At 55.7% G+C, this 57,671-nt stretch carries 56 protein-coding genes and 1 pseudogene (1 of these 57 running past the window's edge); 28 read left to right on the top strand and 29 right to left on the bottom strand.

Annotation, left to right across the window (positions count from 1 at the left end):
• From PHA01_RS26445 to PHA01_RS26400, 10 genes are all read left to right on the top strand, one after another.
• Positions 1–2,216 carry the 3' portion of a formate dehydrogenase subunit alpha gene (locus PHA01_RS26445; RefSeq protein ID WP_271899264.1) on the top strand. The gene continues 736 nt to the left of window position 1, outside the view, so the window shows 2,216 of its 2,952 coding nt (coding positions 737–2,952); its start codon lies off the left edge, out of view; its stop codon occupies positions 2,214–2,216.
• Between the two features lie 10 nt (positions 2,217–2,226).
• Entirely contained in the window at positions 2,227–2,829 is a 603-nt protein-coding gene (fdh3B, locus tag PHA01_RS26440; RefSeq protein ID WP_271899263.1) for a formate dehydrogenase FDH3 subunit beta, read from the top strand.
• A gap of 52 nt (positions 2,830–2,881) precedes the next feature.
• On the top strand, positions 2,882–3,889 hold the full coding sequence (locus PHA01_RS26435; protein WP_271899262.1) for a formate dehydrogenase subunit gamma: 1,008 nt from the start codon (positions 2,882–2,884) through the stop codon (positions 3,887–3,889).
• 75 nt (positions 3,890–3,964) lie between these two features.
• Complete coding sequence (locus PHA01_RS26430; protein ID WP_271899276.1) at positions 3,965–5,965, top strand: 4Fe-4S binding protein; 2,001 nt, start codon at positions 3,965–3,967, stop codon at positions 5,963–5,965.
• Positions 5,966–5,995: 30 nt separating this feature from the next.
• On the top strand, positions 5,996–6,529 hold the full coding sequence (locus tag PHA01_RS26425; RefSeq protein ID WP_271899261.1) for a DUF6505 family protein: 534 nt from the start codon (positions 5,996–5,998) through the stop codon (positions 6,527–6,529).
• Complete coding sequence (locus PHA01_RS26420) at positions 6,526–7,539, top strand: DUF6352 family protein (RefSeq protein ID WP_271899260.1); 1,014 nt, start codon at positions 6,526–6,528, stop codon at positions 7,537–7,539. The genes PHA01_RS26425 and PHA01_RS26420 overlap by 4 nt, the downstream gene beginning before the upstream one ends.
• Entirely contained in the window at positions 7,536–8,045 is a 510-nt protein-coding gene (locus PHA01_RS26415; RefSeq protein ID WP_271899259.1) for a DUF3305 domain-containing protein, read from the top strand. Before PHA01_RS26420 ends, PHA01_RS26415 begins: the two co-directional genes overlap by 4 nt.
• On the top strand, positions 8,038–8,688 hold the full coding sequence (locus PHA01_RS26410; protein WP_271899258.1) for a DUF3306 domain-containing protein: 651 nt from the start codon (positions 8,038–8,040) through the stop codon (positions 8,686–8,688). The genes PHA01_RS26415 and PHA01_RS26410 overlap by 8 nt, the downstream gene beginning before the upstream one ends.
• A gap of 11 nt (positions 8,689–8,699) precedes the next feature.
• Positions 8,700–9,332 (top strand): TorD/DmsD family molecular chaperone, encoded by a 633-nt coding sequence (locus PHA01_RS26405; RefSeq protein WP_271899257.1) that lies wholly within the window; start codon positions 8,700–8,702, stop codon positions 9,330–9,332.
• A gap of 9 nt (positions 9,333–9,341) precedes the next feature.
• A complete protein-coding gene (locus tag PHA01_RS26400; RefSeq protein ID WP_271899256.1) occupies positions 9,342–9,491 on the top strand; it encodes a hypothetical protein in 150 nt (49 codons plus the stop codon).
• A gap of 114 nt (positions 9,492–9,605) precedes the next feature.
• Here the strand turns inward: PHA01_RS26400 and fdhF are convergent, their stop codons facing one another.
• The 4 genes from fdhF to PHA01_RS26380 all read right to left on the bottom strand — a co-directional run bounded on the left by fdhF (position 9,606) and on the right by PHA01_RS26380 (position 15,788).
• Positions 9,606–12,404 (bottom strand): formate dehydrogenase subunit alpha, encoded by a 2,799-nt coding sequence (gene fdhF, locus PHA01_RS26395; protein ID WP_271899255.1) that lies wholly within the window; start codon positions 12,402–12,404, stop codon positions 9,606–9,608.
• 1 nt (position 12,405) lies between these two features.
• Positions 12,406–14,073, bottom strand: a complete 1,668-nt coding sequence (locus PHA01_RS26390) for an NAD(P)H-dependent oxidoreductase subunit E (protein WP_271899254.1) — start codon at positions 14,071–14,073, stop codon at positions 12,406–12,408.
• A 146-nt stretch (positions 14,074–14,219) separates the two neighbouring features.
• On the bottom strand, positions 14,220–14,453 hold the full coding sequence (locus PHA01_RS26385; protein WP_112531856.1) for a sulfurtransferase TusA family protein: 234 nt from the start codon (positions 14,451–14,453) through the stop codon (positions 14,220–14,222).
• 78 nt (positions 14,454–14,531) lie between these two features.
• Positions 14,532–15,788: a molybdopterin molybdotransferase MoeA gene (locus PHA01_RS26380; RefSeq protein WP_271899253.1), complete on the bottom strand. Its 1,257-nt coding sequence runs from the start codon at positions 15,786–15,788 to the stop codon at positions 14,532–14,534.
• Between the two features lie 160 nt (positions 15,789–15,948).
• On the opposite strand from PHA01_RS26380, the gene PHA01_RS26375 reads away from it, so the two are divergent.
• The 5 genes and pseudogenes from PHA01_RS26375 to PHA01_RS26355 all read left to right on the top strand — a co-directional run bounded on the left by PHA01_RS26375 (position 15,949) and on the right by PHA01_RS26355 (position 21,444).
• Positions 15,949–16,839, top strand: a complete 891-nt coding sequence (locus PHA01_RS26375) for a formate dehydrogenase accessory sulfurtransferase FdhD (RefSeq protein WP_271899275.1) — start codon at positions 15,949–15,951, stop codon at positions 16,837–16,839.
• A complete protein-coding gene (gene mobA / locus PHA01_RS26370; protein ID WP_271899251.1) occupies positions 16,829–17,458 on the top strand; it encodes a molybdenum cofactor guanylyltransferase MobA in 630 nt (209 codons plus the stop codon). Before PHA01_RS26375 ends, mobA begins: the two co-directional genes overlap by 11 nt.
• A gap of 202 nt (positions 17,459–17,660) precedes the next feature.
• On the top strand, positions 17,661–18,092 hold the full coding sequence (locus PHA01_RS26365; protein ID WP_271899250.1) for a hypothetical protein: 432 nt from the start codon (positions 17,661–17,663) through the stop codon (positions 18,090–18,092).
• A 312-nt stretch (positions 18,093–18,404) separates the two neighbouring features.
• Positions 18,405–18,911 (top strand): annotated as a pseudogene (locus tag PHA01_RS26360) (threonine synthase); the annotation flags it as partial.
• A gap of 1,528 nt (positions 18,912–20,439) precedes the next feature.
• Positions 20,440–21,444: a ketopantoate reductase family protein gene (locus PHA01_RS26355; RefSeq protein ID WP_271899249.1), complete on the top strand. Its 1,005-nt coding sequence runs from the start codon at positions 20,440–20,442 to the stop codon at positions 21,442–21,444.
• A 426-nt stretch (positions 21,445–21,870) separates the two neighbouring features.
• Here PHA01_RS26355 and PHA01_RS26350 read toward each other — a convergent pair whose 3' ends face one another.
• From PHA01_RS26350 to PHA01_RS26330, 5 genes are all read right to left on the bottom strand, one after another.
• A complete protein-coding gene (locus PHA01_RS26350) occupies positions 21,871–22,380 on the bottom strand; it encodes an RNA polymerase sigma factor (RefSeq protein ID WP_271899248.1) in 510 nt (169 codons plus the stop codon).
• Between the two features lie 28 nt (positions 22,381–22,408).
• Positions 22,409–23,077: a hypothetical protein gene (locus PHA01_RS26345; protein ID WP_271899247.1), complete on the bottom strand. Its 669-nt coding sequence runs from the start codon at positions 23,075–23,077 to the stop codon at positions 22,409–22,411.
• A 43-nt stretch (positions 23,078–23,120) separates the two neighbouring features.
• Positions 23,121–23,594 carry an ADP-ribosyltransferase-containing protein gene (locus PHA01_RS26340; RefSeq protein WP_271899246.1) on the bottom strand — a complete coding sequence of 158 codons (474 nt, stop codon included), beginning with the start codon at positions 23,592–23,594 and terminating at the stop codon, positions 23,121–23,123.
• A 53-nt stretch (positions 23,595–23,647) separates the two neighbouring features.
• Positions 23,648–23,875 (bottom strand): hypothetical protein, encoded by a 228-nt coding sequence (locus PHA01_RS26335; protein WP_271899245.1) that lies wholly within the window; start codon positions 23,873–23,875, stop codon positions 23,648–23,650.
• 670 nt (positions 23,876–24,545) lie between these two features.
• The gene (locus PHA01_RS26330; protein ID WP_271899244.1) at positions 24,546–25,115 is read right to left on the bottom strand and encodes a Dps family protein; all 570 of its coding nucleotides are present in this window, start codon (positions 25,113–25,115) and stop codon (positions 24,546–24,548) included.
• Between the two features lie 339 nt (positions 25,116–25,454).
• Here PHA01_RS26330 and PHA01_RS26325 point away from each other — a divergent pair, with 339 nt between their 5' ends.
• The 4 genes from PHA01_RS26325 (at position 25,455) to PHA01_RS26310 (ending at position 29,218) form a co-directional block, all read left to right on the top strand.
• Positions 25,455–26,903: a sensor histidine kinase gene (locus PHA01_RS26325; RefSeq protein WP_271899243.1), complete on the top strand. Its 1,449-nt coding sequence runs from the start codon at positions 25,455–25,457 to the stop codon at positions 26,901–26,903.
• A complete protein-coding gene (locus PHA01_RS26320; protein ID WP_271899242.1) occupies positions 26,903–27,532 on the top strand; it encodes a response regulator transcription factor in 630 nt (209 codons plus the stop codon). The genes PHA01_RS26325 and PHA01_RS26320 overlap by 1 nt, the downstream gene beginning before the upstream one ends.
• 101 nt (positions 27,533–27,633) lie before the next feature.
• A complete protein-coding gene (locus PHA01_RS26315; protein ID WP_271899241.1) occupies positions 27,634–28,002 on the top strand; it encodes a response regulator transcription factor in 369 nt (122 codons plus the stop codon).
• A 376-nt stretch (positions 28,003–28,378) separates the two neighbouring features.
• Positions 28,379–29,218, top strand: a complete 840-nt coding sequence (locus PHA01_RS26310) for a MipA/OmpV family protein (protein WP_271899240.1) — start codon at positions 28,379–28,381, stop codon at positions 29,216–29,218.
• 385 nt (positions 29,219–29,603) lie between these two features.
• On the opposite strand, the gene PHA01_RS26305 is transcribed toward PHA01_RS26310, so the two are convergent.
• Together PHA01_RS26305 and PHA01_RS26300 are read right to left on the bottom strand one after the other, a co-directional pair.
• Positions 29,604–30,260, bottom strand: coding sequence for a response regulator transcription factor (locus tag PHA01_RS26305; RefSeq protein ID WP_271898185.1), 657 nt, complete (start codon positions 30,258–30,260; stop codon positions 29,604–29,606).
• Between the two features lie 185 nt (positions 30,261–30,445).
• The gene (locus tag PHA01_RS26300; protein WP_271899239.1) at positions 30,446–30,913 is read right to left on the bottom strand and encodes a sigma factor-like helix-turn-helix DNA-binding protein; all 468 of its coding nucleotides are present in this window, start codon (positions 30,911–30,913) and stop codon (positions 30,446–30,448) included.
• A gap of 969 nt (positions 30,914–31,882) precedes the next feature.
• On the opposite strand from PHA01_RS26300, the gene PHA01_RS26295 reads away from it, so the two are divergent.
• The gene (locus PHA01_RS26295) at positions 31,883–32,239 is read left to right on the top strand and encodes a hypothetical protein (protein ID WP_271899238.1); all 357 of its coding nucleotides are present in this window, start codon (positions 31,883–31,885) and stop codon (positions 32,237–32,239) included.
• Between the two features lie 209 nt (positions 32,240–32,448).
• Here the strand turns inward: PHA01_RS26295 and PHA01_RS26290 are convergent, their stop codons facing one another.
• The 3 genes from PHA01_RS26290 to PHA01_RS26280 form a co-directional block, all read right to left on the bottom strand.
• Entirely contained in the window at positions 32,449–32,790 is a 342-nt protein-coding gene (locus PHA01_RS26290; RefSeq protein WP_271899237.1) for a hypothetical protein, read from the bottom strand.
• 325 nt (positions 32,791–33,115) lie between these two features.
• Positions 33,116–36,232, bottom strand: coding sequence for a multidrug efflux RND transporter permease subunit (locus PHA01_RS26285; RefSeq protein WP_271899236.1), 3,117 nt, complete (start codon positions 36,230–36,232; stop codon positions 33,116–33,118).
• A complete protein-coding gene (locus tag PHA01_RS26280; RefSeq protein WP_271899235.1) occupies positions 36,232–37,404 on the bottom strand; it encodes an efflux RND transporter periplasmic adaptor subunit in 1,173 nt (390 codons plus the stop codon). The genes PHA01_RS26285 and PHA01_RS26280 overlap by 1 nt, the downstream gene beginning before the upstream one ends.
• A gap of 559 nt (positions 37,405–37,963) precedes the next feature.
• Here PHA01_RS26280 and PHA01_RS26275 point away from each other — a divergent pair.
• The 3 genes from PHA01_RS26275 to PHA01_RS26265 all read left to right on the top strand — a co-directional run bounded on the left by PHA01_RS26275 (position 37,964) and on the right by PHA01_RS26265 (position 42,998).
• Complete coding sequence (locus PHA01_RS26275; protein WP_271899234.1) at positions 37,964–41,137, top strand: efflux RND transporter permease subunit; 3,174 nt, start codon at positions 37,964–37,966, stop codon at positions 41,135–41,137.
• 164 nt (positions 41,138–41,301) lie between these two features.
• Positions 41,302–42,381, top strand: coding sequence for an efflux RND transporter periplasmic adaptor subunit (locus PHA01_RS26270; RefSeq protein ID WP_271899233.1), 1,080 nt, complete (start codon positions 41,302–41,304; stop codon positions 42,379–42,381).
• 65 nt (positions 42,382–42,446) lie between these two features.
• The gene (locus tag PHA01_RS26265) at positions 42,447–42,998 is read left to right on the top strand and encodes a DUF3455 domain-containing protein (protein WP_271899232.1); all 552 of its coding nucleotides are present in this window, start codon (positions 42,447–42,449) and stop codon (positions 42,996–42,998) included.
• A 1,019-nt stretch (positions 42,999–44,017) separates the two neighbouring features.
• On the opposite strand, the gene PHA01_RS26260 is transcribed toward PHA01_RS26265, so the two are convergent.
• From PHA01_RS26260 to PHA01_RS26235, 6 genes are all read right to left on the bottom strand, one after another.
• A complete protein-coding gene (locus PHA01_RS26260) occupies positions 44,018–44,371 on the bottom strand; it encodes a hypothetical protein (protein WP_271899231.1) in 354 nt (117 codons plus the stop codon).
• Positions 44,372–44,835: 464 nt separating this feature from the next.
• A complete protein-coding gene (locus PHA01_RS26255; protein ID WP_271899230.1) occupies positions 44,836–45,582 on the bottom strand; it encodes an aquaporin in 747 nt (248 codons plus the stop codon).
• 5 nt (positions 45,583–45,587) lie between these two features.
• Complete coding sequence (locus PHA01_RS26250; RefSeq protein ID WP_271899229.1) at positions 45,588–45,947, bottom strand: SH3-like domain-containing protein; 360 nt, start codon at positions 45,945–45,947, stop codon at positions 45,588–45,590.
• Positions 45,944–46,600, bottom strand: coding sequence for a nitrile hydratase subunit alpha (locus tag PHA01_RS26245; RefSeq protein ID WP_271899228.1), 657 nt, complete (start codon positions 46,598–46,600; stop codon positions 45,944–45,946). The genes PHA01_RS26250 and PHA01_RS26245 overlap by 4 nt, the downstream gene beginning before the upstream one ends.
• Position 46,601: 1 nt before the next feature.
• A complete protein-coding gene (locus tag PHA01_RS26240; protein ID WP_271899227.1) occupies positions 46,602–46,949 on the bottom strand; it encodes an SH3-like domain-containing protein in 348 nt (115 codons plus the stop codon).
• A gap of 42 nt (positions 46,950–46,991) precedes the next feature.
• The gene (locus PHA01_RS26235) at positions 46,992–47,510 is read right to left on the bottom strand and encodes a Dps family protein (protein ID WP_271899226.1); all 519 of its coding nucleotides are present in this window, start codon (positions 47,508–47,510) and stop codon (positions 46,992–46,994) included.
• Positions 47,511–47,777: 267 nt separating this feature from the next.
• Here PHA01_RS26235 and PHA01_RS26230 point away from each other — a divergent pair, with 267 nt between their 5' ends.
• From PHA01_RS26230 to PHA01_RS26210, 5 genes are all read left to right on the top strand, one after another.
• A complete protein-coding gene (locus tag PHA01_RS26230) occupies positions 47,778–48,623 on the top strand; it encodes an alpha/beta fold hydrolase (RefSeq protein ID WP_271899225.1) in 846 nt (281 codons plus the stop codon).
• 127 nt (positions 48,624–48,750) lie between these two features.
• Positions 48,751–49,185 carry an alpha/beta fold hydrolase gene (locus PHA01_RS26225; RefSeq protein WP_271899224.1) on the top strand — a complete coding sequence of 145 codons (435 nt, stop codon included), beginning with the start codon at positions 48,751–48,753 and terminating at the stop codon, positions 49,183–49,185.
• A complete protein-coding gene (locus tag PHA01_RS26220) occupies positions 49,182–49,427 on the top strand; it encodes a hypothetical protein (protein ID WP_271899223.1) in 246 nt (81 codons plus the stop codon). The genes PHA01_RS26225 and PHA01_RS26220 overlap by 4 nt, the downstream gene beginning before the upstream one ends.
• A 46-nt stretch (positions 49,428–49,473) precedes the next feature.
• Entirely contained in the window at positions 49,474–49,713 is a 240-nt protein-coding gene (locus tag PHA01_RS26215) for a hypothetical protein (protein ID WP_271899222.1), read from the top strand.
• 11 nt (positions 49,714–49,724) lie between these two features.
• Complete coding sequence (locus tag PHA01_RS26210; protein WP_271899221.1) at positions 49,725–50,621, top strand: LysR family transcriptional regulator; 897 nt, start codon at positions 49,725–49,727, stop codon at positions 50,619–50,621.
• Between the two features lie 21 nt (positions 50,622–50,642).
• Here PHA01_RS26210 and PHA01_RS26205 read toward each other — a convergent pair whose 3' ends face one another.
• The 9 genes from PHA01_RS26205 to PHA01_RS26165 all read right to left on the bottom strand — a co-directional run bounded on the left by PHA01_RS26205 (position 50,643) and on the right by PHA01_RS26165 (position 57,384).
• Positions 50,643–50,939: a hypothetical protein gene (locus PHA01_RS26205; protein WP_271899220.1), complete on the bottom strand. Its 297-nt coding sequence runs from the start codon at positions 50,937–50,939 to the stop codon at positions 50,643–50,645.
• Positions 50,940–50,951: 12 nt separating this feature from the next.
• Positions 50,952–51,194 (bottom strand): hypothetical protein, encoded by a 243-nt coding sequence (locus PHA01_RS26200; RefSeq protein ID WP_271899219.1) that lies wholly within the window; start codon positions 51,192–51,194, stop codon positions 50,952–50,954.
• A 13-nt stretch (positions 51,195–51,207) separates the two neighbouring features.
• The gene (locus PHA01_RS26195; protein ID WP_271899274.1) at positions 51,208–52,518 is read right to left on the bottom strand and encodes a PQQ-dependent sugar dehydrogenase; all 1,311 of its coding nucleotides are present in this window, start codon (positions 52,516–52,518) and stop codon (positions 51,208–51,210) included.
• A gap of 44 nt (positions 52,519–52,562) precedes the next feature.
• Entirely contained in the window at positions 52,563–53,012 is a 450-nt protein-coding gene (locus PHA01_RS26190) for a DUF2231 domain-containing protein (RefSeq protein ID WP_271899218.1), read from the bottom strand.
• Between the two features lie 318 nt (positions 53,013–53,330).
• Entirely contained in the window at positions 53,331–54,341 is a 1,011-nt protein-coding gene (locus tag PHA01_RS26185) for a pyridoxamine 5'-phosphate oxidase family protein (RefSeq protein WP_271899217.1), read from the bottom strand.
• A 23-nt stretch (positions 54,342–54,364) separates the two neighbouring features.
• Positions 54,365–54,982 carry a glutathione S-transferase family protein gene (locus tag PHA01_RS26180; protein WP_271899216.1) on the bottom strand — a complete coding sequence of 206 codons (618 nt, stop codon included), beginning with the start codon at positions 54,980–54,982 and terminating at the stop codon, positions 54,365–54,367.
• Between the two features lie 159 nt (positions 54,983–55,141).
• Positions 55,142–55,582 carry a universal stress protein gene (locus tag PHA01_RS26175; protein WP_271899215.1) on the bottom strand — a complete coding sequence of 147 codons (441 nt, stop codon included), beginning with the start codon at positions 55,580–55,582 and terminating at the stop codon, positions 55,142–55,144.
• 429 nt (positions 55,583–56,011) lie between these two features.
• The gene (copM, locus tag PHA01_RS26170) at positions 56,012–56,362 is read right to left on the bottom strand and encodes a CopM family metallochaperone (RefSeq protein ID WP_271899214.1); all 351 of its coding nucleotides are present in this window, start codon (positions 56,360–56,362) and stop codon (positions 56,012–56,014) included.
• A 116-nt stretch (positions 56,363–56,478) separates the two neighbouring features.
• Positions 56,479–57,384: an alpha/beta fold hydrolase gene (locus PHA01_RS26165; protein WP_271899213.1), complete on the bottom strand. Its 906-nt coding sequence runs from the start codon at positions 57,382–57,384 to the stop codon at positions 56,479–56,481.
• Positions 57,385–57,671: the final 287 nt, after the last annotated feature.

Raw genomic sequence — 57,671 nt, 5'->3', positions numbered from 1 at the left:
AACACATCCTTGAAGGCAAGGAACTCAACAGAGCAAATATGATCGTTGTCGATCCAAGAATGACGAGGACGGCTGCGCACGCGACTGAATATGTCCGTGTGCGTCCGGGAACGCACATCGCCACGATTTACGGCATGTTGTGGCACATTTTTCAAAACGGCTGGGAAGACAAGGAATTTCTCAGTCAACGTGTTTACGGCGTTGATGATGTCAGGAAAGAAGTCGCCAAGTGGACACCATCCGAAGTCGAGCGGGTCACCGGATTGCCGGAAGCACAGGTGCGGCATGTTGCGGAGACTTTCGCCATGCAGAAGCCCTCGACGTTGATCTGGGCAATGGGCCAGACCCAATTTTCTACGGGCACAGCCAACGTGCGTGCCAGTTGCCTGCTGCTGCTTGCAACCGGCAACGTCGGATATGCGGGTGCAGGCGCGAACATTTTCCGTGGTCATACCAACGTGCAGGGAGCGACCGATCTTGGACTCGATGTCACGACGTTGCCGCTCTATTACGGTCTTGCCGAAGAGGCCTGGCGTCACTGGTGCAGGGTCTGGGAGGTGGATTACGAGTGGATGAAATCGCGCTTCCCGAGCAAAACATTGATGGAAGCGCCAGGCATTCCGAGCACCAGGTGGTTCGACGCAACTCTGTTGCCGAAAGATCAAGTCAGTCAGCCTGACACATTGCAAGCGATGTTCGTTATGGGACATGGCGTTAACACGATTACGCGCATGCCCGAGGCAGTTCGCGGTATTGAAAAGCTTGAACTGTTGGTGGTCTGCGATCCGTATCCGACCGCATGGTCCGTGCTCTCGGAGAGAAAAGACGGAACGTATCTATTGCCGGCGTGCACCAGCTTTGAGATGGACGGCTCGCGGACTGCCTCCAATCGATCCCTTCAATGGGGTGAGAAGATTGTCAATCCGGTGTTCGAGTCGCAAAACGATTACGACACGATGTATCGCTTTGCCGTGAAGTTTGGTTTTGCCGACCTGATGTTCAAGAATATCAAGGTCGAGAACGGCAAAGTCTCGGCGGAAGATATTTTGCGAGAAATCAACCGCGGCGGCTGGTCTACAGGTTATTGCGGACAGTCGCCCGAACGCCTGAAGGCGCACATGCGCAATCAGGCGAAGTTTGATCTCGTGACCATGCGCGCGCCGATCGATGATCCTGAAGTGGGCGGCGACTACTACGGCTTGCCCTGGCCGTGCTGGGGAACACCCGAACTCAAGCATCCCGGAACGCCAATCCTCTATAATACCAACTTGGCTGTGAAAGACGGCGGGGGAACTTTCCGGGCGCGATTTGGTGTCGAGCGCGTTGTCAAACGCAAGGCGACGGTGAACGGGCAAGAGGTCGAGACAGAGGACCATGACAATCTCCTGGCGGAAGGATCGTATTCGGCCGGCTCCGAAATTCAGGACGGATACCCGGAATTCACGCTGGGAGTTTTAAAGAAACTCGGTTGGGACAAGGACCTGACGCCTGACGAACTGGCGGTCATCCAGCGGGTTAACCCCGCCAAGCCGGATACCGTGTCATGGTCCACCGATCTGTCCGGCGGAATTCAACGTGTCGCGATCGCGCATGGTTGCTCGCCCTACGGAAACGGCAAGGCTCGCATGATCGCATGGAATCTTCCCGACCCCATCCCCGTTCACCGCGAGCCGATCTATACGCCCCGTCCGGATCTCGTTTCGTCTTATCCGACACTGCCGGATGCGCGGCAATTCCGGGTGCCGAATGTCGGCTTCAGCGTTCAGAAGGCAGCGGTCGACAACGGCATCTCCAAACAGTTTCCGTTGATCCTGAGTTCGGGCCGGCTGGTTGAATATGAAGGCGGCGGCGAGGAGACGCGATCGAACAAATGGCTCGCCGAATTGAAACAGGAGATGTACGTCGAGATCAACGTCGCCGACGCAGGCGAACGCGGGATCAAGGACGGATCCTGGGTCTGGGTGTTCGGACCCGAAAGTCAATCAAAGGCGCGAATGAAGGCTCTTGTGACAGAGCGTGTCGGCAAAGGGCTCGCCTGGATGCCGTATCATTTCGCTGGCTGGTACGAGGGTGACGATCGACGCAGTCATTACCCCAAAGGCGCGGATCCGTTCGTGCTCGGTGAAAGCGTGAACACGCTCACCACATACGGCTACGACCCGGCGACCGGCATGCAAGAGCCGAAAGCCACGCTCTGTCAGATCCAGGTAGCGTAAGGAGCGAACAATGGCGCGAATGAAATTTCTCTGCGACGCCGATCGCTGCATCGATTGCAATGCCTGCGTCACGGCTTGCAAAAACGAAAATGAAGTGCCGTGGGGTATCAACCGACGCCGTGTCGTGACCATCAACGACGGCAAACCCGGCGAACGATCAGTGTCGATGGCGTGCATGCATTGCACGGATGCGCCTTGCGCGGCCGTCTGCCCGGTGGAATGCATCTATCCGACCGAAGACGGCGTCGTGCTTCATTCCAAGGATCTCTGCATCGGCTGCGGCTATTGTTTTTATGCCTGTCCATTTGGTGCTCCCCAGTACCCGAAAGTCGGGAATTTCGGATCGCGCGGCAAGATGGACAAGTGCACCTATTGTGCGGGCGGCGGCGGTCAGGAGGAGGCCGGTAGCGCTGCTGAATTCGAGAAATACGGTTCGAACCGCTTCGGGGAAGGAAAACTTCCGTTGTGCGCCGAGATGTGCTCGACCAAGTCGCTGTTGGCCGGGGATGGCGAGATCATCGCACAAATTTACAAGGAACGTGTTCTCAAGCGCGGATACGGTTCGGGAGCATGGGGTTGGTTGACTGCATACCATGAGACGATTTCGGTCTAGGCGGTTATCAACTTCTGAGTGATCGCACCTACGTTTTGGAAAGGCGAGCGCCATGACGGTTTCCAGATACTTTCACGCCGTTCTTTTCGCGGCATCGTTGGCGTTGGCCATCTGTAGTGCACCTGCCTTGGCGCAAAAGCTTGGACCTGACGGAGCTCCAAACCCGACAGCAAGCAGTGTTCAAGAGCAGCAACTCTTGAATGAGCTTTCCCGTATCGAAGGTCGGATCGACATTCCTGACCGCAAAGCCGCAGTGCTGATCCAGCCCGCGGGACGGATGTGGGATTACTTTCACGAAGTTTTGCTGCATTGGGGCGCAGCCATCGTGATCCTGGGCACGCTCCTGCTCTTGGGGGTCGCCTATATCGCACTTGGGAGGCTTCCCATCAAGGAAGGTCGTTCCGGACTGAAGCTTGCTCGTTTCAAAGCCATCGAGCGTTTTTCGCATTGGTTGACGGCTACGTCATTCGTGCTTCTTGGGCTGACGGGCCTCAATATCACGTTTGGCAAAATCCTGCTTTTGCCCGTGGTCGGCCCCGAAGCTTTCACGGCAGTCTCTGAAGTTTCGAAGTACATCCACAACTTCGTGAGTTTCGCATTCGTCGTTGGACTCGTCCTCATCGCAGTGATCTTCGTCAAGGATAACTTCTTTCAGCGGGTTGATATCGAATGGGTCAAACAGGGCGGCGGGTTTATTGCGTCGAAGCACGCACCAGCAGGACGATTCAATCTTGGAGAAAAGCTGGTGTTCTGGTTGTCGCTTGGCGCAGGATTGGCAATATCGGTGTCCGGATTTCTTCTTCTGTTTCCGTTTTCGGTCACCGACATTTTCGGAATGCAGATCGCGCAGGTGGTCCACTCTGCGGTGGCAGTGTTGTTCATTGCCTTGATACTCGGCCATATCTACATCGGCACCCTGGGCATGGAAGGCGCTTTTGAAGCGATGGGCACGGGAGAAGTCGATCTTAACTGGGCCAAGGAGCACCATGATCGCTGGGCCGAGGAACAGATCGCAAAGGGCAATGGGCCAAAGTCTCCGCTGGCGACGCCGGCCGAGTAGTTCATCCACGGAAAGACGGTCATGGCCACGCAGGGTTCCTCCCATCATTTTCTGATTTGCTCGTGCGATGACACCATGCCGTTGGACGCAGATGCGGTCCGCCGCGGCTGCCAAAGCGAAAATGTGACGACAGCCAGCCAGCTTTGCGGTTCGGAGTTGAATCGCTTCCAACAGATTGCCGGACAAGACCGGCCGCTCGTAGTCGGCTGCACCTTCAAAAGCGGAGTGTTGTCGGGCGCGGCGCTGGATGCCGGGCGCACTGCGCCGATCGCCTTCGCCGACGTGCGTGAGATGGCGGGATGGTCGAAAGATGCTCTTCAAACTGGGCCAAAGATGGCGGCTCTGCTCGCCGCTGCCACGGTGCCAATGCCTGCTCCGGTAGCTGTTTCAATCGAAAGCGGCGGCGTTGTTCTCATATATGGCCGTGATGAAACGGCTATAGATGCGGGACGTTTGCTTCAGAGCCATCTTGACGTCACGGTGCTGATCGAGCCTCAGGCGGAGATCGTTCCCGAAAGGACCGAATTCCCCGTCGTCAAAGGCAAGATCAGAAACGCGACCGGGCATCTTGGCGCGTTCGATATCGTCGTCGATGATTTCGCCGAACCGTTGGCCTCATCACGACGTGCTTTGGCCTTCGGACGGGCAAGAAATGATGCTCGATCGCGATGCGATATTATTCTCGATCTGACGCGTGGAACTCCATTGTTTCCGGCAGGCGAACTTCGCGACGGCTATTTGAGAGCGGATCCCGGCAATCGCGCGGAAACGTTGGCTGCGGTCTTGAAGGCCCGGGACCTTGTCGGTGTTTTCGAAAAGCCGCGCTTCGTATCATTTGACCCTTCTCTTTGCGCTCATTCGCGCTCACAGATCGTTGGCTGCACCCGTTGTCTGGATCTCTGTCCCGCCGGCGCGATCTCACCTCAAGGCGATTACGTCGCAATTGATCCGAACATATGCGCCGGCTGCGGACAGTGCGCTGCCGCGTGTCCCACAGGAGCGGCAGCCTATGCAATGCCGCCGGAAGATGCGCTCGTGCGCAAATTGCGCGCGGCGATTCTCGCTTATCGGCAAGCCGGCGGAAAATATCCGGTCATTCTGTTTCATGATGCGGATCATGGTACGCCGCTGATTGAGGCGCTCGCTCGTCACGGTGACGGTCTGCCGGCCAACACCTTACCCATCGAAATCAATGAGGTCACTCAGGTGGGGCTCGAGAGTATCGCGGCGATCTTTGCATACGGCGGAGCGTCCGTGAGATTCATGCTCCGCGAAAAACCCCGGCACGATGTGTCCGGCCTTCGTCGGACGATTGCATTGGCCGAACCTGTTCTCGCCGGTCTCGGTTTTGAGTCTGTTCGGATTGCGACGATCGAAACCGACGATCCTGATGTGCTGGGCCTGACCTTGCATGACCTGCCGTTCCTGCCAACAGCGCCGCGCCCTTCAAGCTTTCTCACTACCGGCAGTAAGAGGAGTATCCTGCGCTTTGCATTGAGCGAGCTTCATCGCGCCGCACCAAATCCCGTGGAGGTCATCCTCCTTCCGGCCCTCGCTCCCTTTGGCGCCGTCGATTTGCAAGTGGACGCGTGCACCCTCTGCCTGTCTTGCGTGTCGGCCTGCCCGACAGGCGCGCTAAGCGACAATCCCGACCAGCCGATGCTGCGTTTTACCGAAGACGCATGCGTCCAATGCGGCCTATGCCAAGCGACTTGTCCCGAGAGCGCCATTGCTCTACGGCCGCAGATTGATTTCAGGGCGATCAGCGGTCCGCCAAAAATCCTGAAACAGGAGGATCCTTTTTGCTGCATCAGTTGCAGCAAGCCGTTCGGCGTCAAGAGCACCGTCGATCGTGTAGTTGCAAAGCTCGAAGACGGCCACTGGATGTTCAAGGGATCCTCGCGTCGCCTTGATCTGATCAAAATGTGCGAGGATTGCCGGGTAGCGGTTGTTTCGCAAGAAAACTTCGATCCATATGGTGGACCGGATCGCGTCATCAAAACAACGGACGATTATCTGAAACACCGCGAGAACGCCAAACCGGGGTCAGACTTCACAAAGGTGGCTGATGATTGAGCACTGCAATTCACGCCCGGAGAATGCCCAATGAAATTGCTGCGCACGGTTCAGTTCGATGCTTCGGACAATTTCGTTTTTGAGCGACCTGCTGAGCCCGGCGAATGGGCCGTCTCTGGCGCATTTGCCTTCTGGGGCATGGATGTGCGAGCGCTTGTCGGCAAACAACGTGCGGCGTTCCGTGCCGGATTTTTGGGCGTGAATTCACTTGGCCGATCCACGTTGGCTCAAATCGTCAATGCTTCCGACGACGATTTGTTCTTGGCGATCGACGCGCTGGCCGAAAGACTTCTATCGGACTTCCATGCGCCGGATATTCAGACGGCAAGGCGCGCCGCGGAAGACGAGATCAATTTCGCCGCTTCACTTTGCGATCATCCTGCTGGGCTGATCGTCGCGGTCACGCGCAGCTTCGAGAACGAAACGATCCGTGAAGCATTCCGTACCCTGCGTCCTGGCACCCGCACTCATTCCTTCGCGTTCAATTTCGTCGAAGTGGTCGGCGAAGATGCCGCTGAGGAACAGGTGGACCTCACTACCTTGGGTGGGGTGGCCGCCCGATGAATGTGCTTCACGATTTCTGGCTCTCGAGCGGCCATCACTTGCTGGATCGTAATCCCGATGGTCGACTTTGCGTAACGGGCGATTTTCTCAAAGCGTACCTTGCCAGACCCGAGCTGGTTCCTCCGGAAGAGGCGTGTTCCGAGGAACGTGCATTGCACGGTTCGTTATTGGAAGATCCGTGGCGTGCGGTTACGGCGGCCGAAGTCGCGCGCATCCAGGATACCGACGCGCGCGAAAACTGGAGCGTTATGATCGAATGGCGCGATCACCTTGCCGGCTTCTCCACGATCGAGGCTGCTTATCTCGACATCGCCCGCCGGTCTCACAAGTTTCCGCAGATGTTCATCGGTCATCTCATTCAGACTATACTGCGAAACGTCCTTAACGAGTGCGAGGACGTTTTTGTATTGCGTGCAGCAGAAATGTTTTTCCGGCCGCAGAAATTGACCACGGAGGATGGAAGCGTTTTCGCCACTGATCTCGAAATCGCTGAACATCACGGCGATCGGCATGATTCACCGCTACTGGCGTGGCTCGGACTGCCGCCGACATCCAGAGTCGATGTACTCAGCGAGAGTTCGTCCATACGTTACTGGTCCCGCAGCGATCAATTCGATATGGCACTCAATCTCACCGCAGGCCAGCAAGGTCTGAGGGCTCTCGGCGAGGTGATTGCGCGATGGGTCTCACATTTGTTAGGCGTCGAGGTCACGGTCGAACCACTGGCCGAACTGCAAGATGCAACGTTGGCCTGGTATGTAGGGTTGGATTCCGGAGCGACGAGCCTGGGTGACGCCTTATGGAACAATGAGGAAATCGACGAGACGTCGCAAGGAAGGCTGATCAGCCTCTATCGCCTCACGTTTCTTGACCCGGCCGACGTGATTGAAAAGGTGCGTGGAGAGCCGGTTTATCTTATGCTCGCTATGGATGGCGATGAGGTCATCCGGTTAAAGCCGCAAAATCTCGTCACCGGCCTGCCTTTGTCCCTATTGGAGAAAGTCAATTGAGGTCCACTGCTCTCGCAACCATTCCAGTCGGTGTCGTGGTCGAACGGCGCAGGGCAAAAAGCCCGTGGGCCGACTATCTGTGGCGTCCGGTTTCCGTTCTTGCGGGTGTGCCGGTTACCGAGCCGTGGACACCCGTGGGTGCGGATACAGACGTCCAGTTGTTCTACGCAGGGCACGCCGTTATCGAACTTCACAGAACCGAGACCGTCTACTATCGGGAAAACCTGACATCGGGCTCACCGCTGTTATGGGTAGTGATACGCCCGGCAGAAGCCAACGCGGAACTGATTGCAGTTACCGCAGATCCGGCGGAGGGTGAAGCATTGACGGATGCGGGTCACGATATCGTCGAGACGGTTGCCATGCCGGAGGCCGTTGCATTGAAGATTCAGGACTTCATTGCCGTGCATCACGTCGAGCAGCCATTCATCAAACGACGCCGTACCCCATCGGAGCATCAAGTATCCTCAAACCGCGACGGAAGGCAGAGAAGGCGTGATGGCTGATCAAGAAAGCTTCGTCGCACGATGGTCGCGGCTCAAGATATCCCAAGAGAAGGACGCATCCCAGCGCGATCTTGACCTTTCGGTAGAAGTACCGGATATGGCATCGCCCTCGCAGCCGCCGACCCTCGATACGATCCCGGACGTCCACCCCATTGAACCAGTCTTCGATCCGGAGACACTGCCTTCCGTCGAATCGATAATTCCGGGCACGGATATCCGCGCGTTTCTGCAATTGGGTGTGCCCGAGGAGTTGAAAATAAAGGCGTTGCGGCGGGCCTGGTCAACCGACCCGGCGATTCGAGATTTTATAGGAATTGCCGAAAACCAGTGGGACTTTACTGCCCCGAACGGCATACCGGGTTTCGGACCGCTGCGCGAAACGGACAATGTCGCGGTCCTTGTGGCCCAGGCGGTGGGTCAATTCAAAAATGCGAACGATACGCTTGATAAGCTTGCACGAGCCGGCGACCTCACAGGTGAGCCCCGGAACCAAACGCAGCTAGAACAGCGAAAACAAAATCCGATCGATCAAGCCTCGCAGCTCGTTGCGGAAACCTCCGCAGCAAATCCCGAGCCCGTCGAGATTGTCGAAGAAACTCTGGGCAAACAGCGCAAATCGCACGGCAGCGCGCTGCCTCGTTAGAAAGATGAACGATGATTTTCGGGAATGTCGATGTCGCATTCGATACTGGCAAAAGGTCGGTCCAGATCGACGAGGTGGACCTTGCTCGCCTGCAGGAATACGCGCTTCTTGCCAATTTACTGAAGCGGGAGCCGACGGCCGATTTACTAAACCGCATAGCAGCGTTGACGGGTGACGGAAGTGAGCTCGGCCTGGCGCATACCAAACTCGCGCAATGTGCGGAGCAGATGAAGCCTGATGCCGTGTCCGAGGAATATTTTGATCTGTTCGGGGGCCTTGGGACCAAGGGATTGTTGCCCTACGCCTCTTACTACATAACGGGCTCCCTCTACGGAAGGCCATTATTGCGGTTGCGCGAGACTTTCCAGGAACTTGGCCTTAGCCAAGTCGAACATGACGGTGAACCGGAAGATCATGCCGCAACGATTTGTGAGTTCATGGCGGTCGCGGCCGGTGGTGAAATGGCAATACCGTTTTCGTCGCAACGCGATTTTTTTCGAGAGCAAATGGCTCCCTGGATGTCACGATTTTTTGCAGATCTCGAGAAGTCGACGGGCGTCCCTTTCTATAACAATGTAGGGACGGTCGGACGAGTCTTCATGGATATTGAGCGCAAGGCATTCGAACTTGCGGACCCAGGATAGGAGATGGCGATGCGTGTTTTCATATCGGCGTGTGTGGCGATCCTCTTGATTGCGGTGGGTGCGGGAGTGGTCCTTGATTTCGGTTTCCAGGAGTCGGCTTCAACCGCCTTCAGCTCGTATGGGGTGCGCGAACCTGAGGCTGGTGACGCAAGCGAATAAAACTGACGCTTTGCGGTTCATCAGATGAAATCGGCTCGACAATTCGCTCACCCGGGCAGGCCGCGTAGATGATGGTCATCCGAGGCGTCGCAGCAAGCAAACCGTGGGCGGATGTCATTCGGCAGAAAATGTCGAACGAATCTCGTCCTTTTTTGCGATGCGTGCCGCGCAATATTTGAACTCCGGAATTTTACCGAAGGGATCCAGCATGGGATTTGTTAATCGGTTTGCCGGACTTTCATTAAAGCAAAACGGCATGAATATCATTCCGTCCGCCACTTCCCTGTCCGCCCTCAAAACAGCGTCAACCAGGCCACGCCGGGTTTCCACCTGGACAATGTCCCCGAGCGACAAGCCGCTGCGTTCGATCTGACGGGGATTCATGGCAGCGATTCCCTGCGGCTCGATCGCGTTCAAAACCCCTGCCCGCCTTGTCATTGCCCCGGTATGCCAGTGTTCGAGCAACCGTCCTGTCGTCAGGACAAGGGGGTACTCGTGGTCCGGCACTTCATCCGGCGGCAGAAGGTCGGCCGGTACGATGCGGGCGCGGCCGTCGCTCGTCGGGAAGCCGGACGAAAAGACGATTTCATTGCCGGGAACATCATCGCCCTCTGCCGGGTAGATGACAGATCCCTCGCGTTCAATACGTTCCCACGAAATATGGTTGAGCGACGGCATGACGCTCGACATCTCGGCGTAGACATCTGCGACACTGCCGTAATTCCAGTTCAGGCCAAGCCGTTTTGCAAGGTCGACGATCACGTCGAGGTCCTGGCGTGCCTCGCCCGGTAGTTCGAGGGCGGGACGCCCCATCTGCACCTGACGATTGGTGTTCGTGTACGTTCCGAATTTTTCCGCGTGGGCGGAGGCCGGAAGCACCACGTCGGCATGCCAGGCGGTCTCCGTCATGAAGATGTCCTGGACAACCAGATGTTCCAGCTTCGCCAAGGCCGCGCGTGCATGGGTCTGATCGGGATCGGACATCGCCGGGTTCTCACCCATGATGTACATTCCTTTTATTACGTCGGTATGAATGGCATCGATGATCTCCACCACCGTAAGCCCTCTATTGGGATCGAGGGTCTGACCCCAAAAATTCTCATACCGGGTGCGAATATCGATATTCTCCACGGACTTGTAATCGGGATAATACATCGGCACGAGGCCGGCATCCGAAGCGCCCTGCACGTTGTTTTGACCGCGAAGCGGATGGAGGCCGGTGCCTGGCCGACCGATATGTCCGGTGATCAGCGCCAAGGCGATCAGGCAACGAGAATTGTCGGTGCCGTGTGTATGTTGGGAGATGCCCATTCCCCAGAAGATCATCGATCGCTCAGCCTTCGCATAGGTGCGCGCAACCTCTCTCAACTCCGTCGCTTCTATGCCGCAGACTTCAGCCATCGCTTCGGGTGAAAAATCTTTGACCTTGCTTTTCAGAGCCTCGAAACCCGAGACGTTGGCTTGGATATATTGTTCGTCGTAGAGGCCTTCCTCAATGATTACGTGCAAGAGGGCATTGAGCATGGCCACGTCGCTGCCGGGCCTGAAACGCAGTGAATATGTGGCGTGGCGCATCAGGTCCTGACCGCGGGGATCGATAACAACGAGTTTCATGCCCCGTTTGACCGCCTGTTTGAAAAACGTGGCGGCGACCGGATGGTTGATTGTTGGCCGAGCACCGATAACGATGATGCAATCTGCCTTAAGAGCATCGTTGAACGGCGCAGAAACCGCGCCGGAACCGACACCTTCCATGAGTGCTGCCACGGACGAAGCATGGCAAAGCCGCGTACAGTGATCGACGTTGTTCGTCCCAAATCCTTGGCGCACAAGCTTTTGGAACAGGTAAGCTTCCTCGTTGGAACCCTTGGCCGACCCGAAGCCCGCCAAGGCTTGGCCACCATGCTGCTCGAGGATCGACTTGAGACCCTCACCGGCGCGTTCAAGCGCCTCTTCCCATGTCGCCTCCCGAAAAACGGTCAGGGGTTCGACACCTAGCAAATCAGCTTCGCCTGCCTTGGGAGCGTCCTCGCGGCGAATGAGCGGTTTGGTGAGGCGGTCCGGTGACATCGCATAGTCGAACCCGAACCTGCCTTTGACGCAGAGCCGATTTTCGTTGGCAAAGCCGTTGCGGCCGTCGACCTGGACAATCCGGTTGTCTTTCACCGCAACACTCGTTTGGCAACCGACGCCGCAGAATGGACAAAGCGTATCCACCACCTTGTCGAAATGTTGAACGAGGCGGGTTTTCCCGGCCTTGTCCATCAAAGTTTTCTCGTACAGCGCCCCGGTCGGGCAGGACTGCACGCATTCACCGCAGCTCACGCAGGTCGACGTTCCCATCGGGTCATGCATATCGAAGACAGGAACGGTGTGGCCGCCGCGTGCGGCCATGCCGATGACGTCGTTCACCTGAACTTCGCGGCAGGCCCTTACACAAGCGCCGCATGCGATACAAGCATCGAGATTGACGGCGATGGCGGGATTGGACACATCGAATTCTGCCGTTTCTTCATCGGAAAATTTCGATCCGAACCGATCGCTTCCGGAAATCCCCATGGAACCGGCCCAGTTCCAAAACAGCGACTGATTGTCCGGGCCGTCAGCCGCCGGTCGCATATTGCTGGCGAGAAGTTCGAACACCATTTCCCGCGATTTGACCGCTCGCTCCGTCGCCGTCGTGACGATCATTCCCGCCACAGGCTTGCGAATGCAGGAAGCCGCAAGCACCCTTTCGCCGTCGATTTCGACCATGCATGCGCGGCAATTGCCGTCCGTCCGGTAACCGGGAAGGTCTACGTGGCAAAGATGGGGTATCTTGACGCCTTCACGTTTTGCCACCTGCCAGATGGTTTCGCCGATGGATGCGGCCACGGGCTTACCGTCCAAAGTGAATTCGATAGCGTCTGCCATTTCATAAATCCTCGCGGAAATGTGTCAACAGATGATTGAGCGGATTGGGAGCGGCCTGCCCTAGACCGCAGATCGAGGCATCGCGCATCACCGTCTCTAGATCACGCAGCGCCCGTTCATCTGGGCTTCCCTGCGTCTGTAACAACGAGACCATCTTCCCGGTTCCCTCACGACACGGCGTGCATTGACCGCAGCTTTCATGCTTGAAGAACTTGAGCAAATTCAGCGTTGCGGCTTTGGCGCTGTCGTGTTCGGAAAACACCACGACCGCATGCGAACCGACAAACGCACCGTGCTTCGCAAGTTCCCCGCCGAAATCGAGCGGGATGTCGCCCATCGAAGCAGGCAGGATACCGCCCGATGCACCTCCAGGCAGATATGCCTTGAAGACGTGGCCCTCCCGCATACCTCCGCAAAGCTCGATCAGCTCACGCACCGTCACCCCTGCGGCCGCGAGCTTGACGCCAGGATTCCGCACCCGCCCCGAGACGGACCATGACCGCACCCCGGGATGATCCGGCTTGCCGAGGCCAGCGAACCATGCTGCACCTTTTTCGACGATATCGCGGACCCACCACAAGGTCTCCACATTGTGGTTGAGCGTCGGCCGACCGAACAAGCCCACTTCGGCGATGTAGGGCGGGCGGTTGCGGGGAAGCCCCCGTTTTCCCTCGATGCTTTCCAGCATCGCGCTTTCTTCGCCGCAGATATAGGCACCTGCTCCCCGGCGCAATTCGATGAAGCCCGGCCTGGTGATTTTCGCGGTCTGGAGCGCCGCAATCTCGTTTCGCAGAATGTTGAGCACGGCCGGATATTCATCGCGCACATAGAAATAAATCCGCTCTGCCCCAACCACGTCTGCCGCAATCAGCGCGCCTTCGAGGGTGCGATGTGGATCCGTTTCCAGATAGTAGCGATCTTTGAAAGTACCGGGCTCTCCCTCGTCGCCATTAATCGACATCAGTCGAGGGGACGGAAAGGAGCGAACGATTTCCCATTTCTTGCCTGTCGGAAATCCGGCTCCGCCGAGGCCGCGCAATCCCGCATCTTGCATGGTGGCAATGAGCGTCTCCGCCGGATACACGCCGGAGCGAACTTTCTGCAGGAGATCGTAGCCGCCGGAGGCGCGATAGACGTCCAGATTCGCATATGCCGGTATCAAGACTTGGGTTTCCCCCGTAAGCGCCATCGTCAACAGGTGCTCGGTTTTGGCATGATCGACCTCCCGGTCGCCGATTCGAACCGCCGGAGCGCCAGCGCAACGGCCCATACAGGGCGCTCGGACGACGCGAATGGCGGCTGGATCAGCCGCAACTACAAGCTCGCTGAACAGACGTTCGGATCCTGCCAACATGCAACTGATCGAATCGCAGACCCGTATGGTCAAGGGGGCCGGCTCCGCCTCTCCTTCTTTGACGACGTCAAAGTGGTCGTAGAATGAGGCGACTTCGTAGACTTCCGCCTGCGACAGACGCATCGCCTCGGCGAGCGCTCTTACATGCCGAGCCGAGAGACAGCCGTACCTGTCCTGAATAAGATGCAGGAATTCAATCAAGAGGTCGCGGCGGCGCGGCAGTGTCCCCAAAAGCGCCTGAACGTCGGCAAACGCTGCATCATCGAGACTGCGCCCTTTGGGCCCACGATCGCGGCGACGTTCCTGTACAATCATGACCGTCCTCCCCTTTTGAGGCATTGTACCACAACCGTACCGCGCGGTCGCCGTTTGGGGCACATTCCAACCTGCGATTTTTAACGTTGCACCGAGGAACACAGTGTCGTGCTTTCGATGTCCTTGTAGCGCATGCAGGCACACGCTTATGACATCCTCCGACGTTCAATCAGAAATACGATCCGGTTCGCATCGTGAGTTACCGCTTCAAGGCGATCCCCGGTTTCATTGATGAGGTTTGGTATATCGATCTTCGACAACGGGTCGGTACAGTGAACCTCAATACGATCCCCGGGCAGAATCGAGCCGAGTGCCTTGCGCGTCTTCAACGCCGGCAAAGGGCACTTCAATCCCGAAAGATCGAGCTTGGTCGTTTTCATTGCTACATGTTGCCCACTGGTTGCCGCTGCGTCAATCTGGCGAGCGTCCCGCCCACATCGCAGTGATCTCGATGCGATTTAGAAAAGGCTGGAATACGGCATGAACTTCACCGTCTGGCCCGGCTCGACCGAGAGGATGTCTTCCCCGAGTACGACAAAGCCGTCTGTCTCTATTAAGGAGGAGAGCAACCCAGCACCCTCGCGGCGGAATTTTGCCACCGCAAGTGTCCCATCCTTGTGCCGGGTCAAGTTTGCCCGGACATATTCACGTCTGCCGGCCTTCTTGCTATAGGAAAACGTAGCTTGCGCCGGGATCGGGATCGGCATTTGCGCAGGCGTTCCGCCAAGCAACTGCAATGCTGGACGAACGATCGTGACGAACGTCACAAAGCTTGCCGCCGGATTACCCGGCAGCCCAATAAACGGAATACCCTCGATGACGCCCATGGCGACAGGACGACCCGGCTTGATCGCCACCCGCCAAAAAACCAGTGTCCCCACAGTCTCCACTGCGTCCCGGACGTAATCGGCCTCTCCGGTCGAGACGCCGCCCGAAGTCAAAATAAGGTCGAGAGAAGCCGCCGCGGCCTTCAAGGCAGCGGCGATTGCTGCCGGATCATCGCGCAACAGGCCGAGATCCGTCACTTCGCAGCCAAGCCGCCCCAGCATGGCTTTCAACATCAAACGATTGGAATCAAAGAGTTGGGTTGCCGCTCGAACTTCTCCCGGCTCGACAATTTCATTCCCCGTCGAAAGCACCCCGACGCGCACGCGTCGCCTCACGACGGCCTGGGTGAAGCCAAGCGCCCCGAGGACCGCGACATCCTGGGGACGCATGCGATGCCCCGCTCCGAGCACGGATTTTCCGTTTGTGATGTCTTCGCCGACTGGACGCACATTTGCACCCTGCTTCAGCCCCATCGGCAGGACTACCCTGCCCATTCCGTCGATGCGCGTGTCCTCCTGCATATAGACGGTGTCAGCCCCGGCGGGCATTGCAGCGCCGGTAAAGATGCGGATCGCTTCGGCGGGCGAAAGCCCGACATCGAGCGTTTGGCCGGCCTGGACTCGTCCTGCCACGGAAAAAACATTCTCTTGATCGGGAGACAGATCGCCGTGACGTACCGCGTAGCCGTCGACTGCGGAATTGGTGAAGGGCGGCAAGGACATCGGTGCGTTTACATCGGCAGCGAGAACGCGACCGTCAGCCCCGGAAAGAGAGACCGTTTCCGTTCCTTCCACAGCCACCAGACGATCGCCCAGCAACGTCACAATGTCGTCGAGAGGGATTGGCGGTCCACTGAACGCGAAACAATCGTTAGTAAGTTGTGCCATTATTTTAACTAGCGCTTCCGGCGCTTCCTCGATTGTATGCGCTACTTGGCAGGCGACGCTTTGCAGCCTAACATCAGATCGGGCGGGCGTGCGAGCCGTATTTGCATACTGGTCTGTAACAATCTGAAGCATACCTGCCCCGGTGAATAGGCGAAGCATGATGCCTGAAATTGAAGGCACGACCATAACAGTCATAATGCCCGATCCGGACAATCCCCGGTTGGTCGAGCGCGTGTCCGGCATGGATCACACGGGTGCAGCGATCGAAGTCAGCGTGCCTGTCGAGCGGCCTTTGACGCTTTATCTGAATGCACAGGAAATCGTCACCATAATGACGATCAACGATTACCCGGAATATTTGGCAATCGGATATTTGCTGAACCAGAACATGCTCAAACCCGACGATGTCGTAAGCGGCGTCGATTATGACGACGATCTTCAGGTTGTCGTCGTGCGCACCGAACGCGGAACCAACTTCGAACAGAAGTTAAAGAAGCGCACGCTGACCTCCGGTTGCGCGCAAGGAACGGCGTTTGGTGATCTGTTGGAGGCGCTGGAAGACATCGAACTGTCTGCCGCAGAATTGCGGACTTCATGGCTTTACGAGATGACGAAGACGATCAATTCGGTTCCGTCACTCTATCTGGAAGCGGGTGCAATGCATGGATGTGTCCTATGCATCCAGGGAACGCCGATCTGTTATATGGAGGATGTCGGACGGCACAACGCCGTCGACAAACTTGCCGGCTGGATGTATCGCCATGCTGTCCACCCCGGCGACAAAATCCTCTATACGACAGGACGGCTCACGTCGGAGATGACAATTAAGACGGTGCGGATGGGCATACCCATCCTGGTTTCCCGATCGGGATTCACTGCATGGGGGGTGGATCTAGCCAAACAGGCCGGACTGACATTGATCGGGAGAGCTCGCGGCAAAAGGTTTTCCGCGTTGTCCGGGCTGGACAGAATAATATTCGACGAGGATATTGCTTCTGTCGAGGACGAACCCGCCCGCAACCAGCGCAAGGGCAGTGCGAATGATCGATAACCGTCGGTTCACTATCGGCGTCATCCTTGCAGGAGGTCTGGCCAGGCGTATGGGCGGCGGAGACAAACCGCTGCGCACCATCGGCGGGCGCACAATCCTCGATCATGTGATTAGCCGTTTTAAGCCTCAGTGCGGCGCGTTGTTGCTCAACGCCAATGGAGATCCCGGCCGCTTTTCTTCCGTTGGCCTGCCGGTCGTCGCGGACTCCGTTCCGGATTATCCAGGGCCGCTGGCCGGCATCCTCTCATCTCTCGACTGGGCAGCCGACAATCGACCGAACGTCGAATGGGTGGTCAGCACAGCGGGGGATTGCCCGTTTCTTCCAAGTGCTCTGGTTCGACGATTTCATGCGGCAAGAATATCCGAGGATGCCCAGCTGGCGGTTGCGATGTCCAACGGTCGCACCCACCCGGTGGTAGGCCTTTGGCGCGTGGATTTGCGGGAAGAACTGCGCCATGCGATGGTGACGGAAGAGCTGCGAAAAATTGACCGTTGGACAACACGTTATCGAACTGCGACGGTCGTATGGCCTACTGAGCCCATCGATCCGTTTTTCAACGCGAACACGATCGAAGATCTTGCGCAAGGAGAAGAACTGGCAGGTCTCGTCGGGTACTAGCTTTCTAGCCAGGATGGAGGACAATGCTGCTTATGGTCGAGTTCTCCATCGCAGGTTTAGGTCTTGTTCTGAAGAACCGGCACGTACATCACTTCTTGGCCCCCGGTCCGGACAACGCTATCTCGGTTATATTGCGTTAGAGATTATCAAGTGATTTCTTGCAATAAAGGGGCGGTGACCATGCCAAATGGCGGCGTAGGTCATGCCGATGGTCGAAGCGTGGTGGCGTCTTTGTAACAACGATGTCCGGAACTTTTGCATCTTTATGAAGTTCTATATTCGCCGTGTTAGCATTCGTTCCGGCACGCGCGAGGCCGGGGCCGTCAAAGTTCAAGGAGACACCTCTATGTTTCGATCGATGGCCCTCGCTCTCTCGCTAATCTTGGGTTGCCTTGTCACGGCATCGGCCGAGGAATGCGGGGACAAGCTCCAGCAGGACAAATCCCAGCAGAACTCTGCCGACGAGGCTCAAGTCAGGGGAGATCTGAAGGCTGGTTCGGAATGCGCCACTCAACGCGATAAGGACGAATCTGCAAAGAAGAATGAGGACAGGGCCGCAAAGCTCAAGAGCCAAGGGAAAGTCAAAGACCAGACCACACCAGACCATACCAGCGACCAAGCACATCCCAAATAAAGAGCCTGCCGCTTAGATGTCCCCAAAGTCCATCCGCTCGCATGCGCCACGACCTCACTGGGCACACCGGCACAGGTCGACCTAATAGTCTGACATTTTGCTTGACCTGCGTTGGCTCAGCACGACACATCTGTAACGTCGTGGTTCAACTTCATACGAGATGACAACAGCCTTCGCGATCCAGTCGAAGGCGTCCACATGAAAAACACATTTGTCAGCCGACTATCGAAGCCGTCAACTCGTGTGTGCCCTTGGTTTTCGCCGAAGCCTGTCGTGCCTGAAAGTTGGAACTAAGACGGTCATCTCCAACTCGAGGACCTCGGCTTCAAAGCGCCCGACAACGTCGTCGTCCCCGTAGGTGGGAGCAGCCCCCTTGGATGCTATATCGGATTCAAGGAGTTGCTTGCGGCAGGGCAGATAGTGAAGATGCCCAAGCTTTTTGCGGCTCAGCCCCTGAACTGCTCGCCCGTGGACGCAAGCTTCATTGCGGGGGTCGATCATGAAGTTAAGCGGCCAGTGTTAGCAACTGTTGCGGAGGGAACTGCTATCAGGAAGCCGTTGAGGCTGCACGATATGATCGAAGCATTGCGGTCTACGCATGGCGCGACCGTGGCGGTGCCGGAAGACGGCATCATGAATGCCTTCGATAAGCTGGCGTCGCAAGGAATTCTGGCAGAACCAACATCGGCGGCCGCAGCGGCGGCACTGGACGACCTTTTGGACCGGCGGCTGATATTGGCCGGCGATACAACTGTGGTCGTCGTGACCGGCACGGGTATCAAAAGCGCCACGGCGATTGCAGACTATATGGCGAAATGAAGCGATATGGCACATTTAAAACCGGAGGATTGACGTAGTCGCCATCCATCTTGAACAGCCCTGACATGCCCGCCCCCGGTGGTCATTATTCCCATGTTTGCGTGTTCGGTCAGACGGCCTATATCTCCCGTCAGCTTCCGATCGGTAGAGACGGACGACCGCTTTCCGGGAGCCTTTTGAAGTTCAGGTCGAGCACGTGCTGGAAAACCTGGAGCATTGTCTCAGGGTCGCAAGGCGACGGAGTTTTCACCCTGTCTGGCAAGGTGATCGATCTCCGCAAGCTGTTCACCAAGGGAGTCTGAGCCAAATCCATTCTGCATGGCGATGACTACAAGCGGCCATCTTCAAAGTTCGTTGCTCCGATTTTCTTTGGACGATGCAGCACGTTTGTCCAATTTACGAGTTATCTGCGCAATCCAATTGCCGTTGCAACAGTGCAGGATACGCATTGTTCCCCCCGGCCGTGGCGTCTCCTCCCTGTCACGGCAATCTGTAGCTGCTGTTCCAAAAGTGACGGTGGCTACTTTTTTAAAAAAAAGTGAGTTGAATGCCATTTGGGCCGACGTCTACGCAGACCATACCAATGTATACTTACGCGTCAGCCGGTTCGACCTTAGTTTCATTACTTCCTGTCGAATCCCGGCAGGGCGGGTAGTCAGCTTAGCTACCATCTTCAGCGCTGCCCGGCTGAAGCGCGGACATTCTCTCTCCTGTCCGCAGAAAAGACTGCGCAATCCCCCAAGGCGGTCTTTTCATCGCGGATCCGGGACACTCCAAGGAAGGACAGAAATGCGACAGATCATGGCAATCACAGTCTCCTTTATCCTGTTGTCCTGTGCCTTGACCACCGGGTCATGGGCACAGCCCCCACACAACGCTCATCAACATCAGGTGTACAGGAATTGTGCAGTGTCCCAAGAACGGGTTGACCGCAAAGACTTGCCCACCTGGGAGAATGATATCTGGGAGGGTCAGGTATGGAGCAATTTCCTGTAGCGGACAAAGTTCCCTCAAACGATAAGAGTCGTTCTGTGAACGACGGATCCGCGCGATCCCACGGCAAACAGCGGCCGTGCTCCGTAAGGAAAGGAAGAATTCAAATGCGTTATTTACTCAGGGCGGCCCTAGCCGCCGCGTTCATCGCCGCTCCGTTTGCCTCCGCATATGCACGCGGCGGTCTGGCAGGCATGCATTCGGGGCAGTCCCTTGATAGTTCCATGGGCAGCGCGAACGCGGGCCAGTCCATTGGCGGCTCCCGATTGAACTCTACCGGGAACACCCCTCAGAACTCGGCTGGCGACTTCAGGCAAGACTTCGACCTCATGCATTTACCGCGGCCGGATGCCGGCACCCGCCATCGCTCGTTTACGTCGGGATCGAGGATAGACATGAATTCAGTAGGCCAATCAACGGCTACTCCTGGCAATACCGGCATCAGGATACGTTGAGCGGCACCTCGATCAATTCTTCGCATATCGCCCAGGTCACGGCATTGGGCAAGTCACCATGAAAGGTATCGGTGCTCACCATGACCACATCCCAACCTATGAAAGTATGCATATACGGCGCTGGCGCTGTCGGTGGGACGATAGGCGTACTGCTTTCCCTGGCGGGGGCGGAAGTCAGCGTCGTCGCCCATGGCGAGACACTCGAGGCGATAAGGGATGACGGCCTCCAGTTGACGAAAGACGGCAAATCCCATCGAGTGTACGTGCGGGTGACAGATAATCCCGTGCAATTGGGACGCCAGGATTATGTCATTGTGTCCGTGAAAGCTCCGGCGCTTGAGGAAGTAGCGTCAAATATCGCGCCTTTGTTAGGCTACGGCACCAAGGTCATCACCGCAATGAATGGCGTGCCCTGGTGGTTCTTCGCCGGCGGGAACGGGGTTCTGAGCAACACGCGGCTGGCCGCCGTCGATCCCAAGGGGATTATCGAAAAAGCCATTCCCCTGTCCCGGACGGTCGGCTGCGTCGTTTACATGGCTTGCTCCGTCGATGCACCCGGAAAAATCCGGCACAACAGCGGTAACAAGCTCATTATTGGCTACGCGGACAATAGCCCGGTCGACGGGCTTGCGGATATTAGGGACTTGCTCAACTCCGCAGGGTTCTCGTGTCACGTCACTGCTGCCATCCGGGATGACATCTGGTACAAATTGTGGGGCAACCTCAGCATCAACCCGATCAGCCTTTTGACTGGAGAAACCAGCGACGTGATCATCAATGATCCTCTTGTCTACGAACTCTGCGTCCACATGATGCAGGAAGCTGCGGCGATAGGAGAGGCCATCGGCATTCCGATGACCGTTTCGACGACGGAGATGATCGGACGGGCAAAGTCCTTGGGTGCGTTCAAAACGTCAATGCTGCAGGATACGGAGGCTGGAAAGCCAGTTGAGTTGGATGCGTTGTTGACGGTAGCACATGATATCGGAAAGATCGTCGACGTGCCGACACCCTTTATCGACAGCGTTCTCGGCTTGGCGCGTTTGCGTGCGCGCAAGCTGGGGCTTTTCGACATGGCTGCATAAACTTCAACTTTCGGTGCTTCATCGGCATCAACTCTTGCAATCCTTATCGGCATCGACCGAAGCGGCAGCAGTCTTCGCCTTTCTGCTGGCCTGGACATCCTGCTGCGATGTTTATTGATTTTTCTCGGCCGCCATGGGCTTCGCCACACTCGTCCGAATGCGGACGACGCGCGCTACAACTGACGACGGAGTATCCTCCCCTATGAACGATCCACATCAACAACACTTCTTCAGGTCTATCTTTCATTGAGAAGTCATCACCTGTGAGTGCCGCCGCGGCACCCGTACCGCTTGTGCGACGTCGGGCCAGCTACCCCGGCAATAAAGCTAGAGGGCGACCAGCTCGGCGAACTTGTGAGATCGCGTTTAAGATGCGCTGAGATTCCCAGTTCACCCTAGTCGAGGGAAACTGACAGTGTTTTTGGATTATATGACTTCGGTCGGGTTTCTTCTGAAACGACCCGTGGTTTCCGCCAACAGTATTCGAGCGGCGGCGAGAGAGTTTGTGACCGTATCGACCGACAATGCCAGAACCTGTGAAACCTCGCGGTAGGACATCTCCTCGACGTAGGCGAGAAACACCGTTGCGCGATAGGCGTCCGGCAATTCCATCACCTGCGCGACCAGCGCTGCGCCTTCACTTTCGTGCGGACCGCCGTAGCGCGTGGCGACCCTCACACGAAGATTGTCGTTGTGTTGGCCGGTTCGGAAGGTGTGGAAGCGATGGCTGTTGTACCAGACCGAGTGCAGTATCGAAAACAACCAGCAGTCCATTCGATTGGTGCAGAACAATACGGGTTCGCGTTCCAGCGCTCGCATACACGTCTGTTCAACCAGCTTTTCCGCGACGAGGTTGTCGCAAGAAAGAACAATGCCAAATCGCCATAGCTGACCGAGATAGTACGAAAGGTCGGCCCGCATTTGACGCTCGTTCATCACCGTAAACTCCCGCTGTTACCCGCATTCACATCGGCGGAACCACGCCGTCGGTTCCGACGACGACACGATGCGCGGTGAATTTGCCATCGCTTTCATTGACCGCGGCAATAAACACCGCCGCTCCCGCCCTTAAATCGGCAACCTTCCCGGCCGCCAGGGCAACGATGGGCGTATTATCCGGGATTGCGATCTTCTTTTGTCCGCCTTGATAGGTGACAGTGACGGTCCGGCCGTTCACACCCTTGACGGCATTGGCAACGGTCGCATTGGTCATGCTGCTGTTCGGCTTCAGATCCCAGGCGTAGTCGCCCTCGCCCGTGCCCTTGAGTGCGGCCGGGAAGATGACGACTTCGAGTGCACTGCTGGTGCCTCCGCCGTCGGGCACATTGGCAATGCCGACGAAATCACCTTCCTTGATGTTGTCTATCGACGCCTCGGTGACGGTGTTGACAGTCAAATCGTCGGCCAAGGTGATCGTTGCCTTGCTGCCTTCGCGCGTTTTGATAACCAGCGTCTTTCCGGCAACGCTTTCGATTGTCCCACGTAAATTCCCGTGACCGGCTGTCTGATTGCCGGTAAGCTTGTTGGATTTCGTCATCATGCTTTGCGCATTGCCCGCCAGCGACAATGACATCAAACAGACTATTCCCACCACGAGACCCAGCAGGATTTTTTTCGTGACACCAAGAGGCATACTCGTTCTCCGTTCTTTGAATTGGCGAATTCATGAACACCAACTAATGTTCAGCTGAGGAATAAGTTCGAAATCGCCCCAACAAGGATCTGAGCTTCAACAAAGGCGGGGTGTTCCGGTTTCGCGTATCGGGAATTGCGAGATCGGGGCTGCGATCGAAGCTTTGAATCTGTCTAGGGTAGAAAGCGACGACTTCGACGTAGCTGTCTTGCAGGAGCAGGACCCCGTCATATCCTAATCCTATCAATCTCTCGCGTGCATGCTCGATCGTCCGAAAAATTCTCGTGGCTGCGATCCACTCATCGTACGAAACACGTTTATCAAGAACATAGGGGTTCTGCAGTGTCACCTTGGCGACGACCGGATCGAGACCGTTCGAATACTGCCGCTCAAGCTCCATGTCGTTGGAGAAATAGAAGCCGCGGCCGAATGCACCACTGTCGTTGCACTCGCTAAAGTCGAAGCCTTTGAAATCGGCGTCGGTGCCGTGGCACAGGATCAGAGTGAATGTGTTCATCGCAGCGACCTCCTTGGGCCCGAGCTAGATCAGACACACGGCGAAGCAACGCTTCAGTGGAGATACCTTGACTCTTCCAGCAAGGCGCTGTCGTCAAACTGCATGAGCAGCCGCTGGTAATGCGTCGGGTAATTGACATGAACCCATTCCGTCGCACCATAAAGGAACGCGATCTCTACTGCTTTGTAGAGGTCGGCCCTGAGGCTTTCGACCGTTACTTGGAGAAGGCGTGTTTGGTTGGCCGCCGACGAAGCTTCTCTGCTTATCGATCTGTTCTGCATTTGCGTTCCAATCAATTTCTCGGCGTTGCGGCGTTGCCACAAGACCAGACCATGGATTGCCGCTGCAATCTTGTAGAAACGGTGCGAATTTAGACGATTTGTATTATAAGTTGGTATCGGCCGACGACCACACTCTCACTCTTTCGAATTCTCGTCCTGCTGACCTGTACGTCAAGTTCTGCAGGGAATCCAAGAAAGCTCGGCTTGTTTGGACTGGCCGGAGCGCCCCCAACAGCCGCATTACCAAGATCATCGACAAAGTTCTTGCCTTCGGGATCAACAGCGGTAACCCTGGCATTCCATAAAGTACGTAGGCCCATTCGCCTTCTTTGTGCCAGTGCAACTCACGAACTCCGCCGCATATCAACGCCGGCGATGCTCTGGAGATTTCGAGTTCCCTTACAAACATTGCCGTTCCAGCCGGCCGCATGTTGCTTCGTAGCGCATCGGCAAACGAAACCCGTAGATTTAGCAAAGTTCAGCATCGGTAGCCGGTGATTGAGGATATCTGGATTCTGGATGTCCCGATCAAGATTGCGCGGCCCAGGATCGTCGCTGCGCGTGCGGGAACTTTGCGGTTTGGGCAGGCCTGCGGCATAACTGGTTGAACCGGCGGCGGCCAAGCCTCCTGCAGGCAACGCCAGAAGCGCCTCACGACGGCTAAAAGCAGTCATTTCATCAGCCTTTCGGATACTGTCAGTTGCATCTGCAAAGCCGCAGCTGGTGTCGGGATCGACCTGAGATGTGCACGCCATGCTTCAACGAGGAACCAGGTTCGGCCATCGGCCTCGTCGATCCAGGTCTCGAAGTAATCCGCCGTTTTAAGATCCCGGTGCACGTCACAGACATCGCGGGTGGAACGCAGGAATGAAGAGATCTGTCTGTTGTCGCTGGCGAGTTCGGTCAACATCTCTGCGGGAGTAAGATAATCGGCGTCGTTGTCGGCAAGCCTCTGAAGTCGCCCGATATGACCAATCGAATGTAGCGCCGTGCCTCCGAGTTCGCTTATGCGTTGCGCGATAACATCTGTGATCGAAAGTATCTGCTCGGCTTGCTCGTCTAGCAGTGGCTGGAAAATACCAAAACCCGTTGGAGCCATGTGCCAATGGAAACTTTTCGTCTTTAGGTACAGTGCGAACGTGTCCGCAAGGAGGACCGTCAGGGCCGCCGAAATCTCGGCGGCAGCATCGCCCGAATAGAGCGGCCTTACACGGTTATCTGTATAAATTGACAGGCTCATTCAACGATCCTTTCGTGTTCCACGTAGTATCATGGCTGGTTGTTATATCGAGCCTAGGCCAGGCCCTCCTGCCGCGACAGTGGATACTCGTTTCGATTGAGTTATACTTGAGTATAGGGGGGGATTTTACCGTCGGCTCGGGTGTTAGCGTGCGCGAGACGCGCAACAACACTGCTGTGATTGCCGAAATTTAGCGACATCGCGCTACTTAAGATTGTGCAGCCTTGCAGCCAATCTGGTATAGCCCGATCCACACGACCATATGGAGATGATGCGTTGTCAAGATTTTTACCGGTCGCTGCAGCGCTTATTGCTGTGGCGGTCTTCCTGCTGGACACATTGACTACCTTCGACATTGCAATTGCAGTGCTCTACGTAGTGGTAGTGCTGATGTCGCTCAATTTCGCCAATCAGACCCAGCTTGTTGCGATTGGCGCTGGCTGCATGGGATTGACGCTGCTAAGCTTTTTGCTTTCGCACGGACTGGAACTTCCTGCAGAGTCAATAGGACGTTGCTTCGTCAGCCTTGCTGCCACCGGGATAACGACATTTCTTGCTTTTAGGGTAAAGGCGGCAATCGGCATTCTGGAAGATAGTGAACAGCGTTACCGGTCCATTTTCCTGGCCACGGGTGTTGGAATCCTCCAGATGGATTTTTCGGGTCTTAAAACTGCCATCGACAAATACAAAACTGAAGGTGTCCAAAGCATCGAGGATATTGAGAACCTCGATTCCGGGTTCGTCCGGAAAGCGCTAAGATCGATCAAGTTGATAAACGCCAACAACACCGCTCTGAACATGTTCAATATGCCGGATATAGATAGGCTGGGCACGCTGCTGCCCGCTCTGGTCAGTTCAGAGGTGGAACGTAAGGTCTGGAATTTCCTCGCATCCATATGGGCTGGAAACCACAGCTATGAAGCCGAAACGGTGATAAGAACGTCACAGGGCCGCCAACTCATCTTTCTTTATAATGTTGCCGTACCGCCGGATCGCCCAACTCTCGACATGGTTCTGATCAGCATAATGGACGTTACCGCGAGACGGGAAGCAGAGAACGAACTCGATGTTGCGCGAAGCCAGCTGGCCCATGTCACCCGGATCGCGACCCTTGGCGAATTAACGGTCTCGATCGCTCATGAACTCAATCAGCCTTTAGCCGCCGTGGTCACCAACGGAGGAGCCGGCTTGCGGTGGCTCAGAAGGGACGTGCCCGATCTGAAAAAAGTCGAATCTTCGATCGAGGGAATGGTCGCCGACGCTACCCGCGCCAGCGAGGTCATCAAGCATTTACGCGGTTTATCGGTGAAGTCGTCGCCGAACTCGGTCAACGTTAATCTCAATGAGGTCGCCGGGGAAACAGTCGCACTGCTGCAACGCGAAATTGATGTCAATCAAGTGACATCAAGATTTGACCTCGCAGACCATCTCCCGGAGATTCATGGGGACAGGGTACAGCTACAGCAAGTCGTCCTGAATCTGATTTTGAATGCCATTCAAGCGATGGCGCACGCTCCCGGCGGAAGGAGGGAGCTTCTGGTGAAGTCGTTCTCAGAGGAAGCCGCCGTCGTGTTGCGAATCCAGGACACTGGCCCTGGCATCCCGCCTGAAGTCCGCGATAGACTGTTTGACCCGTTTTACACGACGAAGCCCGATGGAATGGGTATGGGCTTGTCAATTTGCCGTTCAATCTTGACCGCCCATGGCGGGAGCATAAATGCAACTTCCGAACCGGGAGCTGGCACCACGTTCGAAGTCACAATTCCATTTATTAAGGAGGTCGGGTGATGGCCGTGCTCACGACGCCGATCGTCTATGTGGTTGACGATGATGTGCATTTGCGGGAAGCGCTACGCAATCTTTTCGAATCGGTCGGTATCCGCGTGGAACTGTTCGGCTCCACCGCAGAACTCCTGGCCCGTCCTGCCAAAGTATCCGCCGAAAGTTGCCTCGTCCTCGATATTCGCCTGCCAGGCGTCAGCGGACTCGATTTTCAGAACCAGCTGGCGAAGCTTGGGAACAATATCCCCATTATCTTCATGACCGGTCACGGTGATGTCCCCATGTCAGTGCGAGCGATGAAGGCCGGGGCCATCGACTTTCTTACGAAGCCATTTCGGGATCAGGACATGCTGGATGCGGTCTCGAATGCATTGGCACTGGATCGAAGCCGCCGGACGAGCGAAGGCGAACTGTCCGCGCTGATGGCGCGGTATGAAAGCCTGACGAGCCGGGAGCGTGAGGTAATCGCCCTGGTAACGAGCGGCCTTATGAACAAGCAGATCGCAGGCAAACTTGGTGTGAGCGAGATAACTGTAAAGATCCATCGCGGCCATCTGATGGAAAAGATGGGTGTGCGAACTCTCGCGGAACTGGTCAAGGCCTACGAGGCGCTTCGACCCGGCTTAAACACGTGATGCCAGAACCTAAACTTCTGTATGATATCATCTAGTCTCTCAATGGTGCATGTAACCAGCTGATAGTTACAGGCTTTTAGTACCGTCATAAAGGTTTTCTGGTGCACCGTTTGAAATCCATAGTCGTCGTCGAGGACGACGCGTCACTGCGCGATGCCATGGAGAATTTGATCAGCTCACATGGGCTCAATGTCCATACATTTGCTTCCGCAGAATCATTCCTAGCGCAACGGGGGCTTATTGAAATCGACTGCCTGATAACCGACGTGCAAATGGACGGAATTGGTGGAGTGGAGTTGTTCCAGATCCTGCGAAATATTGGTGTAGGCACGCCCGTCATCTTCATCACCGCATTCGAGGATGAACGCATACACAAACGGTTGGTGGCGGCAGGTGCCAAAGGGTTTTTCCGCAAACCTTTCGAAAGTCAGGCCATGATCGATTGCATTGAGCACGCTCTGGCTGTGTAATGCATACCAACCGAAGAAACCGTGCCATAGCCGCCACATAGGTGCCGTGACAACGTACGCACCGACAGATACCAGCGCACAAACAGCAAGATCACGAACTGGTCGAAATGGCGGCCGTTGAACACCATGCCGGGCGAACTGTAAGCAATCGGTTGGCGACGGAACCATTTGGAAATCCTGTCATGAATCCAGCTGCAACGCGTGAACAGACGCCAGTTATCAACTTGACATAATCGCCAATATTAAAACTTTGATTTCCTATGCTATGGACCGTATCTTTTGAGGTACTAGAACGCTGGCTTGGCTTTCATGATTCCTGGTAGACTATATCTTGGCGATCCAAATTGGCAGAATGCAGTGTGAGGGGTGGGACTAGATGGCACTGTTCGTTGATCGAGTGAGCGTGAGAACCCGAGCGATGCAATTGGGCGTGATGGTGACACTCTCGTCAGCAACCGCCTCCGTAGCTGCGGATAAGCCGGAGGCCACAACGGTCGAAGAGAATCCGGGCTGGATTGTAACCTTGGGTGCCGGAACCGAATACGGGCCGACGTTTGAGGGGTCGGGAGACAATGACTTTAGCTTTGTGCCGAATTTCGATATCCGCCGTGCCAACGAACCTGCAGGTTTGAGCGCGCCCGACGACAACATCGATTTCTCCTTGATAGAGCTTGGCGGTGTTGAGCTCGGACCTGTCGCCAGTATCAGAGGCAACCGTTCGAAGTCTGACGTACCTGGTGTGCACGAAATCGACTGGAGCGTCGACGTTGGTGCCTTTGGACAGTATTGGCTTATCGACAACCGGCTGCGCGTAAGAGCCGAAGCCCGGCAGGGCGTTCAGAGCGATGACGGCTTTGTCGCGGATTTTGCGGTCGATTGGTTCCAGTCGTTTGGCGACAAGTTTCTGCTATCGGCAGGTCCCCGGGCCTCGTTCGCCGATGCGACGTACATGGAAAACAGTTTCGGCGTAAGTAGTGCCGAAGCGTTGGACAACGGCAGGCTGAGCGCATTCTCGCCGGACGCAGGGTTCAAATCCGTTGGCTTTGTTGTTGGTGCGACCTATCAGATCAATCCCAAAACGAGTTTGCTGGTCTACGATAAATTCGACAGGCTGGTCGGTGATGCTGCCGACAGCCCGATTGTTACCGACATTGGATCGCCAAACCAGAATACGATCGGCATTGTTCTGAGCCGTTCCTTCCATATCGGATTTTGATTCCGTGTCACGGTGCCTGGAAAAGCGCTTGAAGATTCCTCGCTGCATTTAGCTCGTCGTCACGAATGTAGTTCATCGTTATGGGAACAGCAGTATTGCGCTTGGCTATCTGAATCTGGAATACGACAAGATCCTCATATCGGAACGCTGCCTCGGCTGCAGCCAGATGTCGCGTATGACGCGGCGCCGACATGTTCGAACATGCTACCGAAACAATTCTGTCGAACCGGCCTTTCAGGTGGCGATAATCCTGCAGATCAAATGAGACCCGGCGGTCTCCCTGGTTCAATGATGATCGCGCATACGAACGCCCCGATCAGGGCGATGGTAATCAGAATTGTTGGCGCAATCCTGAAAAACAGTTTGCGTGTCAGCGTCGATCTGATCATTGCTCGACCATGTATCCCACGCCGCGGATCGACTTGATGAAGTCGCTGCCAAGTTTCTTCCGCAGATTGTAGATCACGACTTCCGTCGTATTGCTCTCTACAGCGCTGTCAGCACTGTAGAGCGCGTATTCTATATCGCTTTTTGTTACGTACTTGCCGGCGCGTTCCATGAGGAGTTTCAGCATCTGAAACTCTTTGGCCGTCATCGCTACTTGCCCCGATGTGCTGCGCACCACCATGGCGGCAGGATCGACTTCAATATCTCCGCACTTCAGGACCATATCCGAACGTCCGTCCCGCCTCCTAATCAGCGCTCTGAGTCGTGCTAGCAGCTCATCGAGATCAAAGGGCTTGACGAGATAATCGTCAGCGCCGCTATCAAGGCCTTCAACCTTCTGTAGCGGAGTATCCCGCGCAGTAAGCAGCAGGATCGGAACCATGTTCTTTTTTTGCCGCGCCGCTCTCAGCACATTGATTCCGTCGAGCTTCGGCAAATTGACATCGAGTACGACGACGCTGAAGATCAGGTCTTCGAGCGCGGCAAGCCCGGACTCCCCATCCTGCATCCAATCCACGCCGTAGGCATGTTTCTCCAGCGCTTTCTTCAACGACGATCCAAGGATCACGTCATCTTCGATCAGTAACAGGCGCATCGGTATCGATACCTTTCACGCGACAGCAAGATTGATGCGGATGCGCGCCAGAAAGCTAAGGGACAACATCTCGACTTTTTGCGGGCAGCACCGCAAAAGGCTCGTCAGACCGTCTCCCGCTATCGATGAAAAAAGACCAGCTCAATTCATGCGCGACGCGTTACACTGTTACGCCGGCCGATCTATTAGAATTGGAGCTTCGGCGAACCCGGAGCTTTTGCAATGTCTGCGCTTTCGGCCAGCATAATTCGAGCGGCGGCGAGACGGCTTATGACGGTGCTGATCGATACCACAAGAACTTCCGCAACCTCTAGGTAAGACATATCCTCGACATAAGCGAGAAACACGGCGGCTCGATACTCGTCCGGAAGTGCAGTCACCCGCCGCAAGACCGCGTTATCCACGACACGAATCTCGGAATTCTCGTCGCGAATGGTAACTTTTGTCTGCCAGATCGAATGCAGTGTCGAGAACAACCAGTAATCAAGACGACTATTGCTTATGAGGAGCGGCGCGCGTTCCAGCGCACGAACACACGTCGCCTCGACAAGAGCGAGGGCAACATCAGACCGGAAGGAAAGGATCATCCCAAACCGCCAAAGCCGGCCGAGACACCGGGATAGATCCGCCCTGATTTCGCGTTCGTCCGTCATGAATAGTTCCCTGAAGAGGAGTTGGCCGTCTCAGATCGGAATGGATTATCTTAGTAAATCCACCTCAGCGATTGATCAGCCCGAGTGCACCGGAGAAACCTGAAGAAAGTGCTGTGTTGCAGTGTGCGCTGGTCCTTGATTGAGAGAACAGGCGGCGGCCGTAGCTTTCAACTTGCAGGGGGCAGAAGGCACCAAAAATGCAGTATCGTAGGCTCAATTCAGGGCAAATATATCGCCGGTGGCAAATGCAAGGGTCACGATGGCGGCGGAACCTACTAGAAACAGCATGATCCAAATCGTATCCAGCTTCTCCATAGCATTAAATCCTTGGCATCAGAAGGAATCGGGTGGTCAGGTAGCATTGCTACCCTCCTGCGTATTTTCTATTCCACCTGTTTGTAACTATGCAGTGATAAATACTCCATCATACACAGGTGCGCGTGAATAATGCGCTGGTTTGATTCAGCCATACTTAGGTTAATATCGGTGGGCGAACCAGACTGATTGTGAAAGCCTTGAAGCAGTCCGAGCGGGAATTCATGTCGCATCGGCGGCGTGTCTGGAGCAAACGTCAAAGCATCTTTGGGCGTCGCATTCCGTTCCAATAGAGGTCGGTGACGTCGTCCGGATCGACTGCATCGTCGGCAAGGGCCGGGTTTGCGGGTCCGTGCTTGAGAACGGGACATGCAAAAACTCTTAGTAAGCAGGGCCCACGAAGTAGGATGAAACAAGGCAGAACCTACGGTCAGAAGACGGGTTGGGTCATGCTTTGCCTTCGGCTCAAAAATACTTCTACATGTTATGTGACGATACACCGACATCATATACTGTAGGCTGGCGACCTAAAACCTGTGGCCCACGCTTAAAACCCAAGGCCTACGCATATAAACCAACGTATAATACATCGGCAGACTTTCTATCTCCATACTAGGTTAGCTTTCACAACTGGAAGCTTTCAAGGAGTCAATTATGAGAAAATCAGCAACAATCTTAGCGATAACCGCTTTAGGTGCAATGTTGGCGGCCGGCTCGGCAACTGAATCGATGGCTCATGGCGGAGGCGGCGGCCATGGCGGCGGCGGCAATAGCTTTGCCGGTAGTCGCGGCGACTTCGGCGGTAGCGGTCACGGCTCCCGCAGCGGTGGCATTTTTGGCCGTGATGGCACCTTCAACAGTGCTCATGGATTCGCGACGAGCCATAGCTTTGCGGACCGCAGGGGTCACTTTAGGGACTTTCGCCGTGACGACAATTATTGGGGTCCCTACTATTCCTGCGAGTACCCGTTGCGTTGGAACTCTCCCCTCTACGACGAATACTGCCAGTAACCCATCGTAGGCTCTTCGAATCCCGGCCCCCCATAACGATTGGGGACCGGATTCGAATGCTAAAGTGGATGGGATACTTGATGGCATGGCTAAAGAATATCCTTCCCTTGGGACGAATTCCGGATGAGGTTCTTTGTACCGGCCCATAGGGGTTTTAATGATTGCCTTTTAATGGAGGCCAGAATGTCTAAGTCTAGTAATCGCCCTCGTTACAACCACATGCCGCACCTGGATTTGGCGGAGATCATTCTTCTAGTGGTTATTGTCGTATCGATCGCTCTCGCAGTTGGCTTTGACTGGGTTTGCCAAGCCTTGCTCCGCTGAATTAAATTATCGCCTGCGCCAAGCCTTTTCTTCGCCCAAGCGTCAAGCTTTTGATTATCATCGACGCTCAGTACTTGCCCAGTGAGAAAAATGAGTTTGGGTTTTACGGAAAAGTGAAGCGTAAGATCGAAGAACACCTCTTCAATGTCTGCCGGGCAGATCCCCAGCTGCGCAAACATCCAGCCCGCATAAAATGGCTTTTGGGCGGGCTTGCGCGGAAGTTCCAACTGTCAATCCCTCTTATAAGATTTTCTGGAAAGCGGTCGGAAAAGCCAGCCTGTCACCGTTTCTGTCTGGTTTTCGGCACCCACCGGCGATATCGGTTGGCCAATGGGCTTCGGCAAACCTCCCACTGTCAACTTTGGACCTGGAGATCCCGCACGGGCGCATCAGCCGAACGAGCGTGTCTCCGTACGCGATCTGGTCGATCATACGAAGGCGATCGCGCTCGCGATCAAGCAGTGGTGCCGTTGAGAGTTCAAACGGGCGGCGCCATATTTGACTGTTGGGCGTTACCCATGAGGGAGCCCGTCCTCAAATCAGAACGGTTTGTTATTCAGCCGGTTCACTGGTAGTGACAGCTGCGGGAAAGGACGTTCTGTTCCGCCCCGACATCCAGAGGCTCAATCTGTCGAGGTAGAGGTAGACAACCGGCGTCGTATAGAGTGTCATTGCCTGGCTCAATATGAGTCCTCCAACCATTGCGTATCCCAGGGGCTGTCGCAGTTCGGAGCCCGTCCCATGCCCCAACATGAGGGGAATGCCGCCAAGAATTGCAGCCATCGTCGTCATCATGATTGGCCGGAAGCGTAGCAGGCACGCCTGCCGGATTGCTTCCTCCGGTCGCAAGCCATGCTCGCGCTCCGCGGCAATAGCGAAATCAACGATCATGATGCCGTTTTTCTTGACAATACCGATTAGGAGAATGACGCCGATCAGGGCGATAACCGTGAAGTCGAAGCCGAAGCTCCACAGCATGATGAGAGCGCCGAGACCTGCGGATGGTAGAGTTGACAGGATGGTCAGCGGATGGACGTAGCTTTCATAAAGCACACCTAAAATGATGTATATCACGCCCAACGCGGCCAAAACGAGATAAGGTTCGCTGGCTAAGGATGTCTGGTATGCCTGCGCATTGCCCTGAAAGGTAGCAATGAGTGTCGGGGGCACTCCCAGGGCAGTTTCGGCTTGGTGGATGGCCGAAACAGCCTGGCTCAGAGCCACTCCCGGAGCAAGATTGAATGATAACGTCACCGACGGAAACTGGCTCTGGTGGTTGATCGCAAGAACGGTGGTCGGCTGCGTCGTCTCTTTTACAAGTACGTTGAGCGGAACTTGCGCACCGGTCAGTGGCGATTTGATGTAGAGCTGGTTAATTGCCTGTGGTGAGCTCTGAGCCTTCGGAGACAATTCCAGTATCACGTGATAACTGTTGATGTCGGTGAAATATTGAGTGACTTGCCGTTGACCAAAGGCATCGTCGAGCGTGTCGTCGATGCTTTGAGGCGTGATCCCAAAGCGAGCCGCTTGATCCCGATCAATGTCGAGAGTGACGGTTGTTCCGTCGGATTGCTGATCCGTCGCAACATCCGTAAGCTCAGGCAAGGAGCTTAATTTTGCCAAAAGCTTCGGCGCCCAGCTATTCAGCTCGTTCGCATCGCCATCCTGTAGCGTATATTGAAACTGGGTCGCTGAACTCCGACCGCCGACATTGATATCCTGAGCCGGTTGAAGGAACAGCTTCACCCCTTCAACCTGCGCCAATTTTGGGCGCAGGCGACCAATGATCTGGCTTGCCGTCGCATCTCGCTGATCGTGTGGCTTGAGAGTGATAAACATACGCCCGGTATTGAGTGTATTACCGGATCCGCCGCCGACAGCCATCCCCACCGTAGCGACCGCGGGATCGCTGGCGACCACCTTGCCGACCTCTACCTGATGTCGTGCCATGTCGGCAAACGATGTATCCTGTGCACCCTGTAGAAGGCCTGTAATCAAGCCTGTATCTTGAATTGGGAAAAAGCCCTTTGGGATACTGATAAAAAGGTAACCTGTGGCAACGAGCGTTAGCAGGAAAATGCCAAAAGTTATGCGATGGTGGTGCAAGGCGATATCGAGCGTAACGCGGTACCCGTTCAGCAGTGCTTCGAAGGCTCGCTCCGATGCCAGGAAGAACCTGCCATGTTTTGCGTTGTGTTCCGCTCGCAGAAAACGGGCGCACAGCATTGGCGTGAGTGTCAGCGAGACAAGTGCGGAAACTGCAATCGTCACGGTTACGGTTATGGCAAACTCGTGAAAAAGCCGACCAACGATTCCGCCTAGGAACAGGATGGGAATGAAGACAGCCACAAGTGAGAGGCTTATCGAAATAATGGTAAAACCAATCTCTCTGGAGCCGTCGATGGCGGCCTGCAATGGCGATTTACCCGCTTCCATGTGGCGCTGAATGTTCTCCAGCATGACGATCGCATCGTCGACGACGAAGCCGACCGCAATGCTCAACCCCATCAGCGAAAGGTTGTCCAGACTGAACCCCAGCACATACATCAGCGCGAAAGTTCCGACCAGCGCGAGCGGGACAGTGACACCGGGAATTGCCGTCGCCCAGACGTTGCGCAGAAAAATGAATATCACCATGATCACTAGTGCGATCGTGAGCAACAGGGTGAATTTCACGTCGAGGACAGACGCTTGGATGGTCGTGGTCCGATCGCTCAAACTCGATATGTGAAGCGCAAGCGGCGCTATTGCCTGCAACTGCGGCAGCAATGCTTTTATCTGACCTACAGTCTCAAGAACATTCGCGCCGGGGAGTTTGGAAACTGGCAGCAGAATAGCCGGCTTGCCATCGGCCCATGCCGCAATCTGCGTGTTCTCCGGCGCATCGATTGCCTGGCCGATGTCGCTTATCCGTATCGGAGCGCCGTTTCGGTAAGCAATGATCGCGTTGTTCCATGGACCTGCTGCCAGGAGCTGGTCATTATCATAGAGCGTAAAGGTTCGCAAAGCACCCTGGATGCTACCTTTTGGTGCATCCGTCGTCGTGGCGATGATTGCCGAGCGAACATCCTCCAGTGACAGCCCGAGGTCAGCTATCTTGCGCGGATCGACTTGCACGCGGACAGCTGGCTTTTGCTGGCCAAAGACCGAAACCTGGGCGACGCCGGAGACCTGGCTGATATGCTGGACAAGGACATTTTCGGCAAAATCATCGATCTGCGTCAATGGGAGTGTATCGGACGTAAGTGCAAGCACCAGTATGGGCGGGTCTGCAGGGTTCACCTTGCGATAGGTCGGCGGCGATGGGAGATTGCTTGGTAGCTGACCACCGGCGGCGTTGATCGCAGTTTGCACATCTTGCGCCGCGCCATCAATATTGCGATTCAGTTCGAACTGCAGGGTGATCGAGCTGCTGCCGAGTGTGCTCACGGACGTCATCTGTGTAACGCCAGAAATTTGACCGAACTGCCGCTCCAACGGTTGGGTAACCGAAGACGCCATTGTTTGCGGGCTTGCTCCTGGTAGCTGTGTAGAAACCTGAATCGTTGGAAAATCGACCTGGGGCAGCGGCGCTACGGGCAGCAAAGGATAGGTTACCAGGCCGATTGCGAGAATAGCCAGCATGAGCAGCGACGTTGCGATCGGTCGCTGGATAAACCAATTCGACATCAGCCCGGCTCCGTCTCACCATCACCCAGCGTTGTGGTCTGGCTTGGTGTGTCTTGTATTGAAACTCTTGCACCCGCATCCAGACGATATTGTCCCGAAGTGACAACGCGCTCGCTCGCTGCCAGTCCGCTCTCGATCACTGCCTGACCGTTCGCGATCTGTCCCGGCGCGATCGGGCGAACTTCGACGGTATTGTCCGGTTTCACGACGTAGACGAAGAAACCATTCTGCCCCCTCTCAATTGCCGCAGAAGGTACTGTAACTGCTTGATGAACGATTTTTTGTTGTAGCCGGATGTCGACGAATTGCCCGGGCCAAAGCTTCTCGTCGATATTGGGAAACGTCGATTTCAAGCGCATCGTGCCACTGGTCTGGTCTATTTCATTATCAATGACCGAGAGCGTTCCGGTACCTAGATTTGTACTCCCATCGCGCGTGAAAGCCGTCACGGTAACAGGACCGGCTTCCTGCGCAGCACGCACTGCCTCCAGATCATCTTCAGGCAGTGTCGACACGACTGAAATCGGTTGCGTTTGCGTAATGACGACAATCCCGGTGGTATCGGTCGCATGGACATAGTTGCCTTGATCAACCAGCCTGATGCCTGTGCGTCCATCGACGGGCGCAGTCATTTGCGTATAGGACAGCGATACGGCAGCAGAATTTTTGGCTGCGGCGTCTTGTGCAATTTGCGCCTGCAGTTGGGCAACGGTGCTTTGCTGTGTCTGCGTAGTCTCTACAGTCGTGAACTGCTGAGCGGTAAGTTTTTTATCCCTTTGCAGAATAACCTCGTCATTGCTGAGGTTGGTTTGGTCCTGCACCATTTTTGCTGACGCTTGATCAAGAGCGGCCTGAAACGGACGAGGGTCTATCACGGCCAAAAGATCGCCTTTCTTGACCTTCTGCCCCTCCGTGAAGAGCACCTGTTGCAATTCGCCATCAACCTTGGCCTTCATGGTGACGGTGTTGAAAGCCTGAACTGTGCCCAGACCATTCAAATAGACGGGTACATCACTTTGTACCGCTGCTGACGCTTCAACCGGTATAAGAGCAGCGGCGGGCTGATCTTTGGCGACCGTTTTATCGTTACTCGCGAGCCAGAAGACTCCGGCTGTAGCAAGCACGACTGCGCCAATGACTATGCTGACTTTGTATCGAAGTGAACTTTGCATTCTGTGCTCCAAGTTGACTTGCATGGTATTGACGCGTTAATTATTCGAGGAAATACGGCAATGCGCTTCGACGCCGTCGTCATCATCCTGCGCCCGTCAGTTAGATGGGGTCCGTCCAAGGCTCTGCACGAGTTTGTTGTGATCGATCTTTGACAAGTATTGCCACGCTCAGGGCCGGTTGCCGGCGGCAATTTTGCCGAAAACCAGCTCAAAGCTTACGCCTTTCCGTTGTGGCGATAATAACAGTCAATCTGGATTGCGGACACCCAAACCAAAGTATGAGTTTATCAGACGAGCGCATTATTCCCGTCCACGCCTGTATGATGGAGCATCTTTCCTTGCCTCGTTAACCTATGGCCCGATGCCAATGCGCCGAAGAATCTTGATGATGTCTACCGGAGCCTTATTCGCCGACAGACTCAGCATTCTTATTGCATTTGCCAGTTGCCGTCTTGACTAGACCTATCGCGGACAGAACCGCTCGGGCCGGACAAATTTGCCGATGGGTGGAAATCTTCCGCCCTCACTCTTCCTGCACAACAGGAGTTTCGGAATAGATATGGGTATAGTTCGGTTCGCGCTGCGGTTCCCGCACACATTCTACGTGTTAGCCGCCTTAATACTCTTTCTTGGCGGAGTCGCAAGTTACGAGATGCGAACGGATGTCTTCCCGGAAATCAACATTCCGGTTGTATCGGTGATCTGGAGCTATGGTGGCCTCAGCACACCTGAAATGGAGCAGCGTGTCACCACCTATAGTCAGTATGCAATCAGCTCCAACGTCAATGGCATCAAGAATATCGAAGCGCAGACCCTAGGCGGGCTGTCGATACAGAAGATCTATTTTCAGCAGGACGTGAATCTTGATCTCGCAATTGCGCAGATTGTGTCGGCGACAAACGCCATCCGCGCGCTTTTGCCAGCAGGAATCCAGGCGCCGCTCGTGGTGCAGTTCAATGCCTCCAGCGTGCCCGTCCTGCAGATCAGCCTGAGTTCCGATACACTCAATGAGCAGCAGCTGTACGACTATGGCATCTATCGCATTCGCCAGCAGTTGGCGCCAATCCCCGGTATCACATTGCCAACCCCCGCTGGCGGGAAATACCGGCAAATCATGGTTGACCTGGACCCTTCGAAGCTGCTTGCCAAAGGTCTCACCCCACTCGACGTCGTCAACGCAGTCAACACGCAGAATCTGACCCTACCTTCAGGTACTGCCAAGATCGGCGATACTCAATACGTTGTCCGCACGAACGCGACGCCGGCGACGATCGATGAACTCAACGACATTCCGGTCAAAGTGGTCAATGGGGCTACGGTTTTCGTAAAAGATGTCGGTCAGGTTCATGATGGCTGGCTTGTTCAGCAAAACGTCGTTCGTCAGGACGGGCGTCGTTCAGTCCTTCTGAGTGTCATCAAGAATGGCAATGCTTCAACTTTGGAAGTGGTCAATGCTGTCCGGCGAGCATTGGTTACGGCACGCGCGTCCGCGCCTCCCGGTATGGAGATCAAAGAGATTTTCGATCAGTCGGTATTCGTCAAGCAATCCATCGCCGGCGTGCTTCGCGAAGGCGCCATCGCGGCAGCCCTCACTGCGCTGATGATCCTGCTGTTTCTAGGATCGTGGCGATCGACATTGGTCGTCATGATAACCATACCGCTTGCAATCCTGTCATCGGTCATTGCGCTGTATTTCCTTGGAGAGACGCTCAACACCATGACGCTTGGCGGCCTCGCACTGGCCGTGGGCATCCTTGTCGACGATTCTACGGTGACGATCGAGAATACGCACCGGTTGCTCACTGAAGAAAGACAATCGCTGGCGCAGGCGACGCTGCACGGAGCGGCAGGCATTGCTGTGCCGACGCTGGTGTCGACCTTGGCCATCAGCTGCGTGTTCACGTCCGTGATTTTCCTTGAGGGACCGGCCAAATATTTGTTCACGCCGCTTGGCATGGCAGTCGTGTTCGCCATGCTGGCGTCCTATGCCCTTTCGAGAACCCTCACCCCGATCACGATTGGTCTGTTGCTCAAGGGTGAGCGGCATGGCACGTCGAAAAATTGGTTCTCCCGCTTTCATGCCAGGTTCGAGCATGGATTCGAGGCGATGCGTGTCCGCTATGTCGGGCTGTTGACGTTGCTGCTTACACGTCGGTTGATCATGCCGGTCGTCGCCGTCCTGGTCCTTGCCCTTGGAACCACCTTGCTGATCTTCGTTGGTCGGGACTTCTATCCTGCGATCGATGGAGGCCAAATCCAACTTCATGTTCGTGCGCCCGCTGGAACGCGGATTGAGACGACAGAGCGCATCTTCCAGCAAGTCGAGGAAAAGATTCGCGAGATCGTTCCCGACAGCGACCGCCAGCTTGTCGTCGACAATATCGGGCTCCCAGCCCGAGCGTATAACCTGGCGTTCACCGACGGCTCGACGATCGGCGTCAATGATGGCGTTATCCTTGTCGCCCTCAAGCCTGGCCACGCGCCTACTGCCGACTATGTGCGCAAATTGCGATCAGCGTTGCCGGAAGCGTTTCCAGATGTGCTGTTCTATTTTCAGTCGGCCGACATCGTCACACAGATTCTCAATTTTGGTCTCCCCGCGCAAATCGATGTCCGCACCGTCGGGTACGACCGTGCCACAAACCTGCGGGTGGCAACGGAGCTCCAGCGGCGCATCGCCGCCATTCCGGGCGTCGTGGACGCCCACCTCCAACAGGAAGTTAACGCGCCGGCGTTCGACACTACGATCGATCGCACGCGCGCAGCGCAACTCGGCCTCAATGCAGACACCATCGCCACGAACATCAATGTTAGCCTGAGTTCCTCGGAACAGGTCTCGCCCAATTTCTGGACTGATCCAACGACCGGTATTCCGTATTATCTCGCTGTTCAGACACCTGAACCAAAAATCAGTTCCCTGAACGACCTCGGCAATACGCCTGTGTCCTCAACCATATCCACAGCCGGTACTCAGATACCAGGACTGCTCAGCAATGTCGCAACATTCAAGCGGAGCAGCATCGCAACCAATAGTAACCAGGCGAATATCCAGCCTCTTTATGAAGTCTTCGCAAGCGTTGAGGGCCGCGATCTCGGGAGCGTTTCCAACCAGATCAACGCAATAGTGACGGATATGCAAAAGCAGCTTTCTCCCGGCAACTCCATTCAGGTCGCTGGCCAGATCCAGAGCATGAACGACGCTTTCTGGGATCTTGGTATCGGTCTCCTGTTCGCGGCAGTGTTCGTTTATATGTTGATGGTCGTAAACTACCAGAATTTCGGTGATCCGTTCGTCGTCATCCTGGCGTTGCCTGCAACCTTGTGCGGCATTCTGGTCATGCTCTTTGTCACCGGAACAACCCTTAACGTGCCCTCTCTTATGGGAGCGATCATGGCCGTAGGCGTCGCGTCCGCTAATTCGATCTTGCTGGTCACGTTCGCGAGAGAGCAGCAACTGACGGGCAAGCCGGCGTTCCAGGCGGCGATCGACGCCGGTCATACGCGCATCAGGCCTGTGCTAATGACTGCAGCAGCGATGATTGTCGGCATGATCCCAATGGCCATAGGTGGCGCCGGCGAGGAACAGAATGCCGCTTTGGCGCGCGCTGTCATCGGCGGCCTGCTGTTCGCGACTCCTACGACACTCCTCTTCGTCCCGTACCTGTTTGCGATGCTTCGCGGCGGACAGGACGGCAAGGCGGCCCACGGCGTATTCAACGAGGAACTAGCATGAAACCCTTAGAACCGTCAGATCGGCGCATCGAGCATATCTATAATCCACAACCGCAAGTGTCGCGCAGGTGGGGAGGCTGGCTTGTTGGGCTTGGCACGCTGCTCGGGCTGGTCGCGTTAATCTGTTTTGGTGCGTGGGGATATCATTCGCGAGCCGAGGAGGTTATGGCCACTGCCGTTCAGCTCCGCGATTTCGTGCCATCTGTGCACGTCGCCGAGATAAAGCCGAGTACCGACACCGTAACCGTTAGTCTCCCGGCAACCACCGCAGCCTTCGACGACGTCGAAATCTTTGCACGAGCCAGCGGCTATGTCGAACAACGTGAAGTTGATATCGGAGATCATGTAAAGAAAGGCCAATTGCTCGCCAGGATTGCCGTGCCGGAACTCGATGACCAAATCCTGGAAGCCCAAGCTACCTTGGGGCAACTCCAGGCGGCTTTGAAACAGGCGCAGGCTAATTCTGACCTCGCACAGGTCACGTGGGATCGCGATAAACCGCTGGTCGCCAAAGGCTGGATTACGCAGCAGCAGGGTACCATTGATGTGCAGACCTTAAAGGCGCAACAGGCGACGGTGGGTGTCGCGCAGGCAAATGTGAAGGCCCAGCAAGATCAACTTGAGGTGCTGAGTCAGCAACAACTCTATCAGCAGGTTGTCGCGCCCTTTGATGGCATCATTACCCAGCGTAACATTGACAAGGGTAGCCTTGTGCAGGCCGACACGACCAGCGGCACCTTCATGTTCGCCATCATGCAGGGAGACGTGATCCGTACGCAAGTCTTCGTGCCACAGGACGAAGCATTCGGGGTTAGCCCCGGTGACAAGGCCAGTATCGAGGTTCCCGAGACCCCGGGCCGTATTTTTTCCGGGACGGTAACGCGAATAGCCGATTCATTGCAGCCGGGAACCCGCACTTTGCTGACTGAAATCGACGTGCCCAATCCTGACGGTGTCCTCACGCCAGGAATCTACTGCACCGTCCAGCTCCAGATTCCACGCAAGACGCCAAGCCTGTCGGTGCCCGCTGACGCCCTCATCTTCAACGCGAACGGATTGCAGGTGGCCGTCGTTGAGGATGGCACTGTTCACATAAGGAAAGTAGCTGTGGCAAGAGATCTGGGAACGACCATCGAAGTTAAGGAAGGCCTCAAGCAAGGCGACAAGGTCATTCGTAACCCGCCAGTGCAACTGGTGGAAGGGAGTAAAGTCCGCGTCAACACCGAAACCGTCGCACCAGCTTGATCAGAAGTCCGGCTCGCTCGACGATAATTGCGACAAAGAATATGCAGATGCTCAAGGAAAACGGATTGGCCCAACCTCAGCTCAAATCTGACGATGCTTTGTCCAGTGCTTCCACACACTTTCATCCAGCATTGATCATGACGGCTGCAGTCTTGCTTTTCGCTCCCGCCGCTCATGCAGCTGAGGTTCCGGCAGGCTTTGACACAGATCGATTGACGGTTGTTGCGAATGTCCATGCCGAGGGAGTTCAGTTGTATGAGTGCAAGGAAGATCGAACTGGAAAAACACAGTGGCAGTTTCGCGAGCCCCTTGCGACGCTCATTCAAGATGGGGTCACCGTTGGCCGGCATTTTAGCGGTCCATCATGGGAATTTACCGATGGAAGCAGTGTCATCGGCAAAGTCGAAGCCGAGGCGCCGGGTGCGACGAAGGATGATATCCCCTGGCTAATGTTGCGGGTCATGAAACGAGGTGGCGACGGCGTTCTGACAAACGTTATCGCCGTGCAGCGGCTGGACACCCACGGCGGCCTATATTCGGGCCGTTGCGGAACTGAGGAAGCATTTCATGTTGAACCCTACTCTGCACAATATGTTTTCCTCACGGGGCGACTTTGAGCCGGCGAGTTCTCACGGTACGATCACAGTAATATCATACTAAAACCAGCAATGTGTGAGATTTAAATCGCTAAAAATTGGCAACAAATTTTTGCTGTCGTGACATATATGATTATGTTGTGAACATTTCCACGAAATTAATGAATCATATTCGGCAAAAAAGTGTTCTATCCAACTTATTGTGGCAAAATATGTAACATAAATATTATTTTTTGTTAATTTGACTCGTTATTAATAGTATATATTATGGACTTGCAGACCGAGAACCGCCGGCGGTGGAGTTATATATCCAGCGTGACGCGACGGAACTGGACGGTCCGATAAAAGGAGGGCACCAAGTTGCCCTCAATACTTAGGAGACGCCAAAATGCGCTCTTTTATCTTCAGAACCGCAATCGCTGCCCTCTTAATTTCCACTCCGTTCGCTAGCGCTTATGCCGCTTCGGGCGGTTCGCACAGCTCCCACGACTCGGGCGGATCACGCGCTTCCCATGAGGGGAGATCCGTTAGCAATACTCGTGAGAATTTCGACCGTATAGGACTCCATGACGAGTCGAATGAGGGCAACACCACCAGCCCGTCCTACCTCTTCGGGAGCCACATGGATACGCATTCCATGTTTCACCTGAACTAAGTGAGACATGGCACCAGATAGGTACGAAATCGCTCCCGGTACGCCCGGGGGCGATTTCGGATTCTGTCGCAAATTCCCCCCGCTGCCGTGTTCCTCGCCATGTCGGTGAGCACCGTAACGAGCCGCCTTCCATGCGCCCGGATCATGCTGGCTGGAAAAACTTCGGGATATGAGGGAGGCGAGCCAACAAGAAAGGGGCAGCAGGCCGGTTTCAGCACTGCTGCCCAAAGGAGGCGACCGCGAGGAGGTAACGATCGCCGGGGGGACTTTATAGGGAGGTAAGCTCACTCAGACATGAGGTATGGCATGAAATTCCGGTGTTGAGGGCTAGTTCGATTTGTCCGTACTCAATTGAACCGTCAGCTGCTGGCGGCCCCTTGGCGATCTAGAAATCTGAAAGCTGTACCTCGACTTTTCCGCATACGAGTTTCGATCCGGACTCCTGCGCTTTGTCGACGAGGCCGGAGGCAAGATCGGAAACGATCTCGACAGCAACGTCCTCCGGTAGTCCCGTTTCCCGCATTCCGGCTTTGAGGGCTGTATCGCTGGATTCATCTGCCCCGCATATATAGGCCCGGGCCTCGATGATAGCCGCCTGCTCGAACTTCTTGTTAAGGACATCACTCCGTTCTCCAGAAACGTCCTCCCGATTCTCGACATTGAACGCGTGTACGGTGCCGACTGTTAAAATGCACGGAACCGCAATAAGTGCGAATATCGAAGATTTGCAGAACCGCATTTCCTGTTCCCTCTATCCGAGTTTGAGGCGGGTCCGGGCCGCTGGGCCAAGCATGCAATGCAACACCGATGAAAACTGGTCAGTAAAGGGCGAATATATCACCAGTGGTAAATGCCAAGGCTACGATCCCGGCTGAACCCACCAGAACCAACAAAATCCAGAGCGTATCTGATTTGCTCATTGGCAAACGTCCTCCATCAGGGCAGGCACAAGCTACGACGCGAAAGCAGGTGCCGGTTCGATAGTGTCATGAGGCGCCTCCCTTCCTGAATTGGGCGGTTCCGCATTGCGCAGTTACACGGTCCAGAAATCCGGATGAAATGAGTTGTGCAACTACCTAGTTATCCCGTATCCGACCGCCTGTTGGATTGCAGCAAAGATGCATTCCTTGGACAAAGGCGGCAAAAATGAACTGGTCCGTCAGATGGTTCGAATGCAGTCTGAACGTTTGGCGCTGTGGCCAATCAGACGTTGGTCGCCCTCATGAGGTCGTCGGCACGCGGGGGCAAAACCGAAGTCGGGTAGGCAACGGCAACGATCGCGAGCGCCACCAGCGCACCCAAAATCTCCGCAGGAACGTAAAGGCTCACGGCGAGCGCCGACAAGGATATCGGACCTTCCGCCAGAAACGCCGCGAAAGTAATCGCAGGGTTGGCATAGGATGCGGACGGTGTTGCGAGAATTGCCGCCGCCAGCCACAGGCCGACGGCGATCGGGCCGGTGTCTTTCCGCCCGCTTCGGCTGCAGCCGAACACGATGACCATCAAACTGCCGCTGGCCACCGCCTCACTTAGCACCAGCGCCCAAGGTGTTACCAAGTCATTTGCCGTGTCAGTGGCCTGGAACAGGCCGTTTGCCATCAGCACACCTGCTATCGCGCCCCCGAACTGACCCGCTACGTAGGCAACGGTACAGTTCAACTTTCTTTCGCCGCTCAACCATTGAAGCAAGGTGATCAAAGGATTGAAGTGCCCGCCGGATGCAGATCCAAACGCAAAGATGAGAGCTACGAGGGACCCCGCTGTTGCGATTGCGTTGACGAACAATCCCAACCCGAGGCTGTTTTGAAAAAGTCGGTGGGATGTTAATCCAGCACCCGTAGCTGCCAGCATCAAAAGAGCGGTGCCAATGAACTCCACAGTGGCACGACGAAGGACACCGGATTCCGGATCGTCTTCTTGAAAGCACGTCTTTGCTCTTTGACCTGCCACGACGTTCATGACCTCGCGGCTTGCGTAGACTCCTTATCAAAATCGTCCCAACGGCTCTCCACCTCCTTCATCTTCAGTGCAAGCTCTTCTGGCGTGAGAATACCCTTTTGGAAGAGGATGTTGGCGAAACAGGCAATCCACCGCTCGTAGTAGGAGAGCTTGCCCACCAGTTCGGTGCCCAGCGCCTCGACGCCGCGCCGCTTCTCTTCCGTATTGATGATCTTATGGAAGTCGAGAACGTCCGCCAAAGCGTGACAGCGCCGTTCCCACGGCTCGAGTTCATGATCCACTACGGAAATGGGGTCGGCCGATGTTCCGCCTATATCATTCGGCAGGCGCTTCAACAGCTGTTCGGTCTGGGTCATTCGCCCCTCCTAATATCCTTGCTGGCTTCAACGACACCGATCATCGTATCGCGTGTGACGATCGCGGCCAGTTGCACTTCGTCGAAGTCTTCGGTGCCTTCAGGTCGTTTCGGCAACACCAGAAACCGCACCATGGCCGTTGAATCGCTGACACGAATTTCAACGTCATCAGGAATAATAGTGCCGAATTCCGCCAATACCTTTCGAGGTTCTGAGACTGCCCGCGCACGATATGGCTTGAGTTTGTACCAGTCCGGCGGCAAGCCGAGAACCGGGCGCGGGTAGCACGAACACAGCGTGCAGACGATGAGGTTGTGGACCTTGTCTGTGTTCTCCAAAACGATCAGCCCCGTCTGGTCATAAAAGGTGATCCCTAACTCCTCGCAGGCCGCTCGGCCGTCATCTAACAACCGTTTGCGGAATGCATCATCAGCCCAGGCGCGGGCGACCACCATTGCTCCAAGCGCGGGAGTCCGGGAGTCCAGTACTTCGATCTGTCGGCGAATCTCGTCCGGTCCAAAATACCCCTTGGACACCAAAAGTTCTCGCACCACGGTTTCGAGATTGTCGTAATATCCCGGACGTTCGGTCTGGCCGATTTCAGCGTGTGAATGATCATGATCATGGTCGTGACCGTTTTCCTCGTGCGCCATTTCAATTCCTCTCGAGCCACGTTTCAAAAATCTCAATGCGCAGCCCATCCCGGGGGGATCCGGTATAGCCAGGCCAAATCTCCGTCATCGGGATTGCAACCCGGTAGTAGTGCAGCTTTGATCCTGCGTTTCGCCCGTATCCTTCTTCCTCATTGTTGAGGCCCGTCGGCTCTATGACCGATTCTATAACGCCATGCTTCCCGCGGAGGTAAAGCGGCACACGGTAATGTCCGATCGGCGTACGATCAAGTATGCGGACCGCCTCGCCTTTTGCATAAACTGCCGTTTCCCCCAGGGCCGGGACGGCCTTTGGAGCCAATGGTTTCGTTTCAGCAATGTTGTCCTGCATCTTTCCATCCTCTGGGTGTTCCGGACTCCGCAGCCGTTCCGGTCAATTGTTCCGCCTGCGGCTCTCGAATAAAAACCAAACCCGACCTTCAGCCTCGTCGATCCAACTTTCCAAAAAAGAAGTGGTGGCCACGTCGCTGTGTTCGGAACAGACGATGTGCGTTTCGCGCATACGGGTCGCCAGCATGGCGTTGTCCTCGCGAAGTTCGGCAAGCATGTCCTGGTCGTCAACGAAATTGGCATCGTTGTCGAGGACGCGCTGCACCGCTGCAATATGCGCGATCGAACGGATTGTCGTACCGCCAACCTTTCTGACCCTCTCCGCTATCACATCGGTGGTATCCAGAATCTGTGCGGCCTGTTGGTCCAGCAAACGATGATAATCGCGGAAATGGGGTCCCGACATGTGCCAATGGAAATTCTTGGTCTTGATGTAGAGCGCGAACTGATCCGCCAGGAGTACCGTCAGCGCCGCCGCAATATCCCGACGGGCATCTTCAGAGAAGCGGCTGGGTGTGTTGATTGGTGCCAGTCGACGCGTAATAGCCGTGCTGTGTGACATCGGAAGACCTCTTGGCGTTGAACGACCGGACCGCGTCGCCGCGGCATCTGTTGTTTATCGGGCATTTCGAGGACACAATCTTGTTCGGATGGCTCAGTTTTGGAACGCAAACAGCAAAGATGAAGGGCCTTGTGGACTAATCAGCTGCCACTTCTATCCGCGAAGAGACCAAATATTCCAACGGTGCAACTCCCCTTCAATCCGGACGAAGTCGTATGATTTAAGCCGGATTTAAGACTCTCGAATTTCAGTCAACAGGTTCGACACATGGCAATTTCTAGGCAGCAACACATGATCATGACGTCGCACGGCTCGATCTCAGTCGAGGAGATCGGCGAGGGCGACCTGCCCGTCCTCCTTATCCACGGGAACTCCTCAAGCAAGGGCGTATTCCGGTATCAACTGCAAAGTCAATTGCCGGAACACCTCCGGCTCGTCGCGTTCGATTTGCCCGGCCACGGCCGATCCAGCAATGCGCTGGATCCAATGCGGACGTACACGCTTTCAGGTTTTGCCGACGCAGCTGTCGAACTCGTGGCCAAAATGAATATCGCCGACGTCATCGTTTTCGGCTGGTCTCTCGGTGGTCACATCGGCATCGAACTGATGCACCACCTTCCTGCGATGAGAGGGTTGATGATCAGCGGATCGCCGCCGTTGGACAGGGAGAATTTTGCGCAAGGTTTCATGGGCTTGCCGCAGGTCCGTGCAGCGGCCCGCGAAGATCTGAACGACACCGATATCGACGACTTCGTCGAAGCCATCTTCGGCAAATCGGCGGAACCGTTTCTGCGCAAGGAGATGGCGCGCGCCGACGGCAGGTTGCGAAAGGTTCTCTTCGAGCACAGGGCCAAAGACGGCGCTGACCAACGTCTCACCGCGGAAACCAGTCAAATCCCTCTGGCTGTCGTGAACGGAGGAGCGGATCGCATCGTCAATCTCGACTACTTCGACGGCGTCAGCTTCGCAAATCTGTGGGAGGGTAAATGCTATCGGCTGCCGGGGTTGGTCACGCACCTTTTTGGGAATCTCCGGATGGTTTCAACCCATTCCTCGAACGTTTTGCCAGTGACGTTGAGTCCAGCCATCGTAGTTTGCTCTAAACATTCCTAGAACGTGGCAGTCATCATGGATTGTTCCAGTTTGTGGAAGTGTGTGTTGCGGAATCCGGCAATTCCGGAGGGAGGGACCGTCTGCGACAACGGGTTTTTATACGGATCTGCAACCGGAAGGAACCAGCATGACCACCACACGGGAACTCGCAATTGCAGGCGCGGCACTCGCCGTAGCAGGATCATCGGCGATGGGCGCGCCGGTTTACTATCGCACGGCGACCGTCGAGGGCGTCAACATGGCGTACCGTGAAAGCGGATCGCCGGATAAGCCGGCGCTGCTGCTCCTGCACGGTGTTCCGAGCTCTTCGCGGATGTTCGACGCACTCATGCGCAGGCTGGGAGACAGCTATCATATGGTTGCGCCGGACTACCCGGGTTTCGGCAACAGCGATGTGCCAGATCCTGTCGCGTTCGACTACACGTTCAATCATCTGTCGGAAGTTGTTGAGAAGTTTGCCGATGTCGTAGGGCTCGACCGCTACGTCTTGTTTATGCAGGACTACGGTGCCCCGGTCGGCATGGGCGTTGCACAGACCGGTCCGACGCCATACAAGGCATGATCTTCCAGAACGGCAATGTTTATGCGGAAGGTCTGGGGCCGATGTGGGAGAAGCGCAAAGCGTTTTGGGCCGACCGTGCAGCCCACGAACAAGAGGTCATCGAAGCCCAGCAATCGCTGGCCGTAACGCGGGCCCGTCATCTTGGAAGCGACCCCGACGTCGAGGCCTACGATCCGGACCTTGGATGGACGAATACGCTTATCTCAACAGGCCTGGCCAAGGACCGATCCAATCGGCCCTGATCTTCGACTACCGAAACAACATCGCTGCTTATCCGGCTTGGCAGTCGTGGCTGAAAGCCCATCAGTTACCCACGCTGGTCGTTTGGGAAAATTCGATCCGGCGTTTATGGTCGCTGGAGCGGAGGCATTCAAACGCGATTTTCCCCAAGCCCGGGTCGCGATCCTTGACGCCGGCCATTTCGCCGTGGACACCCGTCTGGATGACGTTGTCTCCTTGACCGAAGATTACATGTCGGTCAACAAGATCAAGCTCGGAAACAACAGCGGCGGAAATCTGTCCAACTGAAGGCAATCCAAATGGATCGATGGCAGGCGATGCGCATTTTTGTGAAAGTCGCCGAAACGGAGAGTTTCACCGACACTGCCCGCCAGATGCACCTGAGCGCACCTGTCGTCACGCGCGCAGTAGCGATGCTTGAGGACACGATCGGCGTGAGGCTGTTGACCCGCACCACCCGCTCCGTGAAATTGACGGAGGCTGGCTCCCGCTATGTTGGTGACTGCGAGAGGCTTCTAGGGCAACTTGCCGAAGCGGAGGCGGCCGCGGCCGGAGCCCATGCCAAACCCAACGGTATTCTGACGGTGACGGCACCCATCATGTTCGGGCAAATGCACGTCTTGCCGATTCTGACCGAGTATCTCGATCTTTATCCCGCTGTCACCGGCCGAAGCCTGTTCGTCGACCGTATAGTCAACATTGTCGACGAGGGCGTCGACGTCGCCTTTCGTATCGGACACCTGGATGACTCCACCCTCACCGCCGTTCGCGTCGGCGAGGTAAAGCGTATCCTATGCGGGTCTCCAGAGTATTTTGACAAGAACGGCGTGCCGGCTATGCCACGCGATTTGTCTAAACACAGGATAATTGGGACGACGAGTGCATGGTCATCACTGGAGTGGAGGTTTGGCGTGCACCCAAAATCAACGGTACATGTCACTCCAAGGCTTTATTGCAACACCAACGAAGCAGCGATAGCGGCGGCCGTAAAAGGGTGGGGCATTGCTCGCGTCCTGTCTTATCAGGTCGCTCCGCTTCTAAGGTCTGGCGAACTCCGCGCGATAATGTCCAATAGTGAAGAAGAGGCTCTACCTGTTCATGTCGTCCATCCGGAAGGCCGCAGCACATCGGGAAAAGTCAGGAGCTTCGTCGATTTGGCAGTCGCTTCCTTGCGTTCCGGTAAAAACCGTTTCTAGCTGACAGGCTTGCAGCAGCCATCACGAACCCCTGTTCGGTACATAAATGCAAATTGACCTTGGCATCTTTGGATCGCCAAGCCTTGTGCATCTATGGTACTTGGCATCTTTGGACATTTTCACACGCTTGTCGGCATATGGAATGACTTCGCCCGTGTTCTTGATGTGAAAACCGTTGGACGCTGTCTCGACGTTTTTGTCCTGTTCCTCGAAACAATCCATCGTGGAACAGCATTCGGAACCATAGGCCCAGCCTGACGGAGCCTCATGGGCTGCTGCAGGCGCGGTGGCGAGAAGAACAAACAACAAGGTTCTCATGACTTTTCCTCATCAAAGGTCACGGGAGTTGGAGCGCATCCGCCCCCGAAGATTTTGACGTTGATCATTTAATGAACGGCCGAAATCCGGTCGTTCGACAAAACCGAAGGTCTTTTCCCATTCGACAGCCAGCATGGGTGTCAAACCGTCAAGCATATGCTGCTTGTACCCTGCGCTGTATTTCCACGCGTCCAAACCGTTGTAGTCGTGACGGAGCACCTGATACACGCGGTAACGAAAAAGCATCCATTCCATTTGAGCACCCTTTCTAGTTCTTGCTGATCGCCTGGCTTGCGGCGGTCACCCGCCAGACTGTATTGCCGACATCGTCGGCAATCAGCAGCGCTCCGGACTTGTCAACGGCGACGCCGACCGGCCGGCCGCGTGCTTCGCCCTTGGCGTTCAGGAAATCTGTGACGACATCTTCGGCTTTCCCGCTCGGCTTTCCGTTGCTGAACGGCACGAAAACCACCTTGTAGCCGTTGAATTGGTCCCGGTCCCAGCTGCCGTGTTCGCCGACGAAGGCACCGCCTTTGTATTTCGGCGGCAGGTTGTCGGCCGTGTAGAACGTGAGACCAAGCGGCGCGACGTGGGAGCTCAGGGCGTAGTCGGGAACGATAGCTTTTTCCACAAGATCCGGCCGTTGCGGCTGGACGCGCGGGTCGAGGTGCTGGCCGTAGTAGCTGTAAGGCCAGCCATAAAAGCCTCCATCTTTCACGGAAGTCATGTAATCAGGCACGAGATCGGGACCGAGTTCATCGCGTTCATTGATGACCGCCCAGAGGGCCCCGGTCTGGGGTTCAAAAGTCAAGCCGTTGGGGTTGCGCAAGCCGCTCGCGAATATCCGCCAGCGGCCGGTGGTCCTTTCGACCTCCCAGATGGCGGCGCGGTTCTTCTCGGCCTCCATACCGTTCTCGGTGATATTGCTGTTCGAACCTACCCCGACATAGAGCAGCGACCCGTCAGGGCTGGCCACAAGGCTTTTTGTCCAGTGATGGTCGATCGGCCCTCCCGGTAGCGGGGTCAGCTCGGTCCCCGATGACATAATTCTGGTGCCGCCGTCATAAGGGTAATGCATGATCGCATTCGTGTTCGCGACATAGAGATCGTTGCCGACCAATGCCACGCCGAACGGAGAAAACAGGTTGTCGAGGAACACCGAGCGGGTTTCGGGTTTACCGTCGGAATCGGTATCACGCAGCAGGGTGATACGATTGCTCTTTGATGGTGCACCACCGGATGTCACAAAGGTTTCAACCCAGCCCATCACCAAATCTTTTGGCCGTTTGACCGTGTTAAAATCGGGTTCCCGGGATTCGACTACAAGAACATCGCCGTTCGGAAGCACATAGACCGATCTTGGATGTTCTAGCCCGGTGGCGAGAGCCTCGATTTTAAGCCCTGGGGCCACGGTTGGCTTTTCACCTTCCTTCCATCCAACGACAGGGGCAAGATGCATGGGCGGAAACAGATATTGCTGTGGTTCAGGCAGGACCGGATTGGGGCCAATCTGGCTCTGGACATCGAAGGTATCCGCAGCGTAGCTCGATGCCGAAGACAAGGTGAAAACGAGCACCATGGCCGTGCCGCGGCCAGCGCTGATGAACGAAGAACGGTAAGACATTATTCTGATACTCCTACACTATGATGGAAGACCATCCAAAACCCCATCCATTCCGTGACCAGAAGGACGACCACAATGATCGCCGATAAGGTCAGGCCCCAGGGAACAACCGAGGTCCAGGCATCATGCGTGTGTATGAACATGTTGAGAGCGGCCAAAACCAGCAGGATCACGCTGCCGACGAGATGAACCCGGACGGATCTCTGCCTGCGCACGGCGGGGTCACCGACAAAATCGATCAGCCCGGCTATGAAGGCGAGAACTCCCATGATCAAGCCGACGGTGACGAGCCAGGCGGAAAAATCGGCCCACATCATCTCGGTAGTTTGCGCGTAGGTTATATCTGTGAGCAATGCGCCGATGAAGCAGACAATGGGGAAAGGCGCGAGCAAAGCGCGGATCGGTATTCCCGCTATGCTTGCTGTTGCGCGGGGGTGTACATGGGGCATCAGGATGTCCTCTCTATTTCGGGCGATAGCGTCTGGATATTCGAGGAACTACAGGGCACGCCAATCCTAGTCGGAGGTAGCTGACACGCGTTTCTTGAACTGCCGACAATTGTCGGCAACACGTAAGTTCAGGTTTCTCTCGAAGTACTTTGTCAAAATAATTCCTTACAGCGGGCGCATAAGTTGCTTCGCTTGTGCGGGCAAACGCTGTAATAACTATGTGAGGTTCGGCTGCTTTTGGATTGCAGCAAGAATGCATTCGTTGAACAAAGAGCTCAAAATGGCTCGGCCGAGCAGCAGGACACGTTTGCCTAGAGTTTACTCGCTGTCAGTCCGCTTTAACGCCTCGACACGGTCGTTAACCTCAATCCAATCACCAGTCATGCTGGAGAAGCGACTTTCGCCGCCTTCTCGCTTTGTGCCGCGAATGGGCAAGGCGTTTTTGCGGCGTACGCACTTGTCGGCGTGAAAATGCCACAGACGCTCCGCGCCCTGGAACGTCTCGATTTCTGGCGAATCGAGTACAATGTCGGCAGTTCCCGAGAGTTGCAGCAAGTCGCCTGCGACGAAATCCACGAACAACAGGCCGGCCCGTCCATTGACGAGGATATTACCGAGCGTGTTAAAGAACAGATTGCCGTTGAAGTCGGGAATCGTCAGCACGTCATCGTTGCCAACGCGAACGAACCCCGGCCTACCGCCGCGATGGGATACGTCGACCTGGCGATCCCAACCGTCTCCGACGTAGGATGCGACGAAGAAAGTATCCGATGACGCAATGATACTTCGGGCTTCCTCGTCAAGCCCAGAGCTTGTTTCCACAGTTCCGTGGTACCTGGCATCCCGGTCACCCGCGAACGATACATCACGGATCTGGATATAGCGCGGGCAGTTCCCATAGCTTTGGATGACGGACAGGTCAAAATCCGAAGACGAAGATCTCCTTATCCTGCCATTCAGCCGGTTGCGCCGCTGGGTATGCAGCTCGATGCCCAGCAAGCCGATCGCATCGCCGTTCTCCATGCCGTCATCGGCCGGATCGGTCGGGTCGCGTCGTCCTGCAACGCTGAGAGTAACCGCGTCGGTAGCCTGCATGAACCCGGGTCGTCCCGTGAAGATCGTTGCCCAGGCGTTTCCATTTCGGTCGACGGCTCCGGCTATCACGAACGGCAGCTGCGGATAAAAGAGGCGATGTTGCTCTATCAGCGTATTTCTGACAACCCGTCTCCCTATGTCGTCCATCTTTTCCACAGCGGCCGCGCTTTTTTGCAAAGCCAGCTCCCCGGCATGCCAAGGTGACGTTTCGCGATTGTCAATTGTCGATCCCATCGCCGCTGTCCTTCCACACGGTGCTAAGCGACGGCGCTCAGGCCAACCGGCGTTTTGACAAACGTCACAAAACCCGGAAGGCTTTCAATCCTTCCCAGCCAACCGGAAACTTTCGGATAGGCTGCCAGATCGACGTTTCCTTCAGGAGCACGGGCAGTGTAGCTGTAGAGGGCGAGATCCGCGATCGTTACGCGGTGGACGGCAAGCCAGTCCTTGGCCGTCAAATGCTGTTCAAGCACCTGTAAGAGTTGGTGTGCACGCCCGATTACCTCCTCCGCGTTGAACTTGGCGCCGAAGACCGTGATGAGGCGCGCAGCAGCAGGACCATAAGCTAGCTGCCCGGCGGCGATCGAAAGCCAACGCTGTACGGCCGCTGCACCGGCAGGGTCTTCGGGGAGCCAGTCTGTGCGGCCGAGTTTCTTGGCGACGTAAATCATGATGCCGTTGGAATCCGCGATCACGGTTTTTCCGTCGACAAGCACCGGAACCTGCCCGAACGCATTCATCGCCAAAAAATCGGGTCTCTTGTGCTCTTCGGAAGCGAGGTCAACCTCGACTTCCTCGAACGGCTGTCCGATCACGGAAAGAAACAGTCGCGCCCGGTGAGAGTGTCCGGACAGCGGATGGTAGAACAACTTCATGATAAAATCTCCTGTTGCAGACATTTCCGGTCGGTCGCCATATAGTGCCGCACCTCAGCGAGCGCGTTAAGGAGCATTCTTCACAAGTCATTGTTTCATGAAATAACCATAGTCATCCGGATCGCCGGCCACACATATTGGGCGGCCACCACCCCATTCTCAATGAGCCAAAAGCAAAGGCACTCTCGCCTGGGCCAGCAAGCTTCGCGTCACATCTCCGAAGAACATGTCACGCGTGCGCGAGTGTCCGAAAGCGCCAATCACGATCAGATCGTAGCCATTTCGCCCTGCCATATCCTGAAGCACGTCGGCGATCGGACGTCCCTCGGATCTGATGTTTTCCACCGTCACTTTCAGGCCGTGCCGGCTCATGTACAGGCCTGTATCAGCACCGGGCTCTTCGCCGTGACGCGCGTTGCTGTTGGCATCGATCACGAGCACGCAGACTGATTGCGCACCCATCAGCAGCGGCAGGGAATCTGTGATCGCCCGCCTGGCGACAGGGCTGGCGTTCCAACCGACGAGCACTTTTTCGGCGACGAATGCCTTTCGCCACGTTGAAGGAATGACGATCATCGGGACACCCGTCGCCAGGAGCATCGATTCGGGACACCAGGTTCTCCGGAAGTCCCCCAGGTGTCGGAGTACCGGCCACGATCAAATCCGCATGCAGTGAATTCATCAAGACATCCATTTCGACGTGGCTATGGACGACCCGGAATTCAAAACTGATGTCTTCCCGTTGCATGGTCGTCTGGAAATCGCGGCCAGCCTCGCCTGAGGCAAGCTCCGCTTCAGTCCTGTTGCGTTGGATGAGCCGACGGATGGCGCCTTCTCCCCGCACGAAGGACTCCACCGGATGGCCGGGCCAGCCGGACGGGGCGGCGAAGATCCCGACAAGGTGGGCATTGTGGCGCTGACAAAGCTGGATTGCATATTGCATCCGCGCCTCACCGGCGGTAGAGAAATCGACAAATACGAGAACGGTTCCAAGGGGCATGCCGAGTCCCTTTCACAACGGCCGGAGAACTATTTGCCGTGGGTCTTCAACCAGGATTGGAAATCGGAAATTTCCTTCTCCTGCATCTTGATGATGTGCTCGGCGATCTTGCGGAGCTCAGGATCCTTGCCATACTTCAGCTCAACTTCGGCCATGTCGCTTGCGCCCTGATGGTGGGGGATCATCACCCGAACGAAATCTTTGTCGGCATCGCCGCTGTAGCGGATCATCATGTCCTTGTGCATCTTGGCGTTTGCTTCCGCGAAAGCATGGCTGGATCTACCCTGGTCGCCCATGGGCTTGCCCATCTGCATGCTTTCGGCAAGGGCGGGGATGACGAGGGCAACTCCTGCGGCGGCAACGAGTATGATTCGGATCATGGGTTTTTCCTTTATGTTATAGGCGGGCCGCACTCGGTTGGTTTGATCGGCCGCGGAAGTCTAAAGCCGTCGTAACGAATCCGTTGCGGCCTTGAAATTCGGGCATGTACGGAAATTCAAGCAACCTTCCGACGCAAGAAGTCCCGGATAATCGGAACAACTTCGTCTGCCTTGTCCTCGAGAACAAAATGGCCCGTGTCGATGAGGTGAAATTCGAGATTGCTGAGATCACGCTTGTATGGATGGGCTCCGTCGGCAGGGAAGATGAAATCGTTCTTGCCCCAGACAATCAATGTTGGTGGTTGACTATGCCTGAACCATTCCTGCACTCGCGGATAGAGCGGAAGATTAGTGCGGTAGTCATAGAGCATATCTAGCTGGACATCACTGTTGCCGGGCCGGTTAAGCAACGGCTGGTCGTGGGTCCAGTTGTCTGGCGATATTCGGCTCTTGTCCGAGACGCCGTCCGTATACTGGAACTTGGTGGTCTCAAGGCTGAGCAGGCTCTTCAGGGCATTGCGGCTGGCTTCAAGACCATCATCCCAATACTTCTTGATCGGATCCCAGAACTCCTTCAGTCCCTCGTCATAGGCATTTCCGTTCTGGATGATGAGTGCCGAAACGCGGTTAGGATCTGCAAGTGCCAAGCGCCATCCGACCGGAGCACCGTAGTCCATCAGATACATTGTAAAGCGCTTGATATCCAGTTTGCGTAAGAGGCCCTCGATCAGTCCGGCACAGCGGTCAAACGTATAGGCGAACGATTTATGATCGGGCGCATCGCTTTGGCCATATCCGGGGTAGTCGGGTGCAATGACGTGATATGTATCAGCGAGGACGGGGATCAGGTTGCGGAACATATGCGAGGAGGTGGGAAATCCGTGCAGGAGCAGTATCGTAGGCGCATTCTCCGCCCCGGCCTCGCGGTAGAAGATATTGACACCGTCAATTGCAACAGTCCGATGATGGACGACGGGAAGGATGATCTCGTCGGATGCAATACTCACTTGGGAAATGTTCAAGGCGCTCTCCTGTTTTGCCGTGAATCTCCCTTGCATTTTTAATCAAATATGCTCTCTGCGATTGGAGGGAAGGCGTGTGTTTGGAATGATGACGGCATATAGAATCATCCGTCGCGCGGCCAGCCTCCTTAGCAGTGTCATCGTTCAAACAGCGCCCTGTGCCTTCAATAAAACCCTGAGAGCCAATGCGAAAACCAGCGCGTCGGGAGGAGCGACCGAACGCAAAGGAAGCCAGCATGCTCCAGGTAATTGTACTTATATGCGCCGCGGGGATTTCGCCGCCCGAA

Source organism: Candidatus Phyllobacterium onerii, from assembly GCF_028331445.1.
Classification (GTDB): Bacteria; Pseudomonadota; Alphaproteobacteria; order Rhizobiales; family Rhizobiaceae; genus Phyllobacterium; species Phyllobacterium onerii.
This window is presented reverse-complemented; position numbering and strand designations above follow the sequence as displayed.

Bases quoted from the DNA above. Each gene is read 5' to 3' on its own strand.
- fdh3B (WP_271899263.1), top strand. From the start codon at position 2,227: ATGGCGCGAATGAAATTTCTCTGCGACGCCGATCGCTGCATCGATTGC.
- PHA01_RS26435 (WP_271899262.1), top strand. From the start codon at position 2,882: ATGACGGTTTCCAGATACTTTCACGCCGTTCTTTTCGCGGCATCGTTG.
- PHA01_RS26430 (WP_271899276.1), top strand. From the start codon at position 3,965: ATGCCGTTGGACGCAGATGCGGTCCGCCGCGGCTGCCAAAGCGAAAAT.
- PHA01_RS26425 (WP_271899261.1), top strand. From the start codon at position 5,996: ATGAAATTGCTGCGCACGGTTCAGTTCGATGCTTCGGACAATTTCGTT.
- PHA01_RS26420 (WP_271899260.1), top strand. From the start codon at position 6,526: ATGAATGTGCTTCACGATTTCTGGCTCTCGAGCGGCCATCACTTGCTG.
- PHA01_RS26410 (WP_271899258.1), top strand. From the start codon at position 8,038: ATGGCTGATCAAGAAAGCTTCGTCGCACGATGGTCGCGGCTCAAGATA.
- PHA01_RS26405 (WP_271899257.1), top strand. From the start codon at position 8,700: ATGATTTTCGGGAATGTCGATGTCGCATTCGATACTGGCAAAAGGTCG.
- PHA01_RS26400 (WP_271899256.1), top strand. From the start codon at position 9,342: ATGCGTGTTTTCATATCGGCGTGTGTGGCGATCCTCTTGATTGCGGTG.
- fdhF (WP_271899255.1), bottom strand. From the start codon at position 12,404: ATGGCAGACGCTATCGAATTCACTTTGGACGGTAAGCCCGTGGCCGCA.
- PHA01_RS26390 (WP_271899254.1), bottom strand. From the start codon at position 14,073: ATGATTGTACAGGAACGTCGCCGCGATCGTGGGCCCAAAGGGCGCAGT.
- PHA01_RS26385 (WP_112531856.1), bottom strand. From the start codon at position 14,453: ATGAAAACGACCAAGCTCGATCTTTCGGGATTGAAGTGCCCTTTGCCG.
- PHA01_RS26380 (WP_271899253.1), bottom strand. From the start codon at position 15,788: ATGGCACAACTTACTAACGATTGTTTCGCGTTCAGTGGACCGCCAATC.
- PHA01_RS26375 (WP_271899275.1), top strand. From the start codon at position 15,949: ATGCCTGAAATTGAAGGCACGACCATAACAGTCATAATGCCCGATCCG.
- mobA (WP_271899251.1), top strand. From the start codon at position 16,829: ATGATCGATAACCGTCGGTTCACTATCGGCGTCATCCTTGCAGGAGGT.
- PHA01_RS26365 (WP_271899250.1), top strand. From the start codon at position 17,661: ATGCCGATGGTCGAAGCGTGGTGGCGTCTTTGTAACAACGATGTCCGG.
- PHA01_RS26355 (WP_271899249.1), top strand. From the start codon at position 20,440: ATGACCACATCCCAACCTATGAAAGTATGCATATACGGCGCTGGCGCT.
- PHA01_RS26350 (WP_271899248.1), bottom strand. From the start codon at position 22,380: ATGAACGAGCGTCAAATGCGGGCCGACCTTTCGTACTATCTCGGTCAG.
- PHA01_RS26345 (WP_271899247.1), bottom strand. From the start codon at position 23,077: ATGCCTCTTGGTGTCACGAAAAAAATCCTGCTGGGTCTCGTGGTGGGA.
- PHA01_RS26340 (WP_271899246.1), bottom strand. From the start codon at position 23,594: ATGAACACATTCACTCTGATCCTGTGCCACGGCACCGACGCCGATTTC.
- PHA01_RS26335 (WP_271899245.1), bottom strand. From the start codon at position 23,875: ATGCAGAACAGATCGATAAGCAGAGAAGCTTCGTCGGCGGCCAACCAA.
- PHA01_RS26330 (WP_271899244.1), bottom strand. From the start codon at position 25,115: ATGAGCCTGTCAATTTATACAGATAACCGTGTAAGGCCGCTCTATTCG.
- PHA01_RS26320 (WP_271899242.1), top strand. From the start codon at position 26,903: ATGGCCGTGCTCACGACGCCGATCGTCTATGTGGTTGACGATGATGTG.
- PHA01_RS26310 (WP_271899240.1), top strand. From the start codon at position 28,379: ATGGCACTGTTCGTTGATCGAGTGAGCGTGAGAACCCGAGCGATGCAA.
- PHA01_RS26305 (WP_271898185.1), bottom strand. From the start codon at position 30,260: ATGCGCCTGTTACTGATCGAAGATGACGTGATCCTTGGATCGTCGTTG.
- PHA01_RS26300 (WP_271899239.1), bottom strand. From the start codon at position 30,913: ATGACGGACGAACGCGAAATCAGGGCGGATCTATCCCGGTGTCTCGGC.
- PHA01_RS26295 (WP_271899238.1), top strand. From the start codon at position 31,883: ATGAGAAAATCAGCAACAATCTTAGCGATAACCGCTTTAGGTGCAATG.
- PHA01_RS26285 (WP_271899236.1), bottom strand. From the start codon at position 36,232: ATGTCGAATTGGTTTATCCAGCGACCGATCGCAACGTCGCTGCTCATG.
- PHA01_RS26280 (WP_271899235.1), bottom strand. From the start codon at position 37,404: ATGCAAAGTTCACTTCGATACAAAGTCAGCATAGTCATTGGCGCAGTC.
- PHA01_RS26275 (WP_271899234.1), top strand. From the start codon at position 37,964: ATGGGTATAGTTCGGTTCGCGCTGCGGTTCCCGCACACATTCTACGTG.
- PHA01_RS26270 (WP_271899233.1), top strand. From the start codon at position 41,302: ATGGCCACTGCCGTTCAGCTCCGCGATTTCGTGCCATCTGTGCACGTC.
- PHA01_RS26260 (WP_271899231.1), bottom strand. From the start codon at position 44,371: ATGCGGTTCTGCAAATCTTCGATATTCGCACTTATTGCGGTTCCGTGC.
- PHA01_RS26250 (WP_271899229.1), bottom strand. From the start codon at position 45,947: ATGACCCAGACCGAACAGCTGTTGAAGCGCCTGCCGAATGATATAGGC.
- PHA01_RS26245 (WP_271899228.1), bottom strand. From the start codon at position 46,600: ATGGCGCACGAGGAAAACGGTCACGACCATGATCATGATCATTCACAC.
- PHA01_RS26240 (WP_271899227.1), bottom strand. From the start codon at position 46,949: ATGCAGGACAACATTGCTGAAACGAAACCATTGGCTCCAAAGGCCGTC.
- PHA01_RS26235 (WP_271899226.1), bottom strand. From the start codon at position 47,510: ATGTCACACAGCACGGCTATTACGCGTCGACTGGCACCAATCAACACA.
- PHA01_RS26230 (WP_271899225.1), top strand. From the start codon at position 47,778: ATGGCAATTTCTAGGCAGCAACACATGATCATGACGTCGCACGGCTCG.
- PHA01_RS26225 (WP_271899224.1), top strand. From the start codon at position 48,751: ATGACCACCACACGGGAACTCGCAATTGCAGGCGCGGCACTCGCCGTA.
- PHA01_RS26220 (WP_271899223.1), top strand. From the start codon at position 49,182: ATGATCTTCCAGAACGGCAATGTTTATGCGGAAGGTCTGGGGCCGATG.
- PHA01_RS26210 (WP_271899221.1), top strand. From the start codon at position 49,725: ATGGATCGATGGCAGGCGATGCGCATTTTTGTGAAAGTCGCCGAAACG.
- PHA01_RS26205 (WP_271899220.1), bottom strand. From the start codon at position 50,939: ATGAGAACCTTGTTGTTTGTTCTTCTCGCCACCGCGCCTGCAGCAGCC.
- PHA01_RS26200 (WP_271899219.1), bottom strand. From the start codon at position 51,194: ATGGAATGGATGCTTTTTCGTTACCGCGTGTATCAGGTGCTCCGTCAC.
- PHA01_RS26195 (WP_271899274.1), bottom strand. From the start codon at position 52,518: ATGGTGCTCGTTTTCACCTTGTCTTCGGCATCGAGCTACGCTGCGGAT.
- PHA01_RS26190 (WP_271899218.1), bottom strand. From the start codon at position 53,012: ATGCCCCATGTACACCCCCGCGCAACAGCAAGCATAGCGGGAATACCG.
- PHA01_RS26185 (WP_271899217.1), bottom strand. From the start codon at position 54,341: ATGGGATCGACAATTGACAATCGCGAAACGTCACCTTGGCATGCCGGG.
- PHA01_RS26180 (WP_271899216.1), bottom strand. From the start codon at position 54,982: ATGAAGTTGTTCTACCATCCGCTGTCCGGACACTCTCACCGGGCGCGA.
- PHA01_RS26175 (WP_271899215.1), bottom strand. From the start codon at position 55,582: ATGCTCCTGGCGACGGGTGTCCCGATGATCGTCATTCCTTCAACGTGG.
- copM (WP_271899214.1), bottom strand. From the start codon at position 56,362: ATGATCCGAATCATACTCGTTGCCGCCGCAGGAGTTGCCCTCGTCATC.